We start from the raw sequence: 57,671 nt of genomic DNA on the forward strand, positions 1-57,671 counted from the left end.
TGACGTCGATGCCCGGCGTCGGCGTCAGGACCGCCGCCGTCCTGCTGGTCACCGTCGGCGACGGCACCAGCTTCCCCACCGCCGCCCACCTCGCCTCCTACGCCGGCCTCGCCCCCACCACGAAGCAGTCGGGCACCTCCATCCACGGCGAACACGCACCCCGAGGCGGCAACCGGCAACTCAAACGCGCCATGTTCCTGTCCGCCTTCGCCTGCATGAACGCCGACCCCGCCTCCCGCGCCTACTACGACAAACAACGAGCACGCGGCAAAACCCACACCCAGGCCCTCCTCCGCCTCGCCCGCCAGCGCATCAGCGTCCTGTTCGCCATGCTCCGCGACGGCACCTTCTACGCACCCCGCGTCCCCAAGGACGTCGAACTCGCCGCATGACCCCCACAAGCCAAACCAACCCAAATCAACCCTGGGCGCCTTGACGAAAGACATAGAGGCACCCCCCACGAGCCCCCTGCGCCCTCCGGTCCTACCGCACGCCCACGAGCCCCCTGCGCCCTCCGGACCTGCCGCATCCTCCGGACCCGCTCCGCCTCCCCATCCCGTCGAGGAGCTTCGCGGCGGGAGCCGGTTCACGCCGAGGTGACCGCGCCCGCCGGCGTGCTCCAGCCGAAACGCGGCTGCCTGCGCTCCAGGAAGGCGGCGACCCCCTCCGCGGTGTCGCCGCTGCCGCGCGCCTGAGCCGCCCAGTGCGCGTCCCGGTCCGTGCGCCCGTTCGCGAACTCCTTCGCCGCGGCCTGCGTCAGCTGCGAGCGCGACGCCAGGATCCGGGCGAACTCCGCTACCCGCCCGCCGAGTTCGCCCCGAGGCAGCACCTCGTCGACCAGACCCGTGCGCAGCGCCCGCTCCGCGTCGATCAACTCTCCCGAGAACAGCAGGTACTTCGCGGTGGCCGGCCCGGTCAGCGCCACCAGTCGCCGGGTCGAGGAGGCCGCGTACACGACCCCCAGCTTGGCCGGGGTCACCCCGAACAGCGCGGACTCCTCGGCGAAGCGCAGGTCACAGGCCGCCGCCAACTGCGCCCCGCCGCCCACGCAGTGGCCCCGGACCGCCGCCAGAGTCGGTCTGGGGAAGGCCGCGAGGGCCTCCTCGGCGCGGACGGCGAGCCCCTGTGCCTCCTCCGGCGACTCCTGCAGGCTCGAGATGTCCGCCCCGGCGCAGAACGTCGCACCCTCACCGGTGAGCACGAGCACCCGCACCGCCGGGTCGCCCGCCAGGGCGTCGAGCAGCGGAGGCAGCGCCCGCCACATCGCGGTGGTCATGGCGTTGCGCTTGGCCGGGTGGTGGACGACGACGGTGGCGACCGAGTCGGCGACCCGGTGCAGCAGCTGCGGCTCCATGGGCGGGATGCTATCCGCCGGCCCGGCGGACCCGCGCGGACGGTGCGGCGGGGCAGGAACGGTCCGACAGCCCCCCGTCTCATACGCAGCCGGTCAGAAGTGCTCGATAGCCGCTGACTTGTGTTCACTTCTCCGGAGTGCGGCGGCGGGTTACCAACACTCTGGGGTGTGGTGACAATAGAGCCCGAGGGCGGCGACCGGACGATGGACGAGACCGGGCCCGCCGAACCGCTGCCGTACGAAGGCGTCTGGCGGTTCACCGCCCCCGCCGTGGACGCGTCGGTCCCCCGGGCGCGACACGCGGTGCGGGACCTGCTGGCCCGCCAGGGCGTACCGGTCCGCGAGGACGTGGCCCAGAGCCTGCTCCTGATCGTGTCGGAGCTGGTCACCAACGCCGTCCGGCACGCGGCGGTACTGTCCCCGGTGCTCGCGGTGGAGGTCGCCGTGGGGTCCGACTGGGTGCGGGTGTCCGTGGAGGACAGCCATCCCTACCGTCCGACCGCCCTGGAGGCCGACCACGGGCAGACGGGCGGGCGCGGTCTGCTCCTGGTCCGGGAGGTCGCCAGGGAGGCGGGCGGGGCGTGCGACGTCGCCCACACGGCGAGCGGCGGCAAGGTGATATGGGCCGCCCTGCCGCTCGGACACGCCCTGAGCTAGCCGGACTCGGCCCGGGCTCACCAGCCGGCCGACGGGCCCGTCAGCTCGCGGACGGCGGGCCGGGCCGCGTCCAGCACCGTCATGAACCACGCCGAGAAGGTGTCCTTCGCGTGCCGCTCGTTCAGCTCGGCGGGCGACACGAAGGCCGTCTCGGCCACCTCCTCCGGGTCGGGCCGCGGCGCCGTCTGCACCAGGCCCACGTAGAGGTGGTTGTACTCCTGCTCCACCAGCCCGGAGGCCGGGTCCGGGTGGTTGTAGCGCACCGTGCCCGCCTCGGCGAGCAGTGACGGCGAGACCCCCAGCTCCTCGTAGGTCCGCCGGGCCGCCGCCGCGAAGGGAGCCTCGCCGGGATAGGGGTGGCCGCAGCAGGTGTTGGACCACACGCCGGGGGAGTGGTACTTGCCCAGCGCCCGTTGCTGGAGGAGCAGCCGCCCCCGCTCGTCGAAGAGGAAGACGGAGAACGCCCGGTGCAGCCGTCCGGGCGGCTGGTGCGCGGAGAGCTTCTCCGCGGTGCCGATCGTCACACCGTTCTCGTCGACCAGTTCCAGCAAAATCGCGTCTGCGGCGCCGCTCGACGAACTGTGCGTCGCGGTGGCAGGAGTGATCGGCATACCCATCCTTCACATCGGTCCTCGCGCCCCAAGTGTGCCGTACGGATCCGGCGCTCTCGGCACTTCCCGGCACTCCGCATGTCCCGCGCTGCCCGCGGGCGGCGGGCGTGACCGGTCGGACACCGAGGAGGGGGATCACTCCCGGCGGCGCGGGCCGGGAACCGTCCGGGGAGCCACCGGCGGGAGCGCCGCCGCAGGCGGGGCGCGGACGAGCGGCGGACCGCCGCGCCGCCCGGCGCGTTCCCCCGGGCACGCGCCCCCGGCGGCGCCTCAGTGGCACAACCGCGCCTCGTGCTCCGCGTGGCCGCCCGGCTCCAGCTGGAAGGTGCAGTGCTCCACGTCGAAGTGGTCGCCGAGGCAGCCCTGCAGCTCGTGGAGCATCTTCTCGTGGCCGATCGCGCTCAGGGCCTCGCCGCTCACCACCACGTGTGCCGACAGCACCGGCATGCCCGAGGTGATCGTCCACGCGTGCAGGTCGTGGACGTCCTCGACCCCGTCCAGCGCCAGTATGTGGGCGCGCACCTGGGCGATGTCCACGCCCTTGGGTGCGGCCTCCAGCAGCACGTCGAGGGTCTCCCGCAGCAGCCGCCAGGTGCGCGGCACGATCATCAGGCCGATGACCAGCGAGGCGATCGGGTCCGCCGCCTGCCAGCCGGTGGCCAGGATCACCAGCGCCGAGACGATCACGGTCAGCGAGCCCAGTGCGTCGGCCGCCACCTCCAGGAAGGCGCCCCGCACGTTCAGGCTCTCCTTCTGCCCCCGCATCAGCAGCGTCAGCGACACCAGGTTGGCGACCAGGCCGATCACGCCGAAGACGACGGTCAGCCCGCCCTGGGTGCCGACGGGCGTGATGAGCCGCTCGATCGCCTCCAGCAGGACGTAGCCGCCGACCCCGAGCAGCAGCAGGCAGTTGGCCAGGGCCGCGAGGATCTCGGCGCGGGCGAAACCGTAGGTGCGCCGGTCGCTGGGCGGCCGGTTCGCGAAGTGGATGGCCAGCAGCGCCATGCCGAGGCCCAGGGCGTCGGTCGCCATGTGCGCCGCGTCCGCGACCAGGGCGAGCGAGTCCGCGAGCACGCCGCCGACGATCTGGACGACCATGACGAAGAGCGTGATCACGAGCGCCACCCGGAGCCTGCCGCGGTACGCGGCGGTCGCCGTCCCTCCGGGGTGCGCCCCGTGCGCGTGCCCGTGATCGTGCCCAGCCCCCATGAGAAGCCGCCTCCCCGTGTCCTCGCCAACCGGTGTCCGGATCACAGTCAACTACGGGCGGGGGGTACCGGGCAACGCGGCACTGAACACCGTTGTCATCTGCTCTGACCTGCGGAAACGTTACGCAGGTCAGAGTGTCGCGAGCCTTCGGGAGGGCCCCTCCGGGTGACGGCACCGACGGGCCGCGCGCGCCCACGGCACGACTCTCCGTACGTACTCGCCGGCTCGGTGCGGTGTCCGCGATGCCCGGTCTGGGGGGTGCGGTTTGTGGGCCGGGGCCCGGATCCACGATGATGATCGCGGCAAAGGCGGGCGCACGCGGTGTCGACCGGGCGTGAAACGGGCGGTGAACACGGCGTTCCCGGCATCCGATAACCTCTGCCGACATGTCGTCCGGGTGCCGCAGGCGCGGGCGCCCCACCATGCACAGGACCGGCGCCCCGGGCGTCGGCACCAGGGAGTGAGTTCGGTTGCCGACCGCCATCCTCACCGGTCAGCCGGTCCCCGGTTCGTCGCTCGAGAGCGAGCTGCGGTCCCTGGGCTTCGAGGTGGGCCACGCCCCCGGTGCCGCCGACGCCGAGCTGCTCCTGGCCCGGGTCCCCGGCGGAGAACGGGTCGCCCTGGTCGACGCCCGCTTCGTGGGCCACCTGCACTCCCTGCGCCTCGCGCTCACCGACCCGCGCTTCCCGCTCGCCGCGATCCCGGGCGCCGTGACGGCGCAACCGGACGCCCGGCAGGCCCTGACCCGCGCGGTGGCCCGCGCGAACCTCGCGGGCGGCGGCGCGGCGCGCGGGGGCGCCCCCGCGCAGGTGAACCCGGCCGCGGTGGACGCCGGCAGCCTCGCCGACCGGATCACCGCCGCCCTCGACGCCGACGGCGCCGACGTGCACCGGCCCGAGCTGGGCAGCCTCGTCGCCGCCGTCCCCGCCGGCCCCCAGGCCCGCAACGAGGCACGGCAGGCCGTCGCCGCCGTCGACGACGAGGCCGTACGGCTGAAGTCGGCCGTCAAGGCCCGTGACGGGTTCGTCACCACCTTCTTCATCAGCCCCTACTCCCGCTACCTCGCCCGCTGGTGCGCGCGCCGCGGACTGACCCCCAACCAGGTCACCACCGCCTCGCTGGTCACCGCGCTCATAGCCGCGGGCTGCGCGGCCACCGGCACCCGCGGCGGCTTCGTCGCCGCCGGCGTCCTGCTCATCGCCTCCTTCGTCCTCGACTGCACCGACGGACAGCTCGCCCGCTACTCCCTGCAGTACTCCACGCTCGGCGCCTGGCTGGACGCGACCTTCGACCGCGCCAAGGAGTACGCCTACTACGCAGGCCTCGCCCTGGGAGCCGCCCGCGGCGGCGACGACGTGTGGGCCCTCGCCCTGGGCGCGATGGTCCTCCAGACCTGCCGGCACGTCGTCGACTTCGCCTTCAACGAGGCGAACGTCGACAGCACGGCCGCCGCCGCCAACACCAGCCCCACCGCCGCCCTCTCCGACAGGCTCGACAGCGTCGGCTGGACGGTCTGGGCGCGCCGGATGATCGTCCTGCCCATCGGCGAACGCTGGGCCGTGATCGCCGTGCTGACCGCGGTCACCACCCCCCGGATCACGCTCTGCGTGCTGCTCGTCGGCTGCGCGTTCGCCGCGACGTACACCACCGCCGGCCGGGTCCTGCGCTCGCTGACCCGGAAGGCGACGCGCACGGACCGGGCCGCGACGGCCCTGGCCGACCTCGCCGACTCCGGCCCGCTCGCCGAGGCCGTCGCCACGGGCCTGCGGGGATCCGCCCGCCGGCTGCCCGGCGTCACCGCCCCCGCCGCCGCCCTCCTCGGCGGCCTCGCCGTCGTGGCGACGGCGGCGTTCACCGGCTTCGGCGGCCCGTGGCCGGCCGTCGCCGCCGTCGCCCACGTCCTGGCGTCCGGCCTCGCCGTCGCCCGTCCCCTCAAGGGCGCCCTCGACTGGCTGGTCCCCCCGTATCTGCGCGCCGCCGAGTACGGCACCGTCCTGGTACTGGCGGCGAACGCGGACGTGAACGGAGCGTTGCCGGCGGCTTTCGGGCTGGTGGCCGCGGTCGCCTACCATCACTACGACACGGTCTACCGCATCCGCGGCGGCGCGGGCGCGCCGCCGCGGTGGCTGGTACGGACGGCCGGGGGGCACGAGGGCCGCACGCTGGTGATCACCGTGCTGGCCGTCCTGCTCACCGCCGCGCAGTTCACGCTCGCGCTCACGGTCCTCGCCGTGGCCGTGGCACTCGTGGTGCTCGTCGAGAGCATCCGCTTCTGGGTCGCCGCCCACCAGGGCGGCGCACCCGCCGTACACGACGAAGGAGAACCCGCATGATCGGCCTCGTGCTGGCCGCCGGCGCCGGCCGGCGTCTGCGCCCCTACACCGACACCCTGCCCAAGGCACTGGTGCCGGTCGGCCCCGAGGGGGCGGAGGACAGCATCACGGTGCTGGACCTGACCCTGGCGAACTTCGCCGAGGTCGGCCTCACCGAGGTCGGGATCATCGTCGGCTACCGCAAGGAGGCCGTGTACGACCGCAAGGAGGCGCTGGAACGGAAGTACGGCGTCAGGCTCACCCTCATCGACAACGACAAGGCCGAGGAGTGGAACAACGCCTACTCCCTGTGGTGCGGCCGTGACGCGCTCAAGGACGGCGTGATCCTCGCCAACGGCGACACCGTCCACCCGGTCTCGGTCGAGAGGACCCTGCTCGCCGCCCGCGGTGACGGCAGGAAGATCATCCTCGCGCTCGACACGGTGAAGAGCCTCGCCGAGGAGGAGATGAAGGTCGTCGTCGACCCCGACAAGGGCGTCCAGCGCATCACCAAGCTGATGGACCCGGCCGACGCGACCGGCGAGTACATCGGCGTCACCCTCATCGAGGGCGAGGCCGCCGTGGAGCTGGCCGACGCCCTGAGGACGACCTTCGAGCGCGACCCGCAGCTGTACTACGAGGACGGCTACCAGGAGCTGGTCAACCGCGGCTTCAAGGTCGACGTGGCACCGATCGGCGACGTGAAGTGGGTCGAGATCGACAACCACGACGACCTCGCCAAGGGCCGGGAGATCGCGTGCCAGTACTGACGAGGCTCATCCCGTCGCCGGTCGTCGTGGACATCCGCGCGGGTGCCCTCGACGACCTGGGGTGCGTGCTCGCCGACGAGCGCATCTCCCACTCGGGCAAGCTCGCCGTCGCCGTCAGTGGCGGCTCGGGCGCCCGGCTGCGCGAGCGTGTCGCTCCGTCCCTGCCCGGCGCCGACTGGTTCGAGGTCGGCGGCGGCACCCTGGACGACGCGATCAAGCTGGCCGGCGCCATGAAGGGCGGCCACTACGACGCGGTCGTCGGCCTCGGCGGCGGCAAGATCATCGACTGCGCCAAGTTCGCCGCGGCCCGCATCGGCCTCCCGCTGGTCGCCGTGCCCACGAACCTCGCGCACGACGGGCTCTGCTCGCCGGTCGCCACCCTCGACAACGACGCGGGCCGCGGCTCCTACGGCGTCCCGAACCCGATCGCGGTCGTCATCGACCTGGACGTGATCCGCGACGCCCCGGTGCGCTTCGTGCGCGCCGGCATCGGCGACGCGGTCTCCAACGTCTCGGCGATCGCGGACTGGGAGCTGGCCAACCGGGTCAAGGGCGAGCGGATCGACGGCCTGGCCGCCGCGATGGCCCGGCAGGCGGGCGAGGCCGTGCTCCGGCACCCGGGCGGCGTCGGCGACAACGACTTCCTCCAGGTGCTCGCCGAAGGCCTGGTCCTGACCGGCATCGCCATGTCGGTCTCCGGCGACTCGCGGCCCGCCTCCGGCGCCTGCCACGAGATCAACCACGCCTTCGACCTGCTCTACCCCCAGCGCGCCGCCGCCCACGGCGAGCAGTGCGGCCTGGGCGCGGCCTTCGCGATGTACCTGCGCGGGGCCCACGACGAGTCCGCCCACATGGCCCAGGTCCTGCGCCGGCACGGGCTGCCGGTCCTGCCGGAGGAGATCGGGTTCACGCCCGAGGAGTTCTTCCGGGCCGTGGAGTACGCCCCGCGGACGCGGCCCGGCCGCTACACGATCCTCGAGCACCTCGACCTCACCACCGACCAGATCAAGGACCTGTACGCCGACTATGTCAAGGCCATCGGTAGCTGAACTACGTCCGGTCGTCCACCCCGCCGGGGTCAAGGACCGGCGCAGCGGTGAGCACTGGGCGGGACGCCTCTACATGCGCGAGGTCTCGCTGCGGATCGACCGCTACCTGGTGAACACCAGGGTCACGCCCAACCAGCTCACGTACCTGATGACCGTCTGCGGCGTGCTCGCGGCCCCGGCGCTGCTGGTGCCGGGCGTCACGGGCGCCGTGCTCGGCGTCGTGGCGGTCCAGCTCTACCTGCTGCTGGACTGCGTCGACGGCGAGGTCGCGCGCTGGAAGAAGCAGTACTCGCTCGGCGGCGTCTACCTGGACCGGGTCGGCGCCTACCTGACCGACGCCGCGGTCCTGGTCGGCCTCGGCCTGCGCGCCGCCGATCTCTGGGGCACCGGGCGGATCGACTGGCTGTGGGCCTTCCTCGGGACCCTGGCCGCCCTCGGCGCCATCCTGATCAAGGCCGAGACCGATCTGGTGGGCGTCGCCCGGCACCAGAGCGGAATGGCGCCGGTCCAGGAGTCCGCGTCCGAGCCGCGCTCCTCCGGCATGGCACTGGCCCGCCGGGCCGCCGGGGCGCTCAAGTTCCACCGGCTGATCCTCGGCATCGAGGCGTCCCTGCTGATCCTCGTCCTCGCGATCGTCGACGCGAGCCGCGGGGACCTGTTCTTCACCCGCCTCGGCACGGCCGTACTCGCCGGCATCGCGCTGCTGCAGACGCTGCTGCACCTGGTGTCCGTCCTCGCCTCCAGCAGGCTGAAATGAGCGGGGCCGTGAAGGTCGGCGCGGTCGTCATCACCATGGGCAACCGGCCCGAGGAACTGCGCGCCCTCCTCGGCTCGGTCGCGGCGCAGGACGGCGACCCGGTCGAGGTCGTGGTGGTCGGCAACGGCTCGCCCGTCCCGGAGGTGCCGGACGGCGTCCGCACCGTCGAGCTGCCCGAGAACCTGGGCATCCCCGGCGGCCGCAACGTCGGCATCGAGGCCTTCGGCCCCGGCGGCCAGGACGTCGACATCCTGCTCTTCCTCGACGACGACGGCCTGCTCGCCCGTACCGACACCGCCGAACTGTGCCGCCGGGCCTTCGCGGCAGACGACCGGCTCGGGATCATCAGCTTCCGCATCGCCGACCCGGACACCGGCGAGACCCAGCGCCGCCACGTGCCGCGCCTGCGCGCCTCCGACCCGATGCGCTCCTCCCGGGTGACCACCTTCCTCGGCGGCGCGAACGCCGTCCGCACCCGCGTCCTCGCACAGGTCGGCGGCCTGCCGGACGCCTTCTTCTACGCCCACGAGGAGACCGACCTGGCCTGGCGGGCGCTCGACGCCGGCTGGATGATCGACTACCGGTCGGACATGGTGCTGAACCACCCCACGACCGCGCCGTCGCGGCACGCGGTCTACCACCGCATGGTCGCCCGCAACCGCGTCTGGCTCGCCCGCCGGAACCTTCCCGCGCTCCTCGTCCCGGTCTACCTCGGCGTGTGGATGCTGCTCACGCTGCTGCGCCGGCCCTCGCGCCCGGCCCTGAAGGCCTGGTTCGGCGGCTTCCGCGAGGGCTGGGCCACCCCCTGCGGTCCCCGCCGGCCCATGAGGTGGCGTACGGTGTGGCGGCTGACCCGCCTGGGCCGGCCTCCCGTGATCTGACAAGCTCGTACCCGAGAGCGTCCCGGCCTGCCCGGGGCCAACAGGTCCATGCCAGGCCTACGCGGCCGCGCATTCCGAAGACGAAAGTTCCCACCAGTGAGTGAGACAACGCACGACGGCACGGTCGCCATGACCAAGCCCGTGTCGCCCGAGGAGGGCCTCACACCGGCCCGGCTCGCCGCCAAGTACGGGCTGTCGGTGAGCGGCGCCCGACCCTCCCTCGTGGAGTACGTCCGTCAGCTCTGGAGCCGACGGCACTTCATCCTCGCCTTCTCCCAGGCGAAGTTGACCGCCCAGTACAGCCAGGCCAAGCTCGGCCAGCTGTGGCAGGTGGCCACACCCCTGCTGAACGCGCTCGTCTACTTCATGATCTTCGGCCTGATCCTCAACGCGGGCAGAGGCATGCCGAAGGACGTGTACATCCCGTTCCTGGTGACGGGTGTGTTCGTCTTCACCTTCACCCAGTCCTCGGTGATGGCGGGCGTGCGCGCCATCTCCGGCAACCTCGGCCTGGTGCGGGCGCTGCACTTCCCGCGCGCCTCGCTCCCGATCTCGTTCGCCCTCCAGCAGCTCCAGCAGCTCCTGGCCTCGATGATCGTCATGTTCGCGGTGGTGATCGGCTTCGGCAGCTACCCCTCGCTGTCCTGGCTGCTGGTCCTCCCGGCGCTGCTCCTGCAGTTCCTTTTCAACACGGGCCTGGCGCTGATCGTGGCCCGGATGGGGGCCAAGACACCGGACCTGGCCCAGCTGATGCCGTTCGTCATGCGGACCTGGATGTACGCGTCGGGCGTCATGTTCTCCATCCCGATCATGCTGGAGGACAAGCCGGCCTGGCTCGCGGACGTCCTCCAGTGGAACCCGGCCGCCGTCTACATGGACCTGATCCGTTTCGCGCTGATCGACGGGTACGGCTCCGAGAACCTGCCGCCGCACGTGTGGGCGGTCGCGCTCGGCTGGGCCGTGGCCCTGGCCGTGGGCGGCTTCGTGTACTTCTGGAAGGCGGAGGAGAGGTACGGCCGTGGGTGAACAGCAGCAGGGCGAGCGGGTGCCGACGGTCATCGCGGACGAACTGCACATCGTCTACCGCGTCAACGGCACCAGGACCGGCAGGGGCAGCGCGACCGCCGCCCTGAGCCGCATGATCAGGCGGGGCTCCGACGACACGGCGCGGGGGGTGCGCAAGGTGCACGCGGTGCGAGGCGTGACCTTCACCGCCTACCGGGGCGAGGCCATCGGTCTGATCGGTTCCAACGGGTCCGGCAAGTCGACCCTGCTGCGGGCCGTCGCCGGCCTGCTGCCCGCCGAGCGCGGCAAGGTCTACACGGACGGCCAGCCCTCCCTCCTCGGCGTGAACGCGGCCCTGATGAACGACCTGACCGGCGAACGGAACGTCATCCTCGGCGGCCTGGCCATGGGGATGTCCCGCGAGCAGATCAAGGAGCGCTACCAGGACATCGTCGACTTCTCCGGGATCAACGAGAAGGGCGACTTCATCACCCTGCCGATGCGCACGTACTCCTCCGGCATGGCGGCCCGCCTGCGCTTCTCCATCGCCGCCGCCAAGGACCACGACGTCCTGATGATCGACGAGGCACTGGCCACCGGCGACCGCAAGTTCCAGACGCGTTCCGAGCAGCGCATCCGGGAGCTGCGCAAGGAGGCCGGCACCGTCTTCCTGGTCAGTCACAACAACAAGTCCATCCGCGACACCTGCGACCGCGTCCTGTGGCTGGAGCGGGGCGAGCTGCGGATGGACGGCCCGACCGACGAGGTGCTCAAGGAGTACGAGAAGTTCACGGGCAAGTAACCCGGCGCACCGAGGCCCCGCCGGAACCTCTCCGGCGGGGCACGCCTCTGCAAAGAGAACGTCAACTCCTGCCTCCCCGAGGAATCCTGGGGCGGATCGGTGCGTTCTCGTGATGCGCGGAGCACCCCGGCGGACCCCGGTGAGTTGTACAACGTAAGCTGGAGCGGTCCCGAAACGCGGCACATGGGGCGTTGATCCCCGACACCCCCCAGCGGGCCTGCCGGGCGGGCGGCCGGGCGGCGTGTCCGAAATAGTGCGTATTGGGTCGGCAGTGTAGAACGGGAGATGTGACGGCGATGGCGACGGAAACTCCCCACCTCCGCGACGCGTGTGCCGTCCCCGGCCAGGGGAGCCCGCGATGACGGCCACCGACTCGGCGCACTCCGCCGACCCGGAGCGCGGCACCCTCGCCAAGGCCGCCAGCGAGAACTTCCCCGTGGCCCCCTTCTTCCTGCCCCGGAACTGGCGCACCGACCTCATGGCCGTCTACGGCTTCGCCCGTCTGGTCGACGACATCGGCGACGGCGACCTGGCCCCCGGCGGCGCCGACGCCCGCCTCCTCGGCGTCCCCGACGACCGGGCCGACGACCGCCCGCTGATGCTGGACGCCTTCGAGGAGGACCTGCGCAGGGTCTTCGACGGCACCCCCCGCCACCCGCTGCTGCGCCGTCTCCAGCCCACCGTGCGCCGCCACTCGCTCACCCCCGCCCCCTTCCTCGGCCTGATCGCCGCCAACCGCCAGGACCAGGTGGTGAGGCGGTACGAGACCTACGCCGACCTGCTCGCCTACTGCGAGCTGTCCGCCAACCCGGTCGGCCACCTCGTCCTCGCCGTCACCGGCACCGCGACGCCCGAGCGGATCCGCCGGTCCGACGAGATCTGCACCGCCCTGCAGATCGTCGAACACCTCCAGGACGTCGCCGAGGACCTGGGCCGGGACCGCGTCTACCTGCCCGCCGAGGACATGAAGCGCTTCCACGTCCGGGAGGCGGACCTCGCCGCGCCCACCGCCGGCGCGTCGGTACGCGCCCTGGTCGCCTACGAAACCCGCCGCGCCCGCGACCTGCTGGACGCGGGCGCCCCCCTGGTGGGCAGCGTCCACGGCAGACTGCGCCTGCTGCTCGCGGGGTTCGTGGCGGGCGGCAGGGCGGCCATCCGGGCGATCGCCGCCGCCGACCACGACGTACTTCCCGGCCCGCCCAAGCCCGGCAGGATCCAGTTGCTGCGCGAGGTGGGCGTGACCCTGCGAGGAGAGGGGTGATCGGGACCGTGGAGTCGTCAGCACACACGTCGGCACCGGTACTCGCCGCCTACAGCTACTGCGAGGCCGTCACCGGACAGCAGGCCCGCAACTTCGCCTACGGCATCCGGCTCCTGCCGACGCCCAAGCGCCGCGCGATGTCGGCGCTCTACGCGTTCTCGCGGCGCGTCGACGACATCGGCGACGGATCGCTCGCGGACGACGTCAAGGTCGCCCGGCTGGAGGAGACGCGGGCGCTGCTCGCCCGCGTCCACGAGGGCGCGGTCGACGAGGACGACACCGACCCGGTCGCCGTCGCCCTCTCCCACGCCGCGCGCGCCTTCCCGATCCCGCTCGGGGGGCTCGACGAGCTGATCGACGGCGTCCAGATGGACCTGCGGGGCGAGACCTACGAGACCTGGGACGACCTGAAGGTCTACTGCCGCTGTGTGGCGGGCGCCATCGGACGGCTCTCGCTCGGCGTGTTCGGCACGGAACCGGGGGCGCGCGGCGCCGAACGCGCGCCCGAGTACGCCGACACGCTCGGCCTCGCGCTCCAGCTCACCAACATCCTGCGGGACGTCCGCGAGGACGCCGAGGACGGGCGCACCTACCTGCCCGCCGACGACCTCGCCAAGTTCGGCTGTTCCGCCGGGTTCAGCGGCCCGACGCCACCCGGGGGCTCCGACTTCGCGGGCCTCGTGCACTTCGAGGTGCGCCGGGCCCGCGCCCTGTTCGCCGAGGGCTACCGGCTGCTGCCCCTGCTCGACCGGCGCAGCGGCGCCTGCGTGGCCGCCATGGCCGGCATCTACCGCCGCCTCCTGGACCGCATCGAGCGTGACCCGGAGGCCGTGCTGCGCGGGCGGGTCTCGCTCCCGGGACGCGAGAAGGCGTACGTCGCCGTGCGCGGCCTGTCCGGGCTGGACGCCCGGCACGTCGCCCGGCGGGCGGTCAGGAGGCGCGCCTGATGGACGCACCCGGCACACTCGACACGCCGGGCCGGGCAGACGCCTCCGGCGAAGCACGGCGGGCAACCCCCCGGTGGCGGTCGGCGTCCCCGACTGAGACGGTCGGCCGTACGCCGTTGCAGCACCGCGGCGACCGGACAGGGAAGGGCGCACCATGACGCACGGCACGGGCACGCGCGACGGCGGACAGCTCACGGACGTCTCCGCCCTCCGCCCCGGCTCGCACGCCGTCGTGGTCGGCGGCGGCCTCGCCGGTGTCACCGCCGCCCTCGCCCTCGCAGACGCCGGGGTGCGCGTCACCCTGCTCGAAGGGCGGCCGCGTCTGGGCGGGCTCGCCTTCTCCTTCCGGCGCGGCGACCTCACCGTCGACAACGGACAGCACGTCTACCTGCGCTGCTGTACCGCCTACCGCTGGTTCCTCGACCGCATCGGGGGAGCGGCGCTCGCTCCGGTGCAGAAACGACTCGACGTCCCGGTCGTCGACCTGGCCCGGCCCGAGGGACGACGGCTCGGCAGGCTGCGGCGCGACGCGCTGCCCGTGCCCCTGCACCTGGGCCGGAGCCTCGCCGCCTACCCGCACCTCTCGCTCGCCGAGCGTGCCCGGGTCGGGCGTGCCGCCCTCGCCCTCAAGGCGCTCGACCTCGCCGACCCGGCCCTGGACACCCGGGACTTCGGCAGCTGGCTGGCCGCGCACGGCCAGTCGGCGCGCGCTGTCGAGGCCCTGTGGGACCTGGTCGGGGTCGCCACCCTCAACGCGGTGGCGGCCGACGCCTCGCTGGGGCTCGCCGCGATGGTGTTCAAGACCGGTCTGCTCTCCGACCCGGGCGCGGCCGACATCGGGTGGGCCCGGGTCCCGCTGGGCGAACTGCACGACCGGCTGGCCCGCGAGGCGCTCGACTCCGCGGGCGTCCGTACCGAGGTCCGCGCCCGCGTCACCTCCGTCCGGGCGAACGAGGGCGGCGGCTGGAGCGTGCGGGTTGCCGACGAGACGCTGGAGGCGGACGCGGTCGTCCTGGCCGTACCGCAGCGCGAGGCGTACGACCTGCTGCCCGCGGGCGCCCTCGACGCCCCCGGGAACCTGCTGGAGATCGGCACGGCGCCGATCCTCAACATCCACGTGATCTACGACCGGAAGGTGCTGGCGACCCCGTTCCTCACGGCTCTCGGCACGCCCGTGCAGTGGGTGTTCGACCGCACCGACGCCTCCGGGCTGAAGGAGGGGCAGTACCTGGCGCTGTCCCAGTCGGCCGCGCAGCTCGACATCGACGAGCCCGTGGCCGCGTTGCGCGAGCGGTACCTGCCCGAGCTGGAGCGGCTGCTGCCCCGCACCCGGGGCGCCGAGGTGAGGGACTTCTTCGTGACCAGGGAGCGCACCGCGACCTTCGCTCCCGCCCCCGGCGTCGGCCGGCTCCGGCCCGGCGCCCGCACCAAGGCACCCGGCCTGTACCTGGCCGGAGCGTGGACCGCCACCGGGTGGCCCGCGACCATGGAGAGTGCGGTTCGCAGTGGCGTCGGGGCGGCGGGCGCCGCGCTCGGCGCCCTGGGCCGGTCCCGCGGCCTCCTCCCCGATTTCCTCGAGGAGGCGGCATGAGCGCCGAGCCGCGTGGGACCGACTCCCGCACTCCCGGCACCGCAACTGGAGGAAAGACTGTGCCCACTGTGCCCCCGGCCCCGAAGGCTGCCGAGGCGGTGGACGTGACCGCGCTCCTGGAGCGTGGCCGGACCCTGACAACGCCGGTCCTGCGGGCGGCCGTCGACCGCCTGGCACCTCCCATGGACACCGTCGCCGCCTACCACTTCGGCTGGATCGACGCCCAGGGCCGGCCCGCGGACGGCGACGGCGGCAAGGCCGTGCGCCCCGCGCTCGCGGTGCTCTCCGCCGAGGTCACCGGTGCCGCGCCCGAGGCCGGCGTCCCCGGCGCGGTCGCCGTGGAGCTGGTGCACAACTTCTCCCTCCTGCACGACGACCTGATGGACGGCGACGAGCAGCGCCGCCACCGCGACACCGTCTGGAAGGTGCACGGCCCCGCCCAGGCCATCCTGGTCGGCGACGCCCTGTTCGCCCTGGCCAACGAGGTGCTGCTGGAGCTCGGCACCGTCGAGGCCGGCCGCGCCACCCGCCGTCTCACCCACGCCTCCCGCGCTCTGATCGACGGTCAGGCCCAGGACATCTCCTACGAGCACCGCGACCGCGTCAGCGTCGAGGAGTGCCTGGAGATGGAGGGCAACAAGACCGGCGCCCTGCTCGCCTGCGCCAGCTCCGTCGGCGCGGTGCTCGGCGGCGCCGACGAACGCACCGCCGACACGCTGGAGAAGTACGGCTACCACCTGGGCCTCGCCTTCCAGGCCGTCGACGACCTCCTCGGCATCTGGGGCGACCCGGAGGCCACCGGCAAGCAGACCTGGAGCGACCTGCGCCAGCGCAAGAAGTCCCTCCCGGTCGTGGCCGCCCTCGCGGCCGGCGGCCCCGCCTCCGAACGGCTGGGCGAGATCCTCGCCGCCGACGCCAAGACCAGCGACTTCGCGAACTTCTCCGAGGAGGAGTTCGCGGCCCGCGCCGCCCTCATCGAGGAAGCGGGCGGACGGGAGTGGACCGCCGACGAGGCGCGCCGCCAGCACACCATCGCCATCGAAGCCCTCGACGCCGTCGACATGCCCGGCCGGGTGCGGGACCGGTTCACGGCGCTCGCGGACTTCGTCGTCGTACGAAAGAGATGATCACTATCGGTCGAATAGCCCTCGCGTAGTCGCCGGCCGGTGGCGCGGGCAGACGAGCACCGGCCGACGGCGGACCCACAGCAGAAGCACCACTTGCAGACTGCACGAAGGGGAAGCCATGACAGCGACGACCGACGGAAGCACCGGGGCCACCCTGAAGCCCCTCGCAGCCGCGGCCAGCGAAACGGACGACGTCACGATCCCCGCCGCGGCGGCCGGGGTACCAGAAGCCGCCGCACGCGCCACCCGGCGCGCCACGGACTTCCTGCTCTCCCGGCAGGACGCCCAGGGCTGGTGGAAGGGCGACCTCGAGACCAACGTCACGATGGACGCCGAGGACCTGCTCCTGCGCCAGTTCCTGGGCATCCTGGACGAGGAGACCACCCGCGCCGCCGCCCTGTTCGTCCGCGGCGAGCAGCGTGAGGACGGCACCTGGGCCACCTTCCACGGCGGCCCCGGCGAACTCTCCGCCACCGTCGAGGCCTACGTCGCCCTCCGCCTGGCCGGCGACGCACCCGACGCGCCGCACATGGCGAAGGCCTCCGAGTGGGTCCGCTCCCGGGGCGGCATCGCCGCCGCCCGCGTCTTCACCCGGATCTGGCTGGCCCTGTTCGGCTGGTGGAAGTGGGACGACCTGCCGGAACTCCCGCCGGAGCTGATCTACTTCCCCACCTGGGTGCCGCTCAACATCTACGACTTCGGCTGCTGGGCCCGCCAGACGATCGTGCCACTCACCATCGTCTCCGCGAAGCGCCCGGTGCGCCCCGCACCCTTCCCGCTGGACGAGCTGCACACCGACCCGGCCCTGCCCAACCCGCCGCGTCCCCCGGCCCCGGCGGCCAGCTGGGACGGCGCCTTCCAGCGCATCGACAGGGCCCTGCACGCCTACCGCAGGGTCGCGCCGCGCCGGTTGCGCCGGGCCGCGATGAACACCGCCGCCCGCTGGATCATCGAGCGGCAGGAGAACGACGGCTGCTGGGGCGGCATCCAGCCCCCGGCCGTCTACTCGGTCATCGCCCTCTACCTGCTCGGCTACGACCTCGAACACCCCGTGATGCGCGCGGGACTGGAGTCCCTGGACCGCTTCGCCGTGTGGCGCGAGGACGGCGCCCGGATGATCGAGGCCTGCCAGTCCCCGGTGTGGGACACCTGCCTGGCCACCATCGCGCTGGCCGACGCCGGGGTGCCCGCCGACCACCCCCAGCTGGTGAAGGCCGCCGACTGGATGCTCGGCGAGCAGGTCGTACGCCCCGGCGACTGGTCGGTGAAGCGGCCCGGACTGCCGCCCGGCGGCTGGGCGTTCGAGTTCCACAACGACAACTACCCCGACATCGACGACACCGCCGAGGTGGTCCTCGCCCTGCGCCGGGTCAGACACCACGACCCGGAGCGGGTCGAGAAGGCGATCGGCCGCGGGGTCCGCTGGTGCCTCGGCATGCAGTCGAAGAACGGCGCCTGGGGCGCGTTCGACGTCGACAACACCAGTTCCTTCCCCAACCGGCTGCCCTTCTGCGACTTCGGGGAGGTCATCGACCCGCCGTCGGCGGACGTCACCGCGCACGTCGTCGAGATGCTCGCCGTCGAGGGGCTCACCCACGACCCGCGCACCCGGCGGGGCATCCGGTGGCTGCTGGACGAACAGGAGGCGGACGGCTCGTGGTTCGGCCGCTGGGGCGTCAACTACGTCTACGGCACCGGCTCCGTCGTCCCCGCCCTGACCGCCGCCGGACTCCCCGCCTCGCACCCCGCCGTCCGCCGTGCGGTGACCTGGCTGGAGTCCGTCCAGAACGACGACGGCGGCTGGGGCGAGGACCTGCGGTCCTACCGGTACGTCAGGGAGTGGAGCGGCCGGGGCGCCTCGACCGCCTCGCAGACCGCCTGGGCGCTGATGGCCTTGCTGGCGGCGGGGGAGCGGGAGTCCAGGGCCGTCGAACGCGGCGTCGCGTGGCTCGCCGCCACCCAGCGGGAGGACGGCTCCTGGGACGAGCCCTACTTCACCGGCACCGGCTTCCCCTGGGACTTCTCCATCAACTACCACCTCTACCGGCAGGTCTTCCCGCTCACCGCCCTCGGCCGGTACGTGCACGGAGACCCCTTCGCCGAGAAGAAGCCCGGCGCCGGCCCGGCCACCGCCCTCGCCGAGCCGTACGCCGTCGAGCAGCCCGCCGCCGGGTCGGCCACCGGGACGTCCGTGGCCGAGGTGAAGGGCAGCCGATGACACCGCGGACCGGCCCGTTCCCGCTGCTGATCGCCTGCGCCCTGGGCATCGAGCACCTCGCCCTGCGCACCGGCGACCGCGGCGGTGCCGGCGGACCGGTCACCGTCCTGCGCACGGGCATGGGGCCCCGGGCGGCCGAGCGCTCGGTCACCCGGGTGCTGGCCGACGACCCGGCGCTCGGCGACGCCGCCGTACTCGCCACCGGGTTCTGCGCGGGACTGGCCCCCGGCATGCACCCCGGAGACCTGGTCGTCGCCGAGGAGACCCGGGACCCACGCTCCACCGTCGCCTGCGTCGGCACCGGCCGGCTGGCCGAGGAACTCGCGCGTGCCGTCCCCCGGCGCACCGTCCACACCGGGCCGCTGACCGGCTCGGACCACGTCGTCCGCGGCCCCGAGCGCGCCGACCTGCTCTCGACCGGCGCGATCGCCGTCGACATGGAGTCCGCGGCCACGCTCCTGAGCGCCGTCCGGGCGGGCGCGCGCCCGGTTGCGGCCGTCCGGGTGGTCGTGGACGCTCCGGAACACGAACTCGTGCGGATCGGCACGGTGCGCGGTGGAATATCGGCTTTCCGCGTTCTCCGATCCGTTCTTCCCGCATTCTTCGAATGGCACCGTTCTTTGCTGCTCCCCCGGAGGTGAGCCCAGATGGCCATGCCGCTGCGTCAGTCCGTCAAGGTCGCTACATACCTGGCCGAACAGAAGATCCGCCGACGGGACAAGTTTCCGCTGATCGTGGAGCTGGAGCCGCTCTTCGCCTGTAACCTGAAGTGCGAGGGGTGCGGCAAGATCCAGCACCCGGCCGGGGTGCTCAAGCAGCGCATGCCGGTCGCGCAGGCGGTCGGGGCGGTGCTCGAATCGGGTGCGCCGATGGTGTCCATCGCCGGCGGTGAGCCGCTGATGCACCCCCAGATCGACGAGATCGTCAGACAGCTGACGGCCAAGCGGAAATACGTCTTCCTGTGCACCAACGCCCTGCTCATGCGCAAGAAGATGGACAGGTTCAAGCCCTCGCCCTACTTCGCCTTCGCGGTGCACATCGACGGGCTGCGCGAGCGCCACGACGAGTCCGTGGCGAAGGAGGGTGTGTTCGACGAGGCCGTGGAGGCCATCAGGGAGGCCAAGCGGCGCGGTTTCCGGGTGACCACCAACTCGACCTTCTTCAACACCGACACCCCGCAGACCATCGTCGAGGTCCTCGACTACCTCAACGACGACCTCCAGGTCGACGAGATGATGATCTCGCCCGCCTACGCCTACGAGAAGGCGCCCGACCAGGAGCACTTCCTCGGCGTGGAGCAGACCCGCGAGCTGTTCAAGAAGGCCTTCTCGGGCGGCAACCGGGCCCGCTGGCGGCTCAACCACTCCCCGCTGTTCCTCGACTTCCTCGAGGGCAAGGTGGACTTCCCCTGCACCGCGTGGGCGATCCCGAACTACTCCCTCTTCGGCTGGCAGCGCCCCTGCTACCTGATGAGCGACGGGTACGTCCCGACGTACCGGGAGCTGGTCGAGGAGACCGACTGGGACAAGTACGGCCGCGGCAAGGACCCGCGCTGCGCCAACTGCATGGCGCACTGCGGCTACGAGCCCACCGCCGTCCTGGCCACGATGGGCTCGCTCAAGGAGTCCCTGCGCGCCCTGCGCGAGACCGTCTCCTCGAACCGGGAGTGACGGCGTGACCGCCGTCCCACCGGGCGTCCCCGAGGTGTCCGGTCCGGGCGAGGCCCGCGAGGCCGGCCCCGGGCTCACCCCGGCCGGCATCGCCGGCCGGATCGGCGCGGGCCCGGCCCTCACGGCCGTGTCCGCACGACGCGCCGCAGACCCCTCGGAGACGGACGGACCGTCATGCCGGTGCAAGGGAGGAGCTGAATGACCGAGGAGTTCGACCTCGCCGCACTGCTGGCCGAGCGCGGAGCCGAACGGTACGAGCTGCACGCCCGGCACCTCAACCACCAACTGCCCCGCGTGCTGCGCACGATCGGCTTCGACAAGGTCTACGAGCGGGCCGAGGGCGCGCACTTCTGGGACGCGGAAGGCAACGACTACCTGGACATGCTCGCCGGGTTCGCGGTGATGGGCCTGGGGCGCCACCACCCCGTCGTCCGCAAGGCCCTGCACGATGTCCTCGACGCCTCGCTGGCCGACCTCACCCGCTTCGACTGCCCGCCGCTGCCCGGGCTGCTGGCCGAGCGGCTGCTCTCCTACAGCCCCCACCTGGACCGGGTTTTCTTCGGCAACAGCGGCACGGAGGCGGTGGAGACCGCGCTGAAGTTCGCCCGGTGCGCGACCGGCAGGCCGCGCGTCCTGTACTGCTCGCACGCCTTCCACGGGCTGACCACCGGTTCGCTGTCCGTCAACGGCGAGGACGGCTTCCGCGACGGCTTCGCTCCCCTGCTGCCCGACACGGCGGTCCCGCTCGGCGACCTGGACGCCCTGGCGCGGGAGCTGAAGAGGGGAGACGTGGCCGCGCTGATCGTGGAGCCGATCCAGGGCAAGGGCGTGCACGAGGCCCCGCCCGGCTACCTGCGCGCCGCACAGGAACTGCTGCACCGGCACAAGGCGCTCCTGATCGCCGACGAGGTGCAGACGGGCCTGGGCCGGACCGGGACGTTCTACGCCTTCCAGCACGAGGACGGGGTCGAGCCCGACCTGGTGTGCGTGGCCAAGGCCCTGTCGGGCGGTTACGTGCCGGTCGGGGCCACGCTGGGCAAGGACTGGATCTTCCAGAAGGTCTACTCCTCGATGGACCGCGTGCAGGTCCACTCGGCGAGCTTCGGGGCCAACGCGCAGGCCATGGCGGCCGGGCTCGCGGTGCTCTCGGTGATGGAGAACGAGGAGATCGTGGCGAACGCCGCCGCGGTCGGGGAACGGCTGAAGTCGCGGCTGGCGGAGCTGGTGGACCGCTATGAGCTGCTCGCCGACGTGCGGGGCCGGGGGCTGATGATCGGCATCGAGTTCGGCCGCCCCACGTCACTGAAGCTACGCAGCCGCTGGACGATGCTGCAGGCGGCGCGGAAGGGGCTGTTCGCCCAGATGGTGGTGGTGCCGCTGCTGCAGCGGCACCGGATCCTGACGCAGGTGTCCGGCGATCACCTGGAAGTGATCAAACTGATCCCGCCGCTGATCATCGACACCTCGGACGCGGACCGGTTCGTCGACGCCTTCACGGAGGTGATGGACGACGCGCACCACGGCGGTGGCCTGCTGTGGGACTTCGGCAAGAACCTGGTCAGGCAGGCGGTGGCCAACCGGTAGCGACGGCCGACGATCGTCTGCGCGTCGTGCGGGGCTCCTGTCCCGCCCGTCCCGCCCGTCCCGTCCTGCCCCTTCCGTCCGGTTCCCCGGCCTCCGGGATACGGCCTTTGCCTCAGAGGCAATACTCTTGCCGCAGGGGCAAGTTTCCGGCTGAATGGAGGCATGACCTCCCGCGAGACCGAACCACCGTCGCCTCCCGCGGCGGCGGACGCGGTGCCCGTCGTGGCGCCGCGGCTGCGTGACCTGCGGCGCGGGGCCGCCCTCACCCTGGAGGCGGCGGCCCGCGCCGCCGGGTTGTCGCCGGCCCACCTCTCCCGGCTGGAGACCGCACAGCGCCAGCCCTCGCTGCCGATGCTGCTCTCCCTCGCCCGTGTCTACGGCACGACCGTCTCGGAACTGCTCGGCGAGACCGCCGGGGGCCGGGACGCCGTCGTGCGTGCCGACGCCATGGAGCCGACGTTCGCGGGCGGCTGGACGTACTGGCAGGCCGGTGGCGCCGGCCGCGGTATGCAGGCCCTGCGGGTCCGTGTGCCGCACGGCACGCAGGGGGACATCGTGCGGGTGCACCCCGGCGAGGAGTGGCTCCACGTGCTGCGGGGCCGGCTGCGGCTGCGCCTCGGGGACACCGTGCACCGGCTCGGTCCGGGCGACAGCGCGCACTTCGACTCGCTGACCCCGCACCGGATCGCCGCCCGGGACGCCGACGGGGTCGAGCTCCTCTTCGTCCACACCCTGCTGCAGAGCCCGACGGCGGCGCTGTGCCTGGGGCCGGCCGCCGGGCCGGCCCACCCCGACCCGGGAGAGACGTCATGAACATGCAGGACAAGTTCCCGCGCGCCGTGTGGGTGCGGCTCTTCATCTACCTCGTCGTGGGGCACCTCTTCGCGGGTTTCATCTACCTGCTCTTCGAGGTGGGGGCCAACAGCAGGTGAGCGTACGCCTCAGTCGAGCATCCGCTCGCGCAGCCGCTCCCGGGTCGCCGGAGTGATCCGCAGCCCCTTCTCCAGGTAGGCGTCGACTCCTCCCCAGGTCTGCTCGACGGTCTCGAAGGCCGCCGCGAGGTACTCGGCGCGCGCGTCGAACAGGGGACTGAGCAGCTCCATGACCTCGGGGGAGTAGGCGGAGGCGGCGGAGCCGCTGCGGCGCACCTTGTAGCGGCGGTGCGTGGCGTTCGACTTCAGGTAGTCCTCGACGACGGCCTCACGCTCGACGCCGAGGGCGAGAAGGGTGATCGCGACCGACAGGCCCGCGCGGTCCTTGCCGGCCGCGCAGTGCATCAGGGCGGGGACGCTGTCCTCGGCGAGCGCGTGCAGCACCCGCGAGTGCTCCGCCGTGCGCTCCGTGATGATCAGGCGGTAGGAGCCGATCATGCGGTCGGCGGCCTTGCCGTCGGCCAGGATCGCGCGCAGCTGGTCCAGGTCGCCGTCGCGGACCATCTTCCAGAACTCGGCGCCGTCGGCCGGGTCGCTCAGCGGCAGGTTCACATTGCGTACGCCCGGCAGCTCGACGTCCGGGCCCTCGAGCTTCTGGTCGGCCGCGTTGCGGAAGTCGAAGATCGTGTGCAGGCCCAGCGAGGCCAGGAACGCGGCGTCCTCACCGGTGGCGTGCGCCAGGTGCCCGCTGCGGAACAGCACCCCCGGTCGCACCCGCCGTCCGTCCACGGTCGGCAGTCCGCCCACGTCACGGAAGTTGCGCACGCCGGCCAGCTCGGGTTCGGTCGACGGGACCTGCTGCGTCACGGGGACTCCTCCCACTCCGCCCCGTCGGCGCTGCTCGCCGACGGGCACCACTCGACGATACGGCACGGTCCGGGGCCCTCGGCGGCACGGACCTCCGACTCCGAGGCATCTGGGTCATCCGTCCGATATGGCGCCTTCGTTACAACTCGCCCTGGTGTAAGAGGCGCTGGCGGGACGGCGCGTGAGCAGCGTCATATCGGTGACGGTGCGTTGTCCGTCATGTTCACGTAATCCAACCGGTTTTCAAGGACGTTTGCCCGAAACGGAGCTTCGGGAATCGACGGAGGGTGACCGGTGATTCCCGTAAAGGACCGGTAGGAACACCCGTCCGCGGAACCCCTCGCTTGTCCGTGTGCGTCCTGGTCGCTTACGTTCACCACCGATCCGGGCGGACGCCTAATCCTGCCGCCGACCGGAGCCAGCACTCATCCACCACCCGTACACGGCAGGAGCGGGGGACCCACAGGTACAACTGCCTGTTCCGGTTCCCGGAACGGCTTGGGGTTAAGCCGCGTCTCGGCGCGGCCGGGCATCTCCAGCTCGCACCCGACAGCTCACCTCGCAGGCGCCGGAGAGGACATCACCATGCCCGCGAAGGGTAAGCACCGCCGTACCAGGACCATGCGCCTGACCCGCACCATCGCCGTCGCCGGAACCGGTGGCGCCGCGCTCGCGCTGCCGCTGATGGGCGCCGCCGGGGCCCACGCCGCTCCCGCGCAGTCCGTTTCCGAGCAGGCCGTGCGGTCCGCCGCGACGTCGGCCGAGAAGGCCGCCGGCACCGCGAAGAGCGAGCAGTCGCGGACGTACACCGTGCAGAGCGGTGACTACCTCTCGAAGATCGCCGACGACCAGGACGTCGACGGCGGCTGGAAGAAGCTCTACGCCGACAACCGCGAGGCCGTCGGTTCGGACCCGTCGCTGATCCACCCAGGGCTGAAGCTCGCGATCGGTGGACAGGCCGCCAAGTCGTCGGCCCCGTCCTCCTCCGCCGCCGAGGCCGAGAAGCCGGCCGCCGAGAAGGCCGCGCCGGCCGAGAAGTCCTCGGGCGACGCGAAGACCTCCTCCTCGGGCTCCTCAAGTTCCTCGGACTCCTCGGACTCCTCGAACACGAGCGCCCGGTCCGCCGGCACCAGCAGCGGCTACACGTCCCCCGTCCCCGGCGGCAGCGTCGGCACCCCGTACCACCAGACCGGCAGCATGTGGTCCAGCGGCTACCACACCGGCACGGACTTCGTCGTCCCGACCGGCACCTCGCTCAAGGCCGTCGGCGCGGGCACCGTCGTCTCCGCCGGCTGGGGCGGCGCGTACGGCAACCAGGTCGTCGTCCAGCTCGCCGACGGCTACTACGCCCAGTACGCCCACCTCTCCTCGCTCTCCGTCTCCGCGGGCCAGTCCGTGACGGCGGGCCAGCAGGTCGGCCTCTCGGGCGCCACCGGCAACGTGACCGGTCCGCACCTGCACTTCGAGATCCGCACCACCGCGGACTACGGCTCGGACGTGGACCCGATCGCCTACCTGCGTTCGCACGGCGTCTCCCTCTGACGAGGACGCTGGCGCGGCCTCGCGCCGCCGAAGGCCGGACCCCGATCCCCGGGTCCGGCCTTCGGCGCGTTCCGGCCCCGGGGAACGTCCCGGCCTTCGGCGTATTCCTGGATCGGCGAACACGTCGGGCGTGGTGTTTCTCACCGCCCGTCAACCCTTTCCTACGGTCGCGTAGGCCACATTCCAGGGTGAATCATGGGCCGATGTGGCAGACGATTCGAAGAGTGACAGCAGAGCAGTGATCGGGTCGTACGTGGCGGTGGGGGACAGCTTCACCGAAGGCGTCGGTGACCGGGGCCCCGACGGGTCGTTCGTCGGCTGGGCCGACCGGTTCGCCGTACTGCTGGCGGACCGGCGCCCCGAGGGCGACTTCACCTACACGAACCTCGCCGTACGCGGCAGGCTGCTCGACCGGATCGTGGCGGAGCAGGTGCCGCGAGCCGTCGAACTCGCGCCGGACCTGGTCTCGTTCTGCGCGGGCGGCAACGACATCATCCGGCCCGGCACCGACCCCGACGAGGTGGCCGAGCGGTTCGAGCGGGCGGTGGCCGCGCTGACCGCCGCGGCCGGCACCGTGCTCGTGACGACCGGCTTCGACACCCGCGGGGTGCCCGTCCTCAGGCGTCTGCGCGGCAAGATCGCCACGTACAACGGGCACGTGCGGGCCGTCGCCGACCGCTACGGCTGCCCCGTGCTCGACCTGTGGTCGCTCAGGACCGTGCAGGACCGCAGGGCCTGGGACGCCGACCGGCTGCACCTGTCACCGGAGGGACACACGCGCGTGGCGCTGCGCGCGGGCCAGGTCCTCGGCCTGCCCGTCCCGGCCGACCCGGACCAGCCCTGGCCGCCGCTGCCGCCCCGCGGCACCCTGGACGTCCGGCGCGACGACGTGCAGTGGGCCCGGGAGTTCCTGGTGCCGTGGATCGGGCGCCGGCTGCGCGGCGAGTCCTCGGGCGACCACGTGATCGCCAAGGGGACGCTGTCGCCGGACGACATCAGGGGGCGGATCGCGACGGTGGCCTGACGGCGGGGAACGGCGGCCGGGCCGCCGGCCGCCGTTCGCTCCACGAGCGTGCGCGGGGCGCCGGGCACGGCGTGCGGGGCGCCGGGTACGGCGTACGGCGTGTCGGGTACGGGGCGGGCAGGGCTAACGACGGGGCGCCGTCAACGCCTCCCGCTCGAGGCCCAGTTCGCGGGCGAGTGCCTCGTCCATCCACCTCTGGGCCCGGACCCGAGACACCGTGCCCCCGTACGACGTCAGTTGTACGGCCAGCCCGTCGAGCAGCGCGGTCAGGCGCAGTGCCGCCTCCTCGGGCGCGGAGCACCGGAACTCCCCGGCGGCCACGCCTTCGGCGATGACCTCGGCGATCGACGCCTTCCACTGGCGGTCCAGTTCCCGCGCGACCTCCCGCAGCGCGGGCTCGCGCAGCGCCACCGCCCAGCCCTCGATCCACAGCCGCCAGCCCTTGGCCTGTCCGGTCGGGGCGTACCACCGCACGGCCGCCCGCAGCCGGCGCAACGCCGACGTGCGGCGGTCCAGCAGCCGGCCCAGGCGGGCGAGGTCGTCCTCGGCGGCGTAGGTGAACGCGGCGGCGACCAGCTTCTCCTTGGTGGAGAAGTGATAGAGCACCAGGGCGTTGCTGACCCCGAGCGCGGCGGCGACGTCGGAGATCCGCAACGCGGCGACCCCTCGCGCCGATATCTGCTCGATGGCCGCGCGCAACAGCTCCGCGCGCCGCTCCGCCACACTCAACCGGACTCTCCCCACGCCCGTCACCCTATACAGGCCCCGGACGTGCGGTGACGGCCGCTTCCGGGACCGGCCGCCCAGCCCGCGGCGGCGTCGGCCCCACCCGGGCGCCCCGGGCCGGGCAGGTCGCATGAGGCCTTGAAGCCCTGACCGGTCAGGTCGAGCGCCGCGTTGACGCGGGAGCGCAGGTACCCGACGGTGACCATGGCCGTCAGCTCGACGAACGCGGGCTCGCCCAGCCCGGTCCGCAGCCGCGCGGCGAGTTCGTCCCCCACGGTGGGCGGGGTGGCCGTCATCGCCTCGGCGTACTCCATGACGTCCCGCTCCGGCGGCGTGCAGGCGTCGCTCTCCCGCCACACCGGCACGTCGTGGAGCGTGCGCCGGTCCATGCCGCGCTCGGCGCTCTCCCAGTGGCCGAAGTCCATGCACCCTGAGCAGCCGATCGAGGCCGCCGAGGCCATCACCGCGAGCGCCTTCAGGTCGGGGTCCAGCCGGTTCCACCGGGCCACGGACTGTCCGAACCGCAGGTCGCCCCAGAGCACGCGAGGATTGTGGGCGAGCGCCTTGCCGGGGTCGAGGACCTTGCCGTAGGTGCGCCGGGAGTACCACTCCACGACGCGGAAGAGAAGCGTCCGGGGCGGGGTGAGGGATACGCGGGCCATGGGGGCCACCTTCCTGTCCGTCGGCCGTGCCTGGGTGCTGGGTGCTGGGTGCTCCGGTGGGAGCGCCCTCACCGGTACGACGGGTGGAGGGAACGCGGATGTGACATCAGTCGTTCGATGTGACGTCGGACGAGACGACAATGAGAGCCTGACCTACTCCCCTGGAGGTACCGTGGCCGGTTTCCGTTTCCCGGGCTTCGGGCCCAGTGCCCCGCGGCCCGCCGCCTTCGGTGCGGACCCGAGCGGCGAGCGCATGGCGCGCATCCGCAGATCGCCGCACTTCCGCGACGGCGTCTTCCAGAATCCCGGGGGCGCCACCCGGACCCGCCCCGCCGGATCGGCCGTCGAGTTCGCCAGGATCTACTTCGACCGGGAATCACGGCTCCGCCGCGCCCCGCGGAGCCCGGTTCCGGTGCATGCCACCACACTCGCCGACCTCGCCCGGCCGCCCGCCACCGGACTGCGGCTGACCTGGACGGGACACTCCGGCGTGCTCGCCGAGATCGACGGACGGCGGGTGCTCTTCGACCCCGTGTGGGGCGAGCGCTGCTCCCCGTTCCCCTTCGCCGGTCCGAAGCGGCTGCATCCGGTTCCGGTCCCCCTGGCCGCCCTGGGCCCGGTCGACGTCGTCGTGATCTCCCACGACCACTACGACCACCTGGACATGCCCACGATCAAGGCACTGGCCGGCACCGACACCCTCTTCGCCGTGCCACTCGGCGTCGGCGCGCACCTCGAACGCTGGGGCGTGCCCGCCGACCGGCTGCGCGAGCTGGACTGGCACGAGTCGACGCGCGTCGGCGGCCTCACCCTCACCGCCACCCCGGCCCGCCACTTCTGCGGGCGCGGCCTGCGCAACACCCAGCACACCCTCTGGGCGTCCTGGGTCGTCGCCGGTGAGGAACACCGGGTCTACCACAGCGGGGACACGGGCTACTTCGACGGTTTCCGTGACATCGGCGCCGCACACGGCCCGTTCGACGCCACGATGATCCAGCTCGGGGCGTACGCCGAGTTCTGGCCGGACATCCACATGACGCCCGAGGAGGGTGTGCGCGCCCACCTCGATCTGCAGCAGGGCCGGCCGGGCGGTGTCCTGGTGCCGATCCACTGGGCGACCTTCAACCTGGCGCCGCACGCATGGGCGGAGCCGGCGGAGTGGACGAAGGACGCGGCCGAGGAGGCCGGCCAGGCGGTGGCGTTCCCCCGGCCGGGGGAACCGTTCGAACCGGCGGGGACGCTGCCGGTGGAGGCGTGGTGGCGGGCGGTGTCGGGTCCGATCGCGCATCCTTGGCGGTGTCCCCGGATCGCTGAGGGCGTGGCCGGGACGCACCGGGAGGACCTCGGCCTCGCGGGCGGGCGGTGACGTCGAGCCGATCGGGGACGAGCCTGGTGAGACGGTCCGGATGCCGGAGCGTCCCCCGCTGACGTCCACAGCGCCGAGGCCACCGCCGCGGGCCTCCCGGTGGCCGCCGACGGTTACAGGGACCCGGCCGGCCGCGCGGTCACCGGCTGCGGAGCGGTCGCGCCCCGGCCAGCGCCGTGAGGAAACCCTCGGACAGACGCGCGGCCGGATTCCCGGCGGCCGGTGCGCGCGGCCCGGCCTGTACGCCGGCACGGACCACCGCTCGTACGTGGGAACCGGGGAAGGTGCCCGCGTACGCCCCGGGGTCGTCGGCGGCGTAGGCGAGCGCCAGCGCGTCGCTCAGGGCAAGCGCGTGTGCCTCGGCGAAGGCGCGCGCGTTGGCGGTGCAGGCCAGCTCGGCGTACTCGTGACCGTAGGCGTCGGCCTCGGCCGGGGACCGGCCCTGGGACAGCGCGTGGTCGCGGGCCCCCGCGTGGCCCTCGGCATAGGCGGCCGTCCGGTCGTAGGCGGCCGCGTGGAGGTGGAGCAGGACCGGATGCAGCGCGGTCCGCCAGGCGTCCGGGGCGGCCGGGCGGCCCGCGGCCGCCCCGGTGTGCAGACGGGCGAGCGGGGAGAACGGCACCGCCTCCGCGCCGGGCACCGTCTCGGCGACGAGGGGCAGGACCGTGTGGCGGTGCCAGTCGTGGACCGCCGACAGATCGGTGACCGTGCCCTCCCCGTACCGCTCCCGGAGGAGCGCGTACAGACGAAGGGCCCAGCCGTCGCGGACGCCGGCCGGCAACGCGGCGTGGAGGGCGGTCGCAACGGGCCACAGCCCCACGAGGGCCGCCGGTCCGGCCCCGGACGCAGGCCCGGCACCGGGACCGGCGTCCGGTGCCCTCAGTGCGGTCAGGAACCCCGCCGCCCCGTCGGTCGTGGACGTCATGTGGTGCCGCCCTCCTGTCCCAGGGGATCGATGATGTACGCGGAATGGATCAGCGGTGCAGGGGCGTGCCCGCCACGGCGATCCGGCGGCCGAACCGCGTCAGGGGGAAGTAGTCCCACACGGCGTGGTGCTGCACGCTGCGGTTGTCCCAGAGCACCAGGGTGCGCGACTGCCACCGCACGCGGCACTGCAGCAGCGGGGTGCCGGCCACGTGCGCGTACAGCATGCCCAGCAGGGTGTCGCTCTCGGTGCGGGAGAGCTGGGTGATGTGCGAGGTGTACGGGGCGTTCACGAAGAGCAACTCGCGGCCGGTCTCCGGGTGCCGGACGACGACGGGGTGCTCGGTGCGCGGCACGTCGTACCCGGCCGGAGGGGTCTGCCCGGCGGCGGTCCACGGCAGGGCGCCGTCGTGCAGGGCGGTCAGCCCGCCGAGGATCTCCCTCATCGCGGGGGAGAGCAACTCGTAGGCGAGGTGCATGTTGGCGAAGAGGGTGTCGCCGCCGCTGCCTCCCTCGGGAACGGTCGTGAGGTACAGCAAGGACCCGAGGGAGGGCGCCGGGTCCGCCGTACCGTCGGAGTGCCAGCCGTTGCCGGCCACGGCCCGGGAGTCCTTGTCCGCGCTGATCTCCAGGATGTACGGGTCGGAGCCCTCCACGGGGAGGGTGACCGGGTGCAGTTCACCGAAGACGCCCGCGAAGCGCTTGTGCTGCTCGGGAGTGAGGTCCTGGTCGCGGAAGACCAGGACGTGGTGGGACCGGAAGGCGTGCCTGACCTCCTTCTCCTGCTGGGGCGTCAGCTCCTGCGACAGGTCGAGGCCCGAGACCTCCGCGCCCAGCAGCGGGGTGAGGGGGCTGACCGAGAGGGTCTCGTACGGCTCGGCGGGCCGGGTGGTCAGGCGTTCGACGGCCTGAAGGGCGTACTGCTCCATGGGGACCTCCGGGTGGGGGCGGGTGGGGGAGAGGACGGAAACGGACGGGCGGGGGCGGGTCACAGCCCCCGGTCGAGGAGTTCGGCGACCACGAGGCGGCCGAAGGCGAGGTTGCCGTGGATCGTGTCGTCCGGCAGGCAGAAGGCGGGGCGTTGCTCTCCCGAGCGGTCGGTCACCCGGGGGCGCAGGTCGACGATCTCGACGCCGCGCGCGGCGACCTCGTCACGGACGACGTCCTGCGCGGCGTGGAACACCCGCGCGTCCGACATGCCGGGGACGCGCTGCGGCGGCATGACCGCCACCACCCGCAGACCGAGCGCGGCGGTGTGGTCGTAGAAGGCGAGCGCGCCGCGGACCATGGCCCGCACCAGGGCCGGGAAGAGCGCGCTGCGCAGGAAGGGCTCCGGGAGGTCGCCGCGACGGTCGCGGTGGACGTCCCAGTTCTGCCGGGTTGCCACCGTGTGGACGCTGAACCCGAAGGTGCACACCAGCGGTACCGGCAGCCCGGCGAGTCCCCCGGCACCCAGGGCGTCGAGGAACTCCCGGTAGAGCCGCTGCGCTTCGGGAGCGCGGAAGCGGATTCCGGTGCCGTTGGTGCCGTTGGTGTCGTCGGTGTTGTTGGTGTTGTCGGTGTCGAAGAAGGGGCCGAGGAAATCCCGGCCCGAACCGACCGGCCCGCCCGCGAAGGGCAGTCCGGCGGCCCGCGCGGCCCGGCCGACGCAGGCCGCGTGGGAGTCACCGAGCAGGAGGAACCGGGCGGGGGCCGTGGTAGTCGAGCAGGGCGTCGTCACAGGAGTGGTCCTCTCCGCCGGCGAGGGGCGGCGGCTGCGGTGGCGTGTGCGGGGGCGTGTGCGGTGTGCGGGCCGGTTCGCCCCGCAGGGCCCGGAAGAAGTGCCCCATCACGAAGGCCACGCCCTCGGGGCGGACGGTACGCAGGTTGGCCTCGAAGAAGCCCCGCCTGCCCCCGGAAGCCGACGCACCCCAGGCACCCGAGGCCCCCGAACCACCCGAGGTCCCCGACGGGTCCCGGTCGCCCGGAGAGGCCGGGAGAGCCGGGAGCCCCGGCAGTCCCGTGACGATCTCGTACGACGGGAAGTAGTCGACGTGGTCGGCCTCGTCCGCGAGCTGCCCGGCCGCCGCCCGCAGCACCGACTTCGAGAAGGTGGTCGCGACCAAGGCGTGCCGTCCGGTGGCGGTGGCCGTCAGCGGTACCGGAGAGACCGTGAGGACCGTCCGCAGACCGGGGTTGACGGTCCGGGCCATGGCCAGCGCCTCCGTGAGGTCCTCGTGCACCCGCGAAACCGTGTGGTTGCGCAGGACGTACCGGCCGGCGTCGAAGGAACCGCGGACGGTCCCGGGGCACATCGGCAGCACGGTGTCCCGCTCCGTGTCGTGCCACGCCTCGGTCAGGCCGAGGGTGAAGACGAGGACCTCCGCCTCGGCCAGCGCGGTGCGCAGCGCGGCGAGGGTGACCTCGCGGGAGCGCAGCAGCTCACCGGGCGAGGCGAACCCCTCCGGCTCCACCGTGGGCCGGTACGGGTCGTAGCAGCGCCCGTCCTCCTCCCAGACCTCCCCGGGGGGCGTGCGGGAGCCGAGTGCCCAGGCGATCCACTGGCGCAGCGCGGCGGCGGTGTAGATGTTCCCCGTGCGGAAGGAGAACCGCCGGTAGCCGCGGGCCGACCGCTGCTCGGCGGTCAGTCCCGGGGGCGGCGGCTCCGCGTCGTACCAGTGCATGCCCTCCTCCAGCAGGGCACGTCCGATGTGGCCCGCGAAGCAGGACCCCGCGGTGATGACGGGGGCGTCCTGCCCGATGGGCCACTTCGGCGTCCACAGGTCGGCGATGTCCAGCGGGTCCCGTTCGGCGACCGCGCTGCGCCAGAAGGAACGCTCCGGCAGGCTCGTATAGGGGTGTGATGCCATGGGGGAGCGCCTCCTCAGGTCTGCCGGGTGGAGGGGCGGGGACCGGCGGCGAGTACGGCGGCGACGTCCCGCGCGTGCGGCGCGGCGACGAGCCCGTAGTGGTCGGCGTCGACCCGGCGTACCCGCGCGGTCCGGGGCAGGTGTGCCTCCCAGACGCCCGGCGGAGTCGGCCGCGGGGCGAGCGCGGGGGCGTCCACCGGGCGTTCGGCGAGCCACACCGTGGTGGGCGTCGTGGTGATCCGCGGCAGCCGGTGCTCGGCCATGGCGGCCAGGTTGGCGCGGCAGCAGCGGGCGAGGCGCTCGGCGTACGCGCGGCCCGGACCGGTCGGGCCGTCGGCGCGGCTGCCGCCCAGTTCACGGGCGAACACCTCGTCCACCTGCGCCTTGTCGTACACGGCGAACTCCGCTCCGGCGCCGGGCGGCGGAGGGTCGAGAAGGTCCAGGCCCGCCGCGGGCCGCCCGTCCCGTTCGGCGAGGGCCGCCATCGACAGGGCGGTCCACGCCCCGAACGACCAGCCCGCCAGCCGCAGCCGGGGACCCGCGTCGGGGAAGGCGGCCCGCACGGCCCGCAGGTAGTCGGCGGCGCGGTCGGCGATCGACCGGGCGGGCAGGCGAGGGTCGCGCAGCGCTGGGTCCGGGATCAGGCAGACGGTCAGTTCTCCGGGCAGGGCCGAGACCAGCGGCCGGTACGCCTGGATGTCGCCGCCGACCGGATGGACCAGGCACAGGACGTCCTCGCCGGTGCCGCGCTGCCAGACCTCGACCTCCGCCTCGGCGCCCGCCTGGGCGGGGTGACGGGCGCCGCCGCCCAGCTTCGCCAGGATGTCCGCGAGGGTGACGTGGTGGCCGAGGGCGGCGAGGTCGATGTCGGTGCCGTGCCGGCGTTTCACCTCCTCCAGCAGTTCCAGGAGGGTCAGCGAGTCGGCCCCCAGGTCGTACAAGGGGGCGCCGGGATCGACGGTGTCGACGCCGAGCAGCGCGCACAGGACCTCGGTGAGGCCGGCCGCCGGTTCGCCCGGCAGGGCCCCCTCGGCCTCGGCCGCGACCTGCCTCGCGACCGTCGTCGCGACCTCCTTGGCGTGCTCCGTCGCGTCCTCCCCCGGCCGAATCCGGCGGATGGCGGGCCCTGCCTCGTAGAAGAGCTGGGCCTGCGGCAGGGGTGTCGTGCTGACCATCAGGTGCGGCAGTCCCAGGCTCAGGGCGTGCGCGAAGACCGCCGCGCCGTCCTCGGGGGTGAGCGCGACCTTCAGGTGCTCCTGGTGGCGGGTGCCGCGGGCCGGCGCCTGCCGCGCCATGCCGACCTCGCCCCAGATGTCCCAGCCGATGCTCAACCGGACGGTCGCCCCGCCGCCCCCCGGGGGTGTGTGGTGGGCGAGGGCGTCCAGGCAGGCGTTGGCCGCCGCGTAGTCGAACTGGCCGACCCCGCCGTGGTGGGCCGCCATCGACGAGCAGTAGGCCACGTACGCCGGGGTGTGGCGGACCGCGAGCCGTTCGACGAGCAGGGCGCCGCGCAGCTTGGCCGCGGTGGCGCGGCGGGCCGTGGCGGCCACCCGACCGGCGAGGAGCCCGCCTGCGGCCGTGCCCGCCGCGTGCACGACACCGGCGAGGCCGTCGAGGTGCGGGGCGAGCCGGCCGGCGATCGCGTCCAGGTCCTCCGCGGCGAGGTCGGCGCCGACCAGGGTCACCCGGTCCCCGTACGGCCGTAACCTGGCCGGCACCTCGGTACCGCGGGCGACCAGGACCACGCGGTTGGCGGGGTCCGCCAGCAGCCGGGCGGCCAGGGTGGCACCGATGCCGCCGGTCCCGCCGAGGACCAGATGCGTACCCGGCTCCGCCACCCGGTCGGCGGTGGACGGGAACGCGGGCGCGGGGACCGGCTGGACCGGGCGGTGCCACCAGTAGCCGTCGCGCAGGGCGACCACGCGCGGGGCGAGCGTGTCGTCACGCAGCAGTTCCGGCAGGTACGGTGCCCAGTCCGCCGGGTCGGGGCCGGGCAGGTCGATCCAGCGGGGGACCACCCCCAGTTCCTGACGGGGTGTCTCGACGCCCGCCGCGAGGAGGCCGGCCAGGGGTGTGGCGACGGCGCCGGTGACGGGCTGTGCCCGGTGCGACAGCAGCCACACGCGGGGCCCCGAGGCGTCCGGCAGGGTGGCGAAGGCCTTGCCCAGCGCGGCCACCGCGTCGAGGCAGACCCGCTGGGCGTCCTCCAGCGCGCGTTCGTCGACCCGGCCGTCCAGGGCCAGCGGCAGCGCGTGCAGCCAGTCGATGCCCTCGGGTCCGCCGTCCGTCCGGGCGGCACCGTCGCCGACGAGGGCGAGCAGGGCCACGAGCTGGGCCGCGTCGTCGGGGGCGACCTCGTAACGGTCGTCGGCGAGTCTGCCGAGAGCCGTCGCGGGGCGTACCCGCACCACCCGCGCGTAGTGGTCTTCGAGGAACCGCCAGGTGTCCGCACCGGTGCCGCCACCGGTACCACCGTCGATGTCTGCGGCGACGACGAGGGCGGTACGCCGTGCGGTACGGGACTCCGCGGCGTCGTCAGTCGGTGTCCCCGGGACGTTCACGGCGCCGGGAGCCGCGCCGACGGCCGTGCCCGGTCCCGTGGGGACACCGGTACGCGCCCGGCGCAGCCGGGTCCACTGCGGCTGGTGCAGCCACTGATCGGCGGGCAGCCGCCGAGACGGCGGACCGGCCTCCTCCGGGACCGGCGGGGACGCGGACACGGGCACGGCCCGGCCGGGGACGCGCGGGAAGTCGTACTCGGCCAGGTCGAGAGCGGGCGGCGGGAAGTCCCAGGGAGCGCGGGCCGCTCCCTCGGGCCAGACGACGGTGCGACCGGCCGTCCACGCCTCGGCGAGCAGACGCGGGTCGCCGCTGCGCACCGGCACCTCCTCGCGGGCGGCCCGGCCGGGGACCGGCGCGGTGACCGGCGCGGGCGCGCGCAGCCAGGCCGACGCCGACGCGGCGTCCGGGCACACCGCCGCCGCGCGGTGGCCGAGCGCGGGGCGCCCGGCCTGAAGGTGCCGCAGCACCTGCGGGTAGGCGGCGGGGTGCGCGTCCAGGTAGTCGGCGATGCGGCGGCCGTCGGCACGCAGAGCGGCCTCGCTGCTCGCGGAGAGCACCACGCACGGCACGGCGGCGGGCGCCGTGGCGGGTGGGGCAGCGGGTGCGGCGGTGCCGGTCGCCGGTCCGGCCGGCCGGTCGGCGGGGTGTTCCAGGAGCAGGTGGGCGTTGGTCCCGCCGATCCCGAAACTGCTGACGGCGGCCACCCGGGGCACGTCCCGGGGCCAGGGTTCGGCCGTCACCGGCACCCGGAACGCTCCCGCGTCGATCTCCGGGTTGAGGCGGTCGAAGTCCGCGGTGGGCGGGACCACCCCGTGGTGGACGGCGAGCACGGCACGGACCAGGCCGACGACGCCCGCGGCGGCGCCCAGGTGCCCGATCTGGCTCTTGACGGAGGACAGCGCCACGCCCGCGTCGTCCGCCAGGCCGTACGCGTCGCGCAGCGCGGCGGCCTCCACCGGGTCGCCCAGGGCGGTGCCGGTGCCGTGCGCCTCCACGTAGCCGAGGTCGGTCCCCGTACGGCCGCTGCGGCGCAGGGCGGCACGGATCGCGGCCCGTTGGCCGGAGCGGGCGGGCGCGCTGTAACCGAGCTTGTCCGAGCCGTCGTTGTTGACGCCGGAGCCCGTGACGACCGCGTACACCGTGTCGCCGTCGCGGCGGGCGGCGGCGAGGGGTTTCAGGACGACCACACCGGTGCCGCTGGCCCCCACGGTGCCCGCGGCGTCCGCGCTGAACGGCCGGCAGTGCCCGTCGGGGGAGAAGACGTGCTGCGGCCGGTAGGTGTAGCCGCCGGTCAGTGCGGTGTCGACGAGGACCCCGCCGACGAGCATGACCTCGGCGTCGCCCTGGCGCAGCAGTCCTGCCGCGAGGTGCACGCCGACGAGTGAACTGGAGCACGCCGACTGCACGGTGAAGGCGGGGCCGGTCAGCCCCAGGTGGTAGGCGGCCTTGGTGGCGAGGAAGTCCTTCTCGTGGTGCAGGGCCAGCCGGAAGGCGTCGGGCAGCGCGTCCGGATCGCCCTCGCGCAGCATCTTCTGGAAGTAGGTGTTCTCCCCGCACGCCGCGATCAGCCCCACCGCCCGGCCGGACGGATCGCCGATGCCGGCGTGGGCGAGCGCCTCGACGCAGCTCATCAGCAGGTGGCGCTGTTGCGGGTCCATGAGCCGGGCCTCGCCCGGGCTGAGGGTGAAGCGTCCCGGGTCGAAGGCGAGGAGCCCCTCCATCTGGCTGCGGGCACCGACGCGGCCGTCCGCCGCGGGGAAGTGCTCGATGCCGCGACGGCCGGAGGTCACCAGGTCCCAGAAGGCGGCCAGGTCGGGCGCGCCCGGCAGCCGCACCGCCATGCCGATGACGGCGACGGGGTCGTCGGCTGCCCCCGGGGCCGGCCGGACCATGCCTGTGCCCGGGGCCGGCCGAGGCACGTCGGTGTCGTGGCCGGGCCGGATCACGCCGCCGTGCCGGTCCGGTGCGGCCACGTCCGTCACCGGACCCGGAAGGGCCCCGCCCGCCTTCCCGTGCGGCCGTACCGCCTTCCCTGGCCGTCCCGCCACGTGAGCCGCCGCGTCCTGCCCTCCGCGTCGCCTCTCCAGGAAACCGGCGAGGGCGCGTGGCGTGACGTGTTCGAAGAGGTCCGGTACGGAGAAGGAGAGCCCGTCCTCGCCCGCACAGGCGAGCTGGAACCGCATGAGGTCCAGGCTGGTGGCGCCGGCGTCGAAGTACCGCTGCCGCACGCCGACCGGTGTGCCGGTGACCTCCTCGAACAGCGCCGTCAGACGCTCCTCCAGCGGTGACAGGCCGGCGGCGTCCGGTTCTCCCCGGCGCAGGTCGTGACCGGGGGCGGTGAGCGACGCGCGCCGGTCCAGCTTGCCGCTCGGGGTGCGTGGCAGCGCGGTCAGACGACGGAAGCGGGCGACGCGCACCTGGGCGGGCAGCAGCGCCGACAGGTGTTCCGCGAGCCCGGCCGGATCGGGGTCCTCGCCCCGGCACTCCAGCGCGGCGACCAGGCGGCCGTCCGCCACGGCCGCGACCGCGTTGACCACGCCCGGGTACTGGAGGAGCGCGGCCTCGACCTGCCCCAGCTCCAGCCGGTGACCGGCGAGCTTGACCTGGGCGTCGTCCCGCCCCGCGTAGTGGAGCAGGCCCCGCGCGTCGAAGCGGGCGAGGTCGCCCGTCCGGTACAGCACGCCCAGCTCGGGGTCGTCGGTGAAGCGGTCGCGGTGCGCGGCCGGGTCACCGAGGTAGCAGCGGCCCGCCATGGGCCCGCCGATCAACAGCGCGCCGGTGGCCCCCGCCGCGACGGGGAGGCCGCTGCCGTCCACCACCCGCAGGACCGCGCCCGCCACGGGCCGCCCGACGGCGGGGCGCAGCGGCCAGCCGGCCGGGTCGCCCTCCAGGCACAGGGCGCTGACGACGTGGGTCTCGGTGGGACCGTAGTGGTTGAACAGACGCGCGCCGGGCAGCCCGGCGAACCAGCGGCGGATCGCGTCGGTGCAGATCAACTGCTCGCCCGCGGTGACGACTTCACGCAGCCGCGACGGGTACCTCCCGGTGCGGACACCGTGTTCGGCGAGCACCTGGAGCGCCACGTACGGCAGGAAGACGCGTTCCACCGCCGCCGACTCCAGCTGTTCGAGCAGGGCCGGCGCGTCGTGCCGCCAGCCAGGGTCGACCAGGTGCAGCAGGCCCCCGGAGCACAGCGTGGTGAAGACCTCCTGGAAGGAGACGTCGAAGGAGAGCATGGAGAACTGCTGGGTGCGGGCCGGCCGGTCCAGTCCGCCCGCGACGCGCTGCCAGGTCAGCAGGTTGCACAGGGTCCGGTCGGGGACCTGGACGCCCTTGGGCACGCCGGTGGAGCCCGACGTGAACAGCGTGTACAGCGGGCGCAGCCCCTCGTGCGCGTACGGCACGTGCTCTGCGGCGGGCGGGCCGGCGGGCCGGTCGGCGGGTGTGTCGGTGAGGGTGACGACGTGGCGGGGGAGCGACGGCGGCGCGAGGGTCTCCAGGGCACCGAGGTCCCGTGGGGTCACCAGCACGCACAGGGGGTCCGCCTGGTCGAGCACGTGCCGCAGCAGGGCCGGCGGGTAGGCCGGGTCGAGGGGGACGACGGTCACGCCCAGCCGGGCGGCGGCCAGCAGCGCCACGATGTGCTCGACGGACGGCTGGAGGTGGAGCGCGACGGACGCCGGAGCGGCGGGGTCGGCCGGCAGTGGATGGCGGGCCCGCAGCTCCGCCGCCAACGCGTCCGCCCGCGCGTCGAGTTCGGCGTACGTGAGGGTCGTCCCGCCGTCCGTGAGGGCCGGGGCGTGCGGGGTGGCGGCCACCTGCCGGGCGAAGCCGTCGGCGACGGTCGGGAAGTCGGGGACGAGCGCCTCGCCCCGGCCGGTGTCGGGCAGCGCGCGGCGGTGGTCGGCGATCAGATCGCGCAAGGTGACGTCGTCGCCGGTCAGGTGGTCCAGGCACCGGCGGAACAGCCGCGCCGCCGCCTCGGCGCGCTCGGCGCCGAGGTCGTCGCGGTACTCCCACAGGCAGTCGAACCCGGACTCGTGCTCGACGACGGACAGGGTGAGCGCGCACTTGGCGCCGAGCGGCTCGGGCCACACGGGCCGCACCTCGCAGCCGGCCAGCCGCAGCGCGGAGAAGTCGGTGTTCTCCAGGACGAACAGATAGTCGAAGAGAGGGGTGCGCTCACGGAGCACCGGATCGGACAACAGGTCGGCCAGGGCCACCTCCTGGTCCTCCAGGACGTCCCGTACGACGTCGGCGTGCGAGGCGAGCTGGGCGGCCAGCCCGTCGCCGGGACGCAGCTCCAGTTCCAGCAGCACGGTGTTGGCGAACATGCCGACGGCGTCGGCGAACTCGGGCCGCGACCGGCCGGAGACCGGCGACGCGACGAGGGGACGCTCCTGGCCGGTCACCCCGTACAGGCTCGCGGCGAACGCGGACACCAGTAACTGGAAGCGAGTCAGCCCGCGTTCGGCGGCGAGCCGGTCCAGGGCGGCCCGGCGGACCAGGTCGAGGGAGGTCCGCAGCAGCCCGGCCCGGGGCCGGACGGTCACCGCCTCCGGGGCGGGCAGGGCGGGCGACAGCTCGCCCGCCCGGCCGTAGCGCTCGGCGAGCCGGGCCCGTCGCCGTCCGTACGCAGCGCTCGCCTGCCACTCCCGCTGCCACCGCGCGAAGTCCAGCGGCGTGCACGCGGACGCGGTGCCGGGCCCGTCCGGCTCGCCCCGCAGCGCGGCGGAGTAGGCGTCGCCGAGGTCGTGGAAGAGGAGGTTGAGCGACCAGCCGTCCACGGCGACGTGGTGCAGGTGCAGCAGGAGCACGCCCGCGTCCGGACCGCCCGCCCACGCGGCGCGCAGCATGCGGGTGTCCGTGAGGTCGAAACGGTGGTCGAAGAAGCGGTCGGCGAGGTCCCGCCACTCCTCGCCCTCACCGCCGTCGGGACCCTGGGGACGCAGGCCCCCACCGCCGTCGAGGTCCCGTGCGTCCACGGCCCCGCCGCCGTCGAGCGGCTCCCAGGGATCGTACGGGTCGCCCGCCCGCTGGCGCAGCCCGTGCGGGGTGGGGACCAGGCGCGTCCGCAGGGCCGCGTGCCGTTCCACCAGCCCGCGCACCGCCCGGCGCAGGGCCGTCCGGTCGACGCCGCCCCGGAGGCGGAGGACGAGCGGTACGTCGTAGGCGCGGTCCTCGGGGTCCCGCTGGTGCAGGAACCAGAGACGTTCCTGCTCCCTGGTGGCCGGCGCGGTCGGTTCACCGGAGGCCGCGGGCACGGGCGGGTGCTCGCCGGTCGCGGCGTCCCGGGCGTGCACGGCCTCGGCGAGGGCGGCGAAGTCGGCGGTGAGCACCAGGCCCTGCGGCAGGTCGACGTGGAAACGCCGCATGACCTCGAAGCGGAAGCGCAGCGCCTTCAGGGAGTCACCGCCGTGCGGTATCCACCGGTCGTCGGGGCGCAGGCCGGCCACCCCGAGGACGCCCTCGGCGAGGTCGAGCACGGGACGCTGCTCGTCGCTGACGCGGGCCTCGCCCTCGTACGAGCGCCGCCACGGTGCCGGGGCGTCGCGCAACAGCGCGTCCCGGTCGACCTTGCCGTTGGCCGTGAGCGGCAGTTCCGGTACGAGATGGGTGTGGTGGGGCCGCATGTACGGGGGCAGCCCGGCCGTGAGGTGCCGGTCGTAGGCGTCGAAGGAGAGGTCCGCGGGGTCGCCGGCCGGGACGACGAAGGCGAGCAGTTCGTTGCGGCCGGCCTCGTCGCGGCGGGTGCACACGTACGCCCGGCGCACAGCCGGGTGGGCGAGGACCCGTCGCTCCACCTCCCCGGGCTCGATGCGGAAGCCACGCACCTTCACCTGGCGGTCCGCCCGGCCGACGTAGGTCACCCGGCCCTCGGTGTCCCGGCGCACGAGGTCGCCCGTGCGGTACCAGCGTTCCTCGCCGCCCGCCTCGCCCCGCGGGTCCGGCAGCATGACGAAGCTCTGCTCGGTCCGCAGGGGCAGGTTGCGGTAACCCCGGGCCAGCGCGGGCCCCGCGAGGAGCAGTTCGGCGGTCTCGTCCGGCTCCGCGGTGCGTCCGTCCTCGGTGCGCAGCAACGTGCGGGTGCCGGGCAGCGCAGTGCCGAGGGGGACGGTGGCGCCCGCGAAGTCCCGGGGGATCGGATGGCAGAGGGCGAACGTGGTCGCCTCCGTCGGCCCGTACACGTTGTGCAGGACGGTGCGCGAGGCGGTGTTGGCCTCGTACCACCGGCGGATCAGCCGCGCGTCGAGCTGCTCGCCGCCGACGAGGACCTGGGCGACGGTGCCGAAGCAGTCGGGCACCTTCTCGACGACGGCGTTGAACAACGCGACCGTGATGAACAGGGTGTCGACCCGCCGGTCCGTCAGCGCCCCGGCGAGCCGGTGCGGGCTGTGCACCTGATCGTCGTCGAGGATCACGCAGACACCGCCGGTCAGCAGCGGTACCCAGACCTCGAAGCTGAGGGCGTCGAAGGCCGGGTTGGACAGGCAGGCGTACCGGGCGCCGGGCCGCAGGCCGATGTAACCGGGCTCGGCGAGCCGCAGCACGCCCGCGTCGGTGACCTCGACGCCCTTGGGGCGGCCCGTACTGCCGGAGGTGTAGAAGACGAAACCCGTCCCGGTGTCCGCGGTGTCCGCCGGCGCTTTCGCGGGCGGGCCGGTCCGGGCGTCCCGCACCGCGTCCGGTTCCTCGTCGCGCAGGAGCAGGCCGGCGTCGAGGACGAGGAACCCGCCGTCGAGGTCCGGGAGTTCGTCGTGGACGACGGCGACGGCGCCCGAGTCGTCGAGGATGTGCCGCTGCCGGTCGGACGGGCTGAGCCGGTCCAGGGGGACGACGGTGGCACCGGCGCGACGGATGCCGAGCATCACGCACACCAGCCGCCAGGAGCGCGGCAGGCAGACGGCGACGGCCTGCCCCGGGCCCACCCCGAGGTCACGCAGGCGCGCGGCCACCCGGCCGCTGAGGCGGTCGAGGCCGGCGTGGTCGAGCAGATGCGTGCCGTCCTCGACGGCGACGGCGGACGGGGTGCGCCGGGCCCGGGTGAGCACCGCGTCGGCGAGAGCGGAGGCCGGTCGGCTCGGGGTGGCGCCGTCGGGAGGGGAGGCGACGTCGGTGCTCATCGGGCTCCCGCCACGGGGAGGGCGGCGGTGGACGCCGGCGCGCGGTGGTGGCCGTGGTGGGCCAGTTCCGCCGTCAGCAGGGCACCGACCCGGACCGCTTCGGCGCCTTCCAGGATCTCCCAGTGGTCGCAGGCGAGGGTCTCGACCCGGAAGTCGCCCTCGGCCCGCCGCCGCCAGAAGGCACGGACCTCCGCGTGGAACGGCGTGTCGTCACCGTCCGGCACGGCCTGGGCGAGGACCAGGCGGGTCGGTGAGGCGGCGGGCAGGTACTCCCGGGCCGTCGTCCGGTTGTGGTTGTACAGCCGGAAGTAGCGCTCGATCTGCGCGTCGTCCATGCCGGGATACATCCCGTTGAACCTCACCAGCTTGTCGCGGAACTCCGCCTCGTCGACGGCGGTGATCGCCGCACGGGCCGCGGAGTCGTCGGTGGCCTGGGTGTCGAGGAGGACGACACTGACGTCACGGCGCCCGGTCCGGCCGAGGATCTCCCCCATCCGGTGGGCGACCAGTCCCCCGTAGGACAGGCCGGTCAGCACCACCGGGCCGTCGTCCATCGGGCCGAGGAGGCGCAGGTACTCCTCCGCCATGGCCTCCACGGTGGGCAGGACCTCCTCGCCCGGGTTCACGCCCGGCGACTGGATACCGCAGAGCCCCGCCTCGGCGGGCAGGTGTTCGGCCAGCGGCAGGTAGCAGAACGCGGTGCCCCCGGCCGGGTGGACGCAGACCACCCGGGGCCCGGAACCACGCCGGAACTCGATGAGACTGCCCGGGGCGGAGTCGGCGCCGTCCTCGCGCAGCAGCGCGGCGAGCGCCTCGATCGTGGGCCGTGTCATGACCTCGGCCACCGGCAGATGCCGGCCGAACGCCTCCGTGACGGCGTGGGCCATCTTGATGGCCGACAGGGAAGTGCCGCCCACTGCGAAGAAGTCGTCGCCGACGCCTATGTCCGGGTGGAGCAGCACGCTCCGCCATATCCGGTACAGGGCGTGCTCGACGTGGTCGCGCGGGCTGGCGGTGTTGACCCGGGTGGAGGTCCGCTCGTGGGCCAGCGCCAGCAGGGCGGCGCGGTCGACCTTGCCGCTGCGGTTGAGAGGCAGGGCGTCGAGGTCGACCACCACGGCGGGGACCATGTAGTCGGGCAGACGGCGGGAGAGCGCGGCGCGCCAGTCGCCGGCGGCGCGCTCCGGCGCCGTACCCCGGCCGACCCCGGCGACCAGCCGGACCTGCCCCGCCGCGTCGCGGTCGGCGAGGACCACGGCCTCCCGGACCCCGGGCAGTGCCATGAACGCCGCCTCGATCTCCGCCGGTTCGATCCGGAAGCCGCGCAGCTTGACCTGGTCGTCCGCGCGCCCCGCGTAGACCGCCTCGCCGTCCGGCTGCCGTCTGGCCAGGTCGCCGGTGCGGTAGATCCGCTGGCCGGGCACGAACGGGTCGGGCAGGAACCGCTCCTCGGTGAGGTCGGGGCGGTTGAGGTAGCCGCGGGCGAGAGAGGCCCCGCCGAGGTACACCTCTCCCACCACGCCCGGCGGCACGGGACGCATCCGGTCGTCGAGCAGGTAGAGACGGGTGCCGGGGAGCGGGCGGCCGATGGGGCAGGGGCGCTCCAGCGGACGCGGTGCGTAGTAGGCGGTGCTGTACAGCGTCGCCTCGGTGGGCCCGTAGCCGAAGCAGATCCGCAGGCCGGGCAGGTGCAGGGTCATGCGGTGCAGGGCGGCCTCGGTGAGCGGCTCCACTCCGGTGAGCAGCTTGCGCAGCGCCAGCCCGCGCAGCCGTACGGCGGGGTCCTCGTCGATCCACTTGACGTAGGCCGGCGGCAGGAACGCCTGGGCCACCCGGTGCTCGCGCAGCCACGCCAGCAGGGCCTCCGGGTCGCCCCGCAGCGCCTCGGGCACGAGGTGCAGAACGCCGCCGGTGGTCAGGGGGAGCAGCAGTTCGTGGAGGGAGGCGTCGAAGCCGATGCTGGACCAGGCCGAGCCGGCCTCGCCGGGGGCCGTGCCCATGCGGTCGTGCCAGGTGGCGAAGAGGTTGAGGACACTGCGGTGCTCCACCGCGACGCCCTTGGGCCGACCCGTGGACCCGGAGGTGAAGATCACGTACGCCGTGCGGTCCGGAGCGCGGCCGGTGCCGGACGGCGGCCGCTCGCTCTCCGCCCCCTCGGCCTCGACGGCGGCGAGCGCGAGCCAGCCCTCGGGCCGGTCCCCGGCATCGCCCTGGTCGCTCAGTACGACGGGGCAGGCGGCGTCCTCGACCATGCCGGCGAGCCGCTCGCGGGGCTGCCCGGGGTCGAGCGGAAGGTAGGCGGCGCCCGCCTTGAGGATGCCCAGGAGGCCGACCACGAGATCGCACGACCGTCCGGCGTGCAGGCCCACCACGTCACCGGGGCGCACGGACCTGGCGACGAGGGCGTGCGCCAGCCGGTTGGCGCGGCGGTCCACGGTGGCGTAGTCGAGCGACCGCTCACCGTCGACCACCGCGGTCAGTGCGCCGCGCGCCCGGGCCTGCGCCTCGAAGAGCGCCGCGATCCCGGACGCCGACCGCAGGGCGAGGGCGACCGGATCGGCCACCGCGTCGGCGCCCTCGTCATCGTTCTCGGGCTCCCCGCCGCCCGACCGCGTGGCGTCGCCCTCGCGCACCAGCCGCCGCGACTCCTCGGGGTCCATCAGTTCCAGGTCCCGGATCTCGCGGTCGGGACGGTGGGCCATGTCCGTCAGCAGCCGCCGCAGATACTCCGCCCAGCGTCGCACCGTGGCGTCGTCGAACAGGGCGGTCGCGTAGTCGAGATGGCCGAGCAGACGCCCCTCGGACTCGGTCACCGACAGCGCGAGATCGAACTTGGCCGGGGCGTCGGCGATCGGCAGCGGCCGGGTCTCGACGCCGGGCAGGTCCAGCAGGTTCCGGCGGTCCGGGACCCAGGCCAGCATGGTCTGGAACAGCGGGGTGTGAGCGGCGCTGCGAGGCGGATTGACCAGCTCGACGATGCGTTCGAAGGGCAGGTCCTGGTGGGCCAGTGCTTCGCGGACGACGGCCCGCGTACGGGCGAGCGCCTCGGCGGCGGTCGGCGCACCGGACAGATCGACGCGCAGCGGGAGCGAGTTGACCAGGAAGCCGATGAGGCCGGCCGCGCCGGGCCCGCGCCGGTTCGCCACCGGACTGCCGACAACGATGTCGTCCTGGCCGGACAGGCGGGAGAGCAGGCTGCTCCAGCCGGTCAGCACGGCCACGAACGGGGTGGCACGGTGCACCCGGGCCAGCGCGCACAGCGCCGAGAACGCGTCCGCGTCCAGCGCGAACTCGACCCGGCCCCCCTCGTACCGCTGCTCCGCCGGACGCGGCCGGTCGGTCGGCAGGTCGAGCACGGGCGGTGCGTCCGCCAGCGCCTGCTCCCAGTACCGTTCCTGGTCCGCGAGGGCACCGGCCAGTACCGCGTCACGCTGGGCTCGCGCGTGGTCGGCGTACTGCGTGGCGAGCGGCGCAAGGGGGACCGGGTCGTCAGCGCGCAAGGCCGCGTAGAGTAAGCCGATTTCCCGCATCATGACGTTCATCGACGTGCCGTCGTACACGCTGTGATGGAACGTCAGGAGCAGTACGTGGCGCTCGGAGGCCAGCGTCAGCAGGCGGCCGCGCCCGAGGGGGCCGGCCTCCAGGTCGAACTCCTGTGTCGCTTCCCGGCGTTGCAGGGCGGTGACCTGGGCGTCGGGGTCTGCGAGGCCGCTGAGGTCCTGCGGGGTCAGCGTGAACCCGGTGCCGGGGGGGTCGACGAGTTGCCGGACACTCCCGGCCTCGGCCACCAGCCGGGTGCGCAGCGTCTCGTGGCGGTCGCTGAGGGCGTCCAGGGCCGTGGTCAGCGCCCGGTGGTCGAGCGGACCGGTGAGCGACAGCGCCACGGTCTCGTTGTACGCGGCGTTCGCACCGGGCAACTGCGCGAGGAACCACAGGCGTTGCTGGGCGAAGGAGGCCGGCCGGACGCGGGGGGCGGCCTCGGCGCGGTTCTCGGGGGCCGCGCACGAGCGGGGCGCGGGAGCGGAGGTGGGGGTGGGTTGCACCGGCTTACCTGGTCTTCCCGTCAGAGGGGACTGGGGGAGGGGGACACGGCGGTCCGGGGTCACCGGACGGCCGGGCGCCGAGAAGGGCGCGCGCCCGGTGTCGGGGGAGTGAAGGTGCGCGGGAGTGAGTAGGGGGGAGGGGGCGTCGGCTCGTCGTTGAGCGGTCGTAAGGGGATACGACGGAAGAAGTACTCCCCGGTGATCCGCGGTCGAAAAGAAAAGATGGCGGTATTGCGGTTCGCCGGAAAACCTCTTGATGCATTGGTGATGATCAGTCACGGCTCACGTACATGTCAACACTTGACTTTCCGCAGTGCCCTCACGAAGATGCGGGGCTGTTCCCTCTGCCGCCTCTCACCGGGCACGTGCGCGGATCGGCCCTGGTCATGAGAGGCGACGGCGCTCCAGGCACAGCACGTCGGCCGGCGAACGACGGCCGTCGTCCGAGGCGCCCCTCCTCGGTCGGAACGGGGATGTGGCGGCCGGATCGGGGAGGGGGCGCCCGGATCGGGGAGGGGGCGGACAGACCGGTTGCGGCGGACCGGCCGGCCAAAGGGAACTCGCCACCCGGGAATTGCCGGAGTGAGGAATTACCGGGGGATAAAACGCCGCGATCGGTAGGGGAATTCGCATCCGCTGACGCCTGCGCCCATTCCCGTACGGCCGTGTCACCGTCCTCGGCGCGCCCGACGCGGCGGAAACGAAGGCAGCCGGTCCGTCCTGCGAACACCCCGCTCCGCGGCTCGGTCGACGCCGGCGTCGACCGAGCCGTGACCGACGACCCTCCCGTGAGCGGGGGTGTCCAGCGGGCGTACGGACGCCCCCGCCCGCGGTCGAGGGTTGTTTCTGATCGGGTGCGACCGCTCCTCGGTACCTTCGGAACGAGTGCTTCACCGGGTTATCGGTCTGTCGTACGAAGCCTCATACCAGAGCGGGACGTTGACCGAAGGACTTCGGCAACTGCCCATCGCACATGATGCGCGGACGACTACTGTCGGTGTCCGTCGGGTGACGTGGACCGGATGTCCGGTCCGCCCGACCGACACCGCGATGGCGCGTGCCCGCGCGGTGTCGTGTGCCCGCGTGGCCCCCGCCACCACGCGCGAGCATCCAGAGCCCCCGGCCCGACGGACCAACGGACCAGTACGAGGACCCCGATGTCTCACCTCCGCGCCCCTGCCGCGCGAGCAGACCGCCGCGAGGGCGGGCGGCACGGCCGGCCTGCCTCCCGTACCGCCATCGCGCTGCCCGAGACCCACATACGGCCCCAACTCCTGCGTCTGGCCGTGCTGCCGCCCGTCGCGGTCGCCCTCAGCGCCTGCGCGGTCGTCCTGTTCACCGTCCGGTCCACCGGTGCCCGGCCCGGCCTCGTGCTGTGGGGCGTGCTCGCCGGGGCGGTGTCCGTGACCGTCGCCGCCGTCGTCATCGCCGCCGTCGCGGCGGACCGCGCCGCGCGGTCCGTCCACGAACGCGTCGGCGCCCTGCGCCGCAGCACCGCACGCGGGGAGGGCGACCTGCGCGCCGTCGTCGAGGCGCTGCGCCGCGGCGAGACCCCGCCCCAGCGCAAGCCCCGGGGCGGACCGCCGGACGGCGCCGACGACTTCGAACTCCTCGCCGCCGACCTGTCCCGCGCCCACGACGGCGCCGTCACCGCCGTCGTCCGGGCCGCCCAGCTCTCCAGCCAGGCGGGCAGCGAACAGAAACTGGAGGTCTTCGTCAACCTCGCCCGGCGCCTGCAGTCCCTGGTGCACCGCGAGATCTCCCTCCTGGACGAGCTGGAGAACGAGATCGAGGACCCCGACCTCCTCAAGGGCCTCTTCCACGTCGACCACCTCGCCACCCGCATCCGCCGCCACGCCGAGAACCTCGCCGTGCTCGGCGGTGCCGTCTCCCGCCGGCAGTGGAGCAACCCGGTGGACATGACCGAGGTGCTGCGCTCGGCCATCGCCGAGGTCGAGCAGTACTCTCGGGTCCGGCTGGTCCCCCCGATCGACGGCACCCTGCGCGGCCACGCCGTCGCCGACGTCATCCACCTGCTGGCCGAACTCGTCGAGAACGCCACCCTGTTCTCCGCCCCGCAGACCCAGGTGCTGATGCGGGCCGAACTCGTCACGTCGGGCCTCGCCGTGGAGGTCGAGGACCGCGGACTCGGCATGCCCGCCGCCGAGCAGAGCCGGATGAACGCCCTGCTCGCCGACCCCGACCAGGTCAACGTCGCCCGCCTTCTCGCGGACGGCCGCATCGGGCTGTTCGTCGTCTCGCAGCTCGCCAAGCGGCACGGCATCACCGTCCGCCTGCAGACCAACATCTACGGCGGTGTGCAGGCCGTGCTGGTCGTGCCGCAGGCCCTGCTGGGAGACGAGCCGGGGGCCCTGCCCGCGGGCGGGGCGCGACCGGCGGAGGCCGCCGGGGCCGAGCCGGTGCACGGAGCGCCGCCCCCGCGGCAGCCGCGGGCCGTGTCCCCCGCGCCGCCGCCGGCTCCCCCCGCTCCCGCAGCCGCACCCGTCACTCCCGTCCGCGAGGTGCCCGCCCCGGCACCGTCCCGCAGGGCCGACCGGGACGCACCCGTGCCGCTGCCCGTGCGCGGTGCCCGCGTGGACCGGCCCACCCCGGCCGCCGCCGTGCCCGGCGTCCGGCCCGAGGACCGGGGCGTGATCGCCGAGCACGCGGCCACCCCGCCCGTTCCGCGCCACAGCGCGGTGCGCGGAACGATGGGCAAGCCCCATCTGCCTCGTCGCCGTGCCCAGGAGCACATCGCACCCCAGCTCCGCGGCGGCCCCGCGCCCCGCCAGGACCCCGGACCGCACACCGGCCACGACCCGGGCCTGATGGCGGCCTTCCAGCGCGGCATCGGCCTCGCGGAAGTCCAACAGCGCACCGAGCCGTTCCCCCGGGAGCCGCCCTCCGTGGAACCGTTCCCCCGGGAGCCGCCCTCCGTGGAGCCGCTCCCCGCGGACGCGGCCCGCCCCGGGCCGGTGTCGCGGTACCCGGACCCGGGCCCCTTGGAGCAGACCCGCCGGGACCCGGCCGGATGACCACCTCCGCCGCCCCCGCCACCCCCACTGCCACCCCCGCGACCATTCAGAGCCTTCTCCCCACCCCCACCCCCACCAAGACCAGCGCTCCCGCAGACCTTCGTACCCCAAGGAGTCGATCCACCATGGCGAGCGATGCGCCGACCGGCCACGTGTCCGACCTCGACTGGCTGATGAGCGGCCTCGTGCAGCGCGTACCGCACACGACCAGCGCGGTGCTCCTGTCCTGCGACGGACTGGTGAAGTCCGTCCACGGCCTCGACGCGGACAGTGCCGACCACATGGCCGCCCTGGCCTCCGGCCTGTACTCCCTCGGTCGCAGCGCCGGTGTCCGCTTCGGCGACGGCGGCGACGTACGGCAGGTCGTCGTCGAACTCGACTCGACCCTGCTCTTCGTCACCACCGCCGGCTCCGGCACCTGCCTCGCCGTGCTGGCCGGCCGCGAGGCCGACGCCGCCGTGCTCGGCTACGAGATGGCGATGCTCGTCAAGAGCGTCCGGCCCTACCTCGTCACCGCGCCCCGGCAGTACGCCGTCGAACCCCCGGCGATGAGGCCTTGAGGGTGGCCGCGGCCGGCGACGGGCCCTGGCTCGACGACGCGGCCGGACGGCTGGTGCGCCCCTTCACCGTGAGCAACGGCCGTACCCGGCCCACCGTCGCGCTCGACCTGATGTCCCAGGTGATGGCCACGGGGGCGACCCCCCTCGGCTATCTGGGTCCCGAGCACGCGCAGGCACTGGACCTGTGCAGGGCGCCCCTCCCGGTCGCCGAGCTCGCCGCACATCTGAGGCTTCCGGTGGCGGTCACCAAGGTGCTGCTGTCGGACCTGGTCGACTGCGGCGCGCTGACCACGAAACCCCCCGCCGCGTTCCACCACAATCCCACGGACCGGGCCCTTCTGGAGGCAGTGCTCGATGGACTACGACGACAGCTCTGACTACGGCCACGCCGACGGCACCGATCCCTTCCCCACCGCGCTGAAGATTCTCGTGGCCGGCGGGTTCGGAGTGGGCAAGACGACCTTCGTCGGCGCGGTCAGCGAGATCGCGCCGCTGAGCACGGAGGAACTGCTCACCACGGTCAGCGCCGCGACCGACAACCTCGACGGAATCGAGAACAAACTCGAAACGACGGTGGCCATGGACTTCGGCCGTCTCACCCTCGACCCGGAACACGTGCTGTACCTGTTTGGGACACCCGGCCAGGAACGGTTCTGGTTCATGTGGGACGAGCTGTGCGAGGGCGCGCTCGGCGCCGTGATCATCGCCGACACCCGGCGGCTGGAGGAGTCCTTCGCCGCCGTCGACTTCTTCGAGGAACGAGGCCTCGGTTTCGTCGTCGCCGTCAACGAGTTCGACGGCGCCTACCGCTACGACCCCGAGGAGGTGCGCGCGGCCATGGACCTGCACCCCGAGATCCCCATCGTGCGCTGCGACGCCCGGATCTCCAGCTCCGGCGTACAGACCCTGCTCACCCTCGTACGACACCTCATCGCCCACACACCAGCCCCCGCGACGGGGTTCGGCGTCCCCAGGTGAAGCCGGTGATTCCCAGGTGATCCACGCCCGCACCGCCACGGAGCCGCACATGACGCACGCCCACAGCGACGGAGCCCGCCCATGAGCTACGACCCGCCGCGCCCGGCCGGACGCCTGCTGCTCACGCCCGAGGACCGGGAGGCACCGGCCCGGGTGCGACGGCTGCGCCGGCTCGGTCTGGCCGGACGCCCGGACCCGGCCCTCGACGCCTTCGCGGCCCACCTCGCCGGAATAGCCGAGTCGCCGTACGCGATGGTCAACTTCCTGTTCGAGGGCGGGCAGTTCTTCGCGGGCCTGCGGGTGCCCGACTTACCGCCGGTGACGCGCGCCGACGGCACCAGCCCGGAGTTCGGCCGGCTCCAGCCCCGCGACCACGGCTTCTGCCCCCATGTGGTGGTCCGGGGCAAGGCGCTGGTCCTGGAGGACGTGCGCGACTACCCGCGCTTCGCGGGCAACCCGGTCGTCGACGAGTTCGGCATCCGCTCCTACCTCGGCGCTCCGCTCATCGACAGCACGGGAACGGTGCTGGGCACGGTCTCCGCATCCGACGTACGGCCCCGGAGCTGGGGGCAGGCGGGGCTGGCGACGATCAAGTCGACGGCGACCGACCTCGTGCGGCGCATCGAACGCAGCGCGGAGGACGGGCTTCCCCTGTGATCCGTGTGATCCGCCGGGCGGAGGAGCGGCCGGCGCGCGAGGTGGCGGGCGGGGCGTGAAGGAAAGCTGCGGCCGGGCTTAAGAAAGGCTCGATGGACCCGGGACGGCGCCGTACGGCAGATTGCTGTGCGATTCCCCTCCCCTCCCCGGACGCGGGCTGCCCCGGCATGCCCGGCGCCGGGACCTCACCCGTCAGGAGCCGTAGCGTTGAAGGCGCTGGTCAAGGAGAAGGCGGAGCCCGGGCTGTGGCTCGCGGACGTCCCCGAGCCCGTCATCGGACCCGGTGACGTCCTCATCAAGGTGCTGCGCACCGGCATCTGCGGCACCGACCTGCACATCCGGGCCTGGGACGGCTGGGCGCGGCAGGCCATCCGCACCCCGCTCGTCGTCGGGCACGAGTTCGTCGGCGAGGTCGTCGACACCGGCCGGGACGTCACCGACATCAAGACCGGCGACCGCGTCAGCGGGGAGGGCCACCTGGTCTGCGGCAAGTGCCGCAACTGCCTGGCCGGCCGCCGCCACCTGTGCCGTGCCACCGTCGGGCTCGGCGTCGGCCGGGACGGGGCGTTCGCCGAGTACGTCGCCCTGCCGGCGGCCAACGTCTGGGTGCACCGCGTGCCCGTCGACCTCGACGTCGCCGCGATCTTCGACCCGTTCGGCAACGCCGTGCACACCGCCCTGTCCTTCCCGCTGGTCGGCGAGGACGTCCTCATCACCGGCGCCGGGCCGATCGGCCTGATGGCCGCCGCCGTGGCCCGGCACGCGGGCGCCCGCAACGTCGTGATCACCGACGTGAGCCGGGAACGCCTGGACCTGGCCCTCAAGGTGGGCGTGAGCCTCGCCCTCGACGTGTCGACGGCGACCATCGCCGACGGACAGCGCGAACTCGGCCTGCGCGAGGGCTTCGACATCGGCCTGGAGATGTCCGGCCGTCCCGAGGCCATGCGCGACATGATCGCCAACATGACGCACGGCGGCCGGATCGCCATGCTCGGCCTGCCGTCCGAGGAGTTCCCGGTCGACTGGGCCCGGATCGTCACCTCGATGATCACCATCAAGGGCATCTACGGCCGCGAGATGTTCGAGACCTGGTACGCCATGTCCGTGCTGCTCGAAGGCGGCCTCGACCTCGCCCCCGTCGTCACCGGGCGCTACAGCCACCGCGACCACGAGGCGGCGTTCGCCGACGCGGCGAGCGGCAGGGGCGGCAAGGTCATCCTCGACTGGACCGCCTGATCCGACCGGCTCGCCCGCCGGGCCGGGACCGCCCGATCCGACCGGCTCGCCCGCCGGGCCCGGACTGCCCAGCCTGCCCGACCCGACCGGCCTGCCCAGCCCGACCGGCCTGCCCGATTCGACCGTCCCGCCCGACCGGCCCGCCGGACGCGGCCGGGCCGCGTGAGACGTACGTACTTCTAGGAGACCCCATGTTCGACTCCGTGCGCGAGGACCTGCGCGCCACCCTCGACGAGATCCGCGCCGCCGGTCTGCACAAGCCCGAGCGGGTGATCGGCACCCCGCAGTCCGCCACCGTCGCCGTCACGGCCGGCGGCCGTCCCGGCGAGGTCCTCAACTTCTGCGCCAACAACTACCTGGGCCTCGCCGACCACCCCGAGGTCGTCGCCGCGGCCCACGAGGCGCTGGACCGCTGGGGCTACGGCATGGCGTCCGTGCGCTTCATCTGCGGCACCCAGGAGGTCCACAAGGAGCTGGAGGCCCGCCTGTCCGCGTTCCTCGGCCAGGAGGACACGATCCTCTACTCCTCCTGCTTCGACGCCAACGGCGGCGTCTTCGAGACCCTGCTCGGCCCCGAGGACGCGGTGATCTCCGACGCCCTCAACCACGCCTCGATCATCGACGGCATCCGGCTCTCCAAGGCCCGCCGCTTCCGCTACGCCAACCGCGACCTGGCCGACCTGGAGCGGCAGCTGAAGGACGCCGCCGACGCCCGGCGCCGCCTGATCGTGACCGACGGCGTGTTCTCCATGGACGGCTACGTCGCCCCGCTGCGCGAGATCTGCGACCTGGCCGACCGCTACGACGCCATGGTCATGGTCGACGACTCGCACGCCGTCGGCTTCGTCGGCCCCGGTGGACGCGGCACCCCCGAGCTGCACGGTGTGAGGGACCGCGTCGACATCATCACCGGCACCCTCGGCAAGGCCCTCGGCGGCGCCTCCGGCGGTTACGTCGCCGCCCGCGCCGAGATCGTCGCGCTGCTGCGCCAGCGCTCCCGGCCGTACCTCTTCTCCAACACCCTCGCCCCCGTCATCGCCGCCGCCTCCCTCAAGGTGCTCGACCTGCTGGAGTCGGCGGACGACCTGCGCGTGAGGCTCGCCGAGAACACCGCGCTCTTCCGCCGCCGGATGACCGAGGAGGGCTTCGACATCCTCCCCGGCGACCACGCCATCGCACCGGTGATGATCGGCGACGCGTCGAAGGCGGGCCGCCTGGCGGAGCTGCTGCTGGAGCGCGGGGTGTACGTGATCGGCTTCTCCTACCCGGTCGTCCCGCAGGGCCGGGCCCGCATCCGCGTCCAGCTGTCCGCCGCGCACTCCACCGAGGACGTGAACCGCGCGGTGGACGCCTTCGTGGCGGCACGCGGGGAGCTGGACGCCTGACACCCGCCCGGCCTGCCCGCGTCCGGCCCTCCGGTACCTGACCTGAGAGAATCGATCCCGTGATCGAAGCGCGGCGGCTGCACATCCTCCGTGCGGTGGCGGACCACCGCACGGTGACGGCGGCTGCCGCCGCGCTGTACCTCACCCCGTCCGCGGTCTCCCAGCAGCTGGCCGCCCTGGAGCAGGAGACCGGCCACCGCCTGGTCGAGCGCGGCGCCAAGGGCGTACGGCTGACCCCGGCCGGCGAGATACTGCTCAGGCACACCAACGCCGTCCTCACCCAGCTGGAGCGGGCCGAGGCGGAACTCGCCGCGTACGGCTCGGGCGCAGCCGGCACCGTCACGGTCGCCTCCTTCGCGACCGGCATCGCCCTGGTCGTCGCGCCCGCGCTGACCCGCCTCGCCGCGTCCGCGCCCGGTATCCGCATCCGGGTGCAGGACGCCGAGGGCGACGCCAGCCTGCCGATGGTCCTGGACCGGCAGGTCGATGTGGCCGTCGCCGTCGAGTACCGAGGGGCGCCGCCCGCCGACGACCCGCGCCTGACCCACGTCCCCCTGTACGCGGAGCCCTTCGACGCGGTCGTCCCCGTCGCCCACCGGCTCGCCGACACCGACGAGGTGCCGCTCGCGGAGCTGGCCAAGGACCCGTGGATCGGCCCGTACCCGGGCAACCCGTGCCACGACGTGGTGGTCCTGGCCTGCGAGAGTGCCGGTTTCCAGCCCCGCATGGAGCACTCCTCGGACGACTTCCGCGCGGTGGTGTCCCTCGCCGCGGCCGACGCCGGCGTGGCGCTTGTCCCGCGCTCGGCGCTGCACGGCACCGACCTCACGGGCGTGGTCGTCCGGCCGGTCGACGGGGTCGCGCCCACCCGCCGCGTCTTCGCCGCCGTACGCCGGGGATCCGAAGAACACCCGCTGATCCGACCCGTGTTGGACGCGCTCGACGAGGCGGCCCGGGCGTGAGGCTTCCGTAACACGGCCGTCTCACATCCGGGATAGCGTCCCGTATATGAGAGAAACTGATGACGCGCCCAGCCTCGTGGACGCCCGGCTCGCCGCGCGGCTGGCCGAGCTGCGGGCCGAACGAGGCTGGTCACTGGGGGACTTGGCGGAGCGCAGTGGAGTGAGCCGGTCCACGCTGTCGAGGGCCGAGCGGGCGGAGACCAGCCCCACCGCCGCCCAGCTGAACCGCCTGTGCGCGGTCTACGGGCGGACGATGTCCCGGCTGCTCGGCGAGGTCGAGGCGGAGCCCGCCCTGCTGGTGCGCGCGGCCGAGCAGCTGCGGTGGGAGGACCGGTCCGCCGGGTTCGTGCGCCGCGCGGTGTCCCCGCCGCACGCCGGGCTGCGCGGCGAACTCGTGGAGGGACGGCTGGCCGCCGGCGCCGACCTTGCCTACGACCGGCCGCCCGTGCCCGGCCTGGAGCAGCACGTCTGGGTCCTCGAAGGGGCCCTGCTGGTGACGGCCCAGGACGTCGAGCACCACCTCGGCACCGGGGACTGCCTGCGGATGCGGGTCTGGGGGCCGACGAGGTTCCGATGCGCCGGCCCCGGGGACGTGCGCTACGTGCTGGCGGTGGTGCTGCCGTGAAGGTGAGCCGCGTCGACGGGAACCGGCTGGCGGCCCTGCTGGCGGGCCTGGCCGACCTGCTGACGGACACCGTCGAGGGCGGCGCGTCCGTCGGCTTCCTCGCGCCGCTCGGCCGCGCGGAAGCCCTCGCCTGGTGGCGGGAGCGGGCCGCCGCCGTGGCCGCCGGACGGCTCGCCGTCTGGGTGGCGCACGAGGGGGGACGGGTGGCGGGGACGGTGAGTCTCGCCCTGCCCGACAAGCCCAACAGCCGCCACCGTGCCGAGCTGGTCAAACTCATGGTGGCCCGGGAGGCGCGCGGCCGGGGACTGGGCCGCCGGCTCCTGACCGCCGCCGAGGAGGCGGCCGCCGCGGCCGGCCTCACCCTGCTCCATCTGGACACCGAGACCGGCGGGCCCGCGGAACACCTCTACCGCTCCGCCGGATGGACCCGGGCCGGCACGATCCCCGGCTACGCGGCGGACCCGGGCGGGGAACTGCGGCCGACGACGCTCTACTTCAAGCAGGTCGGAGCCCCCGCGGCCGCCGGGTGATTGTCAGTGGCGGCGGCTACCGTGCCTGACATGCCGGACGCAGAAGACGTACGCCGTATCGCCCTGTCCCTGCCGGACACGACGGAGAAGACCGCCTGGAACATGCCCACGTTCCGGGTCGCGGGGAAGATGTTCGCCACGCTGCCCGAGGACGAGACCTCCCTCGCGGTGCGCTGCCCGAAGGAGGAGCGCGGCGAACTCGTGCTGGCCGAGCCGGAGAAGTTCTGGATCGCCGGCCACGAGGCCCAGTTCGCCTGGGTGCGGGCCCGTCTCGCCGCCCTGGAGGGTGAGGACGAGTTGCGCGACATCCTCGCCGACTCCTGGCGCCAGGCGGCGCCGTCCCGGCTGCTGGAGGCCCACCCCCGGCTGGGACTGCCGGCCGGGGGCTGACGTCCCCGGGGGGCGTTGTCAGTGCCCCGTGGCATCATCCGGGGACATGCGACAGCCGGGGCCGGAGGGGGGCTCCGGCTGACGCGTGGACGACGCGGACGGGGGCCGCGGGGCGGGGGCCGGCGCCGGAGCGCGCGGCGAGACCCCGCCCCGCGGATCGCCACGGAAAAGCGATGCGCGACCACCGGCCCGAGTGCGGTATGGTTTTCCTGCGCGTTCGGCCGGGGGAAACCCCAGGTCAGACGGGCAACGGGACGTGGCGCAGCTTGGTAGCGCACTTGACTGGGGGTCAAGGGGTCGCAGGTTCAAATCCTGTCGTCCCGACTGGAGACGGTCGCGGGTCGAGGGCGGCTTCGGAGGAATCCGGGTCCGCCCTCGACCGTTTTCCCGTTCCCGGTGCAGCCGACCGGGAAGACGACTGTCGGCACGCCGCAGCGGCGTGCCTGGATGCCCGGGCGGGATGCCCGATATATCACTGTCGGGTGCCCCGGCGTCCTCGTTCTTTTCGTCCTCTCCGTCATCCTTACCCTTCTCGTCCTTCTCGTCGTCCCCTCGTCCCCGCGCCCCCGCGCGGACCCGCATGACCGTCCTCGTCCTCTGCCACTTCGGGCTCGCCCTGTTCGCCGCACCGCTGGTGAGACGGTGGGGGACCCGCGCCTTCCTCGTGCTGGCCCTGCCGCCCGCGGCGACCGCCGCCTGGGCGGCCACCCGGTGGAGCACGACGGCCGCGGGCGGCGCCGACACCACCGAGTGGGCCTGGCTGCCGGCCTACCGCGTGGACTGGGCGCTGCGACTGGACGCACTCGCCGAACTCATGGTGCTGCTCGCCGCCGGAGTGGGCACCCTCGTCCTGGTCCACTGCGCCTCCTACTTCGACGACCGGTCCCGGCACCTGGGCCGGTTCGCCGGGAACCTCCTCGCGTTCGCCGGGGCGATGCTCGGCCTGG

The 57,671-nt window shown here is 73.7% G+C and carries 47 protein-coding genes, 1 tRNA gene and 1 riboswitch (1 of these 49 running past the window's edge); of the genes, 36 read left to right on the forward strand and 12 right to left on the reverse strand.

Features of this window, described 5'->3' with window-relative positions:
• Positions 1-392 (forward strand): transposase (locus ACVV2G_RS24215; RefSeq protein ID WP_453844860.1); only part of this gene is annotated, 392 nt, incomplete at its 5' end.
• 194 nt (positions 393-586) lie between these two features.
• On the opposite strand, the gene ACVV2G_RS24220 is transcribed toward ACVV2G_RS24215, so the two are convergent.
• Positions 587-1,354 (reverse strand): enoyl-CoA hydratase/isomerase family protein, encoded by a 768-nt coding sequence (locus ACVV2G_RS24220; RefSeq protein WP_453844861.1) that lies wholly within the window; start codon positions 1,352-1,354, stop codon positions 587-589.
• 204 nt (positions 1,355-1,558) lie between these two features.
• Here ACVV2G_RS24220 and ACVV2G_RS24225 point away from each other — a divergent pair, with 204 nt between their 5' ends.
• The gene (locus ACVV2G_RS24225; RefSeq protein ID WP_453844975.1) at positions 1,559-2,011 is read left to right on the forward strand and encodes an ATP-binding protein; all 453 of its coding nucleotides are present in this window, start codon (positions 1,559-1,561) and stop codon (positions 2,009-2,011) included.
• A gap of 17 nt (positions 2,012-2,028) precedes the next feature.
• On the opposite strand, the gene idi is transcribed toward ACVV2G_RS24225, so the two are convergent.
• Both idi and ACVV2G_RS24235 read right to left on the reverse strand, forming a co-directional pair.
• On the reverse strand, positions 2,029-2,622 hold the full coding sequence (gene idi / locus ACVV2G_RS24230) for an isopentenyl-diphosphate Delta-isomerase (RefSeq protein WP_453844862.1): 594 nt from the start codon (positions 2,620-2,622) through the stop codon (positions 2,029-2,031).
• A 270-nt stretch (positions 2,623-2,892) separates the two neighbouring features.
• Positions 2,893-3,831 carry a cation diffusion facilitator family transporter gene (locus ACVV2G_RS24235; RefSeq protein ID WP_453844863.1) on the reverse strand — a complete coding sequence of 313 codons (939 nt, stop codon included), beginning with the start codon at positions 3,829-3,831 and terminating at the stop codon, positions 2,893-2,895.
• Positions 3,832-4,301: 470 nt separating this feature from the next.
• On the opposite strand from ACVV2G_RS24235, the gene ACVV2G_RS24240 reads away from it, so the two are divergent.
• The 18 genes from ACVV2G_RS24240 (at position 4,302) to ACVV2G_RS24325 (ending at position 22,737) form a co-directional block, all read left to right on the forward strand.
• Complete coding sequence (locus ACVV2G_RS24240) at positions 4,302-6,164, forward strand: DUF5941 domain-containing protein (RefSeq protein WP_453844864.1); 1,863 nt, start codon at positions 4,302-4,304, stop codon at positions 6,162-6,164.
• A complete protein-coding gene (locus tag ACVV2G_RS24245) occupies positions 6,161-6,913 on the forward strand; it encodes a phosphocholine cytidylyltransferase family protein (protein ID WP_453844865.1) in 753 nt (250 codons plus the stop codon). The genes ACVV2G_RS24240 and ACVV2G_RS24245 overlap by 4 nt, the downstream gene beginning before the upstream one ends.
• Positions 6,901-7,962 (forward strand): iron-containing alcohol dehydrogenase family protein, encoded by a 1,062-nt coding sequence (locus tag ACVV2G_RS24250; protein WP_453844866.1) that lies wholly within the window; start codon positions 6,901-6,903, stop codon positions 7,960-7,962. The genes ACVV2G_RS24245 and ACVV2G_RS24250 overlap by 13 nt, the downstream gene beginning before the upstream one ends.
• The gene (locus tag ACVV2G_RS24255; RefSeq protein WP_453844867.1) at positions 7,940-8,719 is read left to right on the forward strand and encodes a CDP-alcohol phosphatidyltransferase family protein; all 780 of its coding nucleotides are present in this window, start codon (positions 7,940-7,942) and stop codon (positions 8,717-8,719) included. The genes ACVV2G_RS24250 and ACVV2G_RS24255 overlap by 23 nt, the downstream gene beginning before the upstream one ends.
• Positions 8,716-9,600: a glycosyltransferase family 2 protein gene (locus ACVV2G_RS24260; RefSeq protein ID WP_453844868.1), complete on the forward strand. Its 885-nt coding sequence runs from the start codon at positions 8,716-8,718 to the stop codon at positions 9,598-9,600. Before ACVV2G_RS24255 ends, ACVV2G_RS24260 begins: the two co-directional genes overlap by 4 nt.
• Positions 9,601-9,696: 96 nt before the next feature.
• Positions 9,697-10,626, forward strand: coding sequence for an ABC transporter permease (locus ACVV2G_RS24265; protein ID WP_453844869.1), 930 nt, complete (start codon positions 9,697-9,699; stop codon positions 10,624-10,626).
• Positions 10,619-11,407: an ABC transporter ATP-binding protein gene (locus ACVV2G_RS24270; protein ID WP_453844870.1), complete on the forward strand. Its 789-nt coding sequence runs from the start codon at positions 10,619-10,621 to the stop codon at positions 11,405-11,407. Before ACVV2G_RS24265 ends, ACVV2G_RS24270 begins: the two co-directional genes overlap by 8 nt.
• 358 nt (positions 11,408-11,765) lie before the next feature.
• Positions 11,766-12,668: a squalene synthase HpnC gene (gene hpnC / locus ACVV2G_RS24275; protein ID WP_453844871.1), complete on the forward strand. Its 903-nt coding sequence runs from the start codon at positions 11,766-11,768 to the stop codon at positions 12,666-12,668.
• On the forward strand, positions 12,665-13,615 hold the full coding sequence (gene hpnD, locus ACVV2G_RS24280) for a presqualene diphosphate synthase HpnD (protein WP_453844872.1): 951 nt from the start codon (positions 12,665-12,667) through the stop codon (positions 13,613-13,615). Before hpnC ends, hpnD begins: the two co-directional genes overlap by 4 nt.
• Positions 13,615-13,773 (forward strand): DUF6380 family protein, encoded by a 159-nt coding sequence (locus ACVV2G_RS24285; RefSeq protein ID WP_453844873.1) that lies wholly within the window; start codon positions 13,615-13,617, stop codon positions 13,771-13,773. The genes hpnD and ACVV2G_RS24285 overlap by 1 nt, the downstream gene beginning before the upstream one ends.
• Positions 13,770-15,206, forward strand: a complete 1,437-nt coding sequence (hpnE, locus tag ACVV2G_RS24290; RefSeq protein ID WP_453844874.1) for a hydroxysqualene dehydroxylase HpnE — start codon at positions 13,770-13,772, stop codon at positions 15,204-15,206. Before ACVV2G_RS24285 ends, hpnE begins: the two co-directional genes overlap by 4 nt.
• A 68-nt stretch (positions 15,207-15,274) precedes the next feature.
• A complete protein-coding gene (locus ACVV2G_RS24295; RefSeq protein ID WP_453844976.1) occupies positions 15,275-16,333 on the forward strand; it encodes a polyprenyl synthetase family protein in 1,059 nt (352 codons plus the stop codon).
• Between the two features lie 118 nt (positions 16,334-16,451).
• The gene (gene shc / locus ACVV2G_RS24300) at positions 16,452-18,551 is read left to right on the forward strand and encodes a squalene--hopene cyclase (RefSeq protein WP_453844875.1); all 2,100 of its coding nucleotides are present in this window, start codon (positions 16,452-16,454) and stop codon (positions 18,549-18,551) included.
• Positions 18,548-19,192 (forward strand): phosphorylase family protein, encoded by a 645-nt coding sequence (locus ACVV2G_RS24305; protein WP_453844876.1) that lies wholly within the window; start codon positions 18,548-18,550, stop codon positions 19,190-19,192. The genes shc and ACVV2G_RS24305 overlap by 4 nt, the downstream gene beginning before the upstream one ends.
• A 6-nt stretch (positions 19,193-19,198) precedes the next feature.
• Entirely contained in the window at positions 19,199-20,221 is a 1,023-nt protein-coding gene (gene hpnH / locus ACVV2G_RS24310) for an adenosyl-hopene transferase HpnH (protein WP_453844877.1), read from the forward strand.
• Positions 20,222-20,419: 198 nt separating this feature from the next.
• Positions 20,420-21,805, forward strand: coding sequence for an aspartate aminotransferase family protein (locus ACVV2G_RS24315; RefSeq protein ID WP_453844878.1), 1,386 nt, complete (start codon positions 20,420-20,422; stop codon positions 21,803-21,805).
• Between the two features lie 162 nt (positions 21,806-21,967).
• Positions 21,968-22,618: a helix-turn-helix domain-containing protein gene (locus ACVV2G_RS24320; RefSeq protein WP_453844879.1), complete on the forward strand. Its 651-nt coding sequence runs from the start codon at positions 21,968-21,970 to the stop codon at positions 22,616-22,618.
• Positions 22,615-22,737 carry a DUF6126 family protein gene (locus ACVV2G_RS24325; RefSeq protein ID WP_453844880.1) on the forward strand — a complete coding sequence of 41 codons (123 nt, stop codon included), beginning with the start codon at positions 22,615-22,617 and terminating at the stop codon, positions 22,735-22,737. The genes ACVV2G_RS24320 and ACVV2G_RS24325 overlap by 4 nt, the downstream gene beginning before the upstream one ends.
• Positions 22,738-22,746: 9 nt before the next feature.
• Here the strand turns inward: ACVV2G_RS24325 and ACVV2G_RS24330 are convergent, their stop codons facing one another.
• Entirely contained in the window at positions 22,747-23,544 is a 798-nt protein-coding gene (locus ACVV2G_RS24330; RefSeq protein WP_453844881.1) for a tyrosine-protein phosphatase, read from the reverse strand.
• Positions 23,545-23,967: 423 nt separating this feature from the next.
• Positions 23,968-24,127, forward strand: a riboswitch (cyclic di-AMP (ydaO/yuaA leader).
• A 2-nt stretch (positions 24,128-24,129) separates the two neighbouring features.
• Between ACVV2G_RS24330 and ACVV2G_RS24335 the strand changes: the two genes are divergently transcribed.
• Both ACVV2G_RS24335 and ACVV2G_RS24340 read left to right on the forward strand, forming a co-directional pair.
• Positions 24,130-25,086: a M23 family metallopeptidase gene (locus ACVV2G_RS24335; protein ID WP_453844882.1), complete on the forward strand. Its 957-nt coding sequence runs from the start codon at positions 24,130-24,132 to the stop codon at positions 25,084-25,086.
• 238 nt (positions 25,087-25,324) lie between these two features.
• Entirely contained in the window at positions 25,325-26,110 is a 786-nt protein-coding gene (locus ACVV2G_RS24340) for an SGNH/GDSL hydrolase family protein (protein WP_453844977.1), read from the forward strand.
• A gap of 123 nt (positions 26,111-26,233) precedes the next feature.
• On the opposite strand, the gene ACVV2G_RS24345 is transcribed toward ACVV2G_RS24340, so the two are convergent.
• A complete protein-coding gene (locus ACVV2G_RS24345) occupies positions 26,234-26,854 on the reverse strand; it encodes a TetR/AcrR family transcriptional regulator (RefSeq protein WP_453844883.1) in 621 nt (206 codons plus the stop codon).
• 5 nt (positions 26,855-26,859) lie between these two features.
• The gene (locus ACVV2G_RS24350; protein WP_453844884.1) at positions 26,860-27,498 is read right to left on the reverse strand and encodes a carboxymuconolactone decarboxylase family protein; all 639 of its coding nucleotides are present in this window, start codon (positions 27,496-27,498) and stop codon (positions 26,860-26,862) included.
• 172 nt (positions 27,499-27,670) lie between these two features.
• Here ACVV2G_RS24350 and ACVV2G_RS24355 point away from each other — a divergent pair, with 172 nt between their 5' ends.
• The gene (locus tag ACVV2G_RS24355) at positions 27,671-28,864 is read left to right on the forward strand and encodes an MBL fold metallo-hydrolase (RefSeq protein ID WP_453844885.1); all 1,194 of its coding nucleotides are present in this window, start codon (positions 27,671-27,673) and stop codon (positions 28,862-28,864) included.
• A 139-nt stretch (positions 28,865-29,003) separates the two neighbouring features.
• Here ACVV2G_RS24355 and ACVV2G_RS24360 read toward each other — a convergent pair whose 3' ends face one another.
• Genes ACVV2G_RS24360 through ACVV2G_RS24385 form a run of 6 tightly spaced genes read right to left on the reverse strand, consistent with a single transcriptional unit; the run spans position 29,004 to position 46,366 of the window.
• Positions 29,004-29,789 carry a hypothetical protein gene (locus tag ACVV2G_RS24360; protein WP_453844886.1) on the reverse strand — a complete coding sequence of 262 codons (786 nt, stop codon included), beginning with the start codon at positions 29,787-29,789 and terminating at the stop codon, positions 29,004-29,006.
• 49 nt (positions 29,790-29,838) lie between these two features.
• Complete coding sequence (locus ACVV2G_RS24365; protein WP_453844887.1) at positions 29,839-30,717, reverse strand: TauD/TfdA dioxygenase family protein; 879 nt, start codon at positions 30,715-30,717, stop codon at positions 29,839-29,841.
• A gap of 59 nt (positions 30,718-30,776) precedes the next feature.
• Positions 30,777-31,508 (reverse strand): hypothetical protein, encoded by a 732-nt coding sequence (locus tag ACVV2G_RS24370; RefSeq protein WP_453844888.1) that lies wholly within the window; start codon positions 31,506-31,508, stop codon positions 30,777-30,779.
• Positions 31,453-32,637 carry a GSCFA domain-containing protein gene (locus ACVV2G_RS24375; RefSeq protein WP_453844889.1) on the reverse strand — a complete coding sequence of 395 codons (1,185 nt, stop codon included), beginning with the start codon at positions 32,635-32,637 and terminating at the stop codon, positions 31,453-31,455. Before ACVV2G_RS24375 ends, ACVV2G_RS24370 begins: the two co-directional genes overlap by 56 nt.
• A gap of 14 nt (positions 32,638-32,651) precedes the next feature.
• Positions 32,652-42,323: an amino acid adenylation domain-containing protein gene (locus ACVV2G_RS24380; protein WP_453844890.1), complete on the reverse strand. Its 9,672-nt coding sequence runs from the start codon at positions 42,321-42,323 to the stop codon at positions 32,652-32,654.
• Positions 42,320-46,366 carry a non-ribosomal peptide synthetase gene (locus ACVV2G_RS24385; RefSeq protein WP_453844891.1) on the reverse strand — a complete coding sequence of 1,349 codons (4,047 nt, stop codon included), beginning with the start codon at positions 46,364-46,366 and terminating at the stop codon, positions 42,320-42,322. Before ACVV2G_RS24385 ends, ACVV2G_RS24380 begins: the two co-directional genes overlap by 4 nt.
• Positions 46,367-47,523: 1,157 nt before the next feature.
• Between ACVV2G_RS24385 and ACVV2G_RS24390 the strand changes: the two genes are divergently transcribed.
• From ACVV2G_RS24390 to ACVV2G_RS24450, 13 genes are all read left to right on the forward strand, one after another.
• Complete coding sequence (locus ACVV2G_RS24390; RefSeq protein WP_453844892.1) at positions 47,524-49,401, forward strand: sensor histidine kinase; 1,878 nt, start codon at positions 47,524-47,526, stop codon at positions 49,399-49,401.
• A 125-nt stretch (positions 49,402-49,526) separates the two neighbouring features.
• A complete protein-coding gene (locus ACVV2G_RS24395; RefSeq protein ID WP_053140002.1) occupies positions 49,527-49,961 on the forward strand; it encodes a roadblock/LC7 domain-containing protein in 435 nt (144 codons plus the stop codon).
• Positions 49,962-49,963: 2 nt separating this feature from the next.
• Positions 49,964-50,338 carry a DUF742 domain-containing protein gene (locus ACVV2G_RS24400; RefSeq protein WP_356611918.1) on the forward strand — a complete coding sequence of 125 codons (375 nt, stop codon included), beginning with the start codon at positions 49,964-49,966 and terminating at the stop codon, positions 50,336-50,338.
• Positions 50,316-50,939 (forward strand): GTP-binding protein, encoded by a 624-nt coding sequence (locus ACVV2G_RS24405; protein ID WP_453844893.1) that lies wholly within the window; start codon positions 50,316-50,318, stop codon positions 50,937-50,939. The genes ACVV2G_RS24400 and ACVV2G_RS24405 overlap by 23 nt, the downstream gene beginning before the upstream one ends.
• A gap of 81 nt (positions 50,940-51,020) precedes the next feature.
• The gene (locus ACVV2G_RS24410) at positions 51,021-51,596 is read left to right on the forward strand and encodes a GAF domain-containing protein (protein ID WP_453844894.1); all 576 of its coding nucleotides are present in this window, start codon (positions 51,021-51,023) and stop codon (positions 51,594-51,596) included.
• A 207-nt stretch (positions 51,597-51,803) separates the two neighbouring features.
• Positions 51,804-52,832, forward strand: a complete 1,029-nt coding sequence (gene tdh / locus ACVV2G_RS24415) for an L-threonine 3-dehydrogenase (RefSeq protein WP_453844895.1) — start codon at positions 51,804-51,806, stop codon at positions 52,830-52,832.
• Positions 52,833-53,023: 191 nt separating this feature from the next.
• Positions 53,024-54,217, forward strand: coding sequence for a glycine C-acetyltransferase (locus ACVV2G_RS24420; protein WP_453844896.1), 1,194 nt, complete (start codon positions 53,024-53,026; stop codon positions 54,215-54,217).
• Between the two features lie 59 nt (positions 54,218-54,276).
• On the forward strand, positions 54,277-55,179 hold the full coding sequence (locus ACVV2G_RS24425) for a LysR family transcriptional regulator (RefSeq protein ID WP_453844897.1): 903 nt from the start codon (positions 54,277-54,279) through the stop codon (positions 55,177-55,179).
• A 46-nt stretch (positions 55,180-55,225) separates the two neighbouring features.
• Positions 55,226-55,804, forward strand: coding sequence for a helix-turn-helix domain-containing protein (locus ACVV2G_RS24430; RefSeq protein WP_453844898.1), 579 nt, complete (start codon positions 55,226-55,228; stop codon positions 55,802-55,804).
• On the forward strand, positions 55,801-56,334 hold the full coding sequence (locus ACVV2G_RS24435; RefSeq protein ID WP_453844899.1) for a GNAT family N-acetyltransferase: 534 nt from the start codon (positions 55,801-55,803) through the stop codon (positions 56,332-56,334). The genes ACVV2G_RS24430 and ACVV2G_RS24435 overlap by 4 nt, the downstream gene beginning before the upstream one ends.
• A 30-nt stretch (positions 56,335-56,364) precedes the next feature.
• Complete coding sequence (locus tag ACVV2G_RS24440) at positions 56,365-56,724, forward strand: MmcQ/YjbR family DNA-binding protein (protein WP_453844900.1); 360 nt, start codon at positions 56,365-56,367, stop codon at positions 56,722-56,724.
• Between the two features lie 250 nt (positions 56,725-56,974).
• A tRNA-Pro gene (locus tag ACVV2G_RS24445) sits at positions 56,975-57,048 on the forward strand.
• A gap of 256 nt (positions 57,049-57,304) precedes the next feature.
• Positions 57,305-57,671, forward strand: the beginning of a protein-coding gene (locus ACVV2G_RS24450) for a Na+/H+ antiporter subunit A (RefSeq protein ID WP_453844901.1). Its footprint extends 2,540 nt past the window's final position; the window shows 367 of its 2,907 coding nt (coding positions 1-367); it begins with the start codon at positions 57,305-57,307; the stop codon falls past the right edge of the window.

The organism is Streptomyces sp. JK94 (genome assembly GCF_053613315.1).

Excerpts from the sequence above, each read along its gene's own strand:
- shc (WP_453844875.1), top strand. The coding sequence starts at position 16,452 with ATGACAGCGACGACCGACGGAAGCACCGGGGCCACCCTGAAGCCCCTC.
- idi (WP_453844862.1), bottom strand. The coding sequence starts at position 2,622 with ATGCCGATCACTCCTGCCACCGCGACGCACAGTTCGTCGAGCGGCGCC.
- hpnE (WP_453844874.1), top strand. The coding sequence starts at position 13,770 with ATGACGCACGGCACGGGCACGCGCGACGGCGGACAGCTCACGGACGTC.
- ACVV2G_RS24395 (WP_053140002.1), top strand. The coding sequence starts at position 49,527 with ATGGCGAGCGATGCGCCGACCGGCCACGTGTCCGACCTCGACTGGCTG.
- ACVV2G_RS24305 (WP_453844876.1), top strand. The coding sequence starts at position 18,548 with ATGACACCGCGGACCGGCCCGTTCCCGCTGCTGATCGCCTGCGCCCTG.
- ACVV2G_RS24325 (WP_453844880.1), top strand. The coding sequence starts at position 22,615 with ATGAACATGCAGGACAAGTTCCCGCGCGCCGTGTGGGTGCGGCTCTTC.
- ACVV2G_RS24285 (WP_453844873.1), top strand. The coding sequence starts at position 13,615 with ATGGACGCACCCGGCACACTCGACACGCCGGGCCGGGCAGACGCCTCC.
- ACVV2G_RS24235 (WP_453844863.1), bottom strand. The coding sequence starts at position 3,831 with ATGGGGGCTGGGCACGATCACGGGCACGCGCACGGGGCGCACCCCGGA.
- ACVV2G_RS24405 (WP_453844893.1), top strand. The coding sequence starts at position 50,316 with ATGGACTACGACGACAGCTCTGACTACGGCCACGCCGACGGCACCGAT.
- hpnH (WP_453844877.1), top strand. The coding sequence starts at position 19,199 with ATGGCCATGCCGCTGCGTCAGTCCGTCAAGGTCGCTACATACCTGGCC.
- hpnC (WP_453844871.1), top strand. The coding sequence starts at position 11,766 with ATGACGGCCACCGACTCGGCGCACTCCGCCGACCCGGAGCGCGGCACC.
- ACVV2G_RS24225 (WP_453844975.1), top strand. The coding sequence starts at position 1,559 with ATGGACGAGACCGGGCCCGCCGAACCGCTGCCGTACGAAGGCGTCTGG.
- ACVV2G_RS24420 (WP_453844896.1), top strand. The coding sequence starts at position 53,024 with ATGTTCGACTCCGTGCGCGAGGACCTGCGCGCCACCCTCGACGAGATC.
- ACVV2G_RS24440 (WP_453844900.1), top strand. The coding sequence starts at position 56,365 with ATGCCGGACGCAGAAGACGTACGCCGTATCGCCCTGTCCCTGCCGGAC.
- ACVV2G_RS24365 (WP_453844887.1), bottom strand. The coding sequence starts at position 30,717 with ATGGAGCAGTACGCCCTTCAGGCCGTCGAACGCCTGACCACCCGGCCC.
- ACVV2G_RS24315 (WP_453844878.1), top strand. The coding sequence starts at position 20,420 with ATGACCGAGGAGTTCGACCTCGCCGCACTGCTGGCCGAGCGCGGAGCC.
- ACVV2G_RS24410 (WP_453844894.1), top strand. The coding sequence starts at position 51,021 with ATGAGCTACGACCCGCCGCGCCCGGCCGGACGCCTGCTGCTCACGCCC.
- ACVV2G_RS24390 (WP_453844892.1), top strand. The coding sequence starts at position 47,524 with ATGTCTCACCTCCGCGCCCCTGCCGCGCGAGCAGACCGCCGCGAGGGC.
- ACVV2G_RS24375 (WP_453844889.1), bottom strand. The coding sequence starts at position 32,637 with ATGGCATCACACCCCTATACGAGCCTGCCGGAGCGTTCCTTCTGGCGC.
- ACVV2G_RS24430 (WP_453844898.1), top strand. The coding sequence starts at position 55,226 with ATGAGAGAAACTGATGACGCGCCCAGCCTCGTGGACGCCCGGCTCGCC.
- ACVV2G_RS24245 (WP_453844865.1), top strand. The coding sequence starts at position 6,161 with ATGATCGGCCTCGTGCTGGCCGCCGGCGCCGGCCGGCGTCTGCGCCCC.
- ACVV2G_RS24255 (WP_453844867.1), top strand. The coding sequence starts at position 7,940 with ATGTCAAGGCCATCGGTAGCTGAACTACGTCCGGTCGTCCACCCCGCC.
- ACVV2G_RS24350 (WP_453844884.1), bottom strand. The coding sequence starts at position 27,498 with ATGGCCCGCGTATCCCTCACCCCGCCCCGGACGCTTCTCTTCCGCGTC.
- ACVV2G_RS24335 (WP_453844882.1), top strand. The coding sequence starts at position 24,130 with ATGCCCGCGAAGGGTAAGCACCGCCGTACCAGGACCATGCGCCTGACC.
- ACVV2G_RS24220 (WP_453844861.1), bottom strand. The coding sequence starts at position 1,354 with ATGGAGCCGCAGCTGCTGCACCGGGTCGCCGACTCGGTCGCCACCGTC.
- ACVV2G_RS24320 (WP_453844879.1), top strand. The coding sequence starts at position 21,968 with ATGACCTCCCGCGAGACCGAACCACCGTCGCCTCCCGCGGCGGCGGAC.
- ACVV2G_RS24380 (WP_453844890.1), bottom strand. The coding sequence starts at position 42,323 with ATGAGCACCGACGTCGCCTCCCCTCCCGACGGCGCCACCCCGAGCCGA.
- ACVV2G_RS24360 (WP_453844886.1), bottom strand. The coding sequence starts at position 29,789 with ATGACGTCCACGACCGACGGGGCGGCGGGGTTCCTGACCGCACTGAGG.
- ACVV2G_RS24260 (WP_453844868.1), top strand. The coding sequence starts at position 8,716 with ATGAGCGGGGCCGTGAAGGTCGGCGCGGTCGTCATCACCATGGGCAAC.